At 70.3% G+C, this 52,630-nt stretch carries 60 protein-coding genes, 1 tRNA gene and 1 riboswitch (2 of these 62 running past the window's edge); of the genes, 29 read left to right on the forward strand and 32 right to left on the reverse strand.

Translation table 11 applies throughout. From position 1 onward, the window contains the following. The 7 genes from ACZ7HQ_RS19070 to ACZ7HQ_RS19100 form a co-directional block, all read right to left on the reverse strand. Positions 1–25, reverse strand: partial view of a hypothetical protein gene (locus tag ACZ7HQ_RS19070; RefSeq protein ID WP_470990925.1) — the 5' portion only. The gene continues 2,084 nt to the left of window position 1, outside the view; 25 of the gene's 2,109 nt are visible here — the first part of the coding sequence; it begins with the start codon at positions 23–25; its stop codon lies beyond the left edge, outside the window. A gap of 2 nt (positions 26–27) precedes the next feature. Further along, on the reverse strand, positions 28–1,626 hold the full coding sequence (locus tag ACZ7HQ_RS19075; RefSeq protein ID WP_470990927.1) for a hypothetical protein: 1,599 nt from the start codon (positions 1,624–1,626) through the stop codon (positions 28–30). Between the two features lie 77 nt (positions 1,627–1,703). Further along, positions 1,704–2,042 (reverse strand): RRQRL motif-containing zinc-binding protein, encoded by a 339-nt coding sequence (locus tag ACZ7HQ_RS19080; RefSeq protein ID WP_470992204.1) that lies wholly within the window; start codon positions 2,040–2,042, stop codon positions 1,704–1,706. Further along, a complete protein-coding gene (locus ACZ7HQ_RS19085) occupies positions 2,042–2,923 on the reverse strand; it encodes a DUF2637 domain-containing protein (protein ID WP_470990930.1) in 882 nt (293 codons plus the stop codon). Before ACZ7HQ_RS19085 ends, ACZ7HQ_RS19080 begins: the two co-directional genes overlap by 1 nt. Continuing rightward, positions 2,920–3,210, reverse strand: coding sequence for a hypothetical protein (locus ACZ7HQ_RS19090; protein ID WP_470990932.1), 291 nt, complete (start codon positions 3,208–3,210; stop codon positions 2,920–2,922). Before ACZ7HQ_RS19090 ends, ACZ7HQ_RS19085 begins: the two co-directional genes overlap by 4 nt. After that, positions 3,207–3,467: a DUF6284 family protein gene (locus ACZ7HQ_RS19095; protein WP_470990934.1), complete on the reverse strand. Its 261-nt coding sequence runs from the start codon at positions 3,465–3,467 to the stop codon at positions 3,207–3,209. The genes ACZ7HQ_RS19090 and ACZ7HQ_RS19095 overlap by 4 nt, the downstream gene beginning before the upstream one ends. 87 nt (positions 3,468–3,554) lie before the next feature. Then, positions 3,555–3,776, reverse strand: coding sequence for a hypothetical protein (locus tag ACZ7HQ_RS19100; protein ID WP_470990936.1), 222 nt, complete (start codon positions 3,774–3,776; stop codon positions 3,555–3,557). Positions 3,777–4,161: 385 nt separating this feature from the next. Here ACZ7HQ_RS19100 and ACZ7HQ_RS19105 point away from each other — a divergent pair, with 385 nt between their 5' ends. From ACZ7HQ_RS19105 to ACZ7HQ_RS19115, 3 genes are all read left to right on the forward strand, one after another. Next, entirely contained in the window at positions 4,162–4,545 is a 384-nt protein-coding gene (locus ACZ7HQ_RS19105) for a GntR family transcriptional regulator (protein ID WP_470990938.1), read from the forward strand. A gap of 255 nt (positions 4,546–4,800) precedes the next feature. Continuing rightward, positions 4,801–6,378 carry a hypothetical protein gene (locus ACZ7HQ_RS19110; RefSeq protein ID WP_470990940.1) on the forward strand — a complete coding sequence of 526 codons (1,578 nt, stop codon included), beginning with the start codon at positions 4,801–4,803 and terminating at the stop codon, positions 6,376–6,378. 3 nt (positions 6,379–6,381) lie between these two features. After that, the gene (locus ACZ7HQ_RS19115) at positions 6,382–6,735 is read left to right on the forward strand and encodes a signal peptidase I (RefSeq protein ID WP_470990942.1); all 354 of its coding nucleotides are present in this window, start codon (positions 6,382–6,384) and stop codon (positions 6,733–6,735) included. A gap of 238 nt (positions 6,736–6,973) precedes the next feature. Here ACZ7HQ_RS19115 and ACZ7HQ_RS19120 read toward each other — a convergent pair whose 3' ends face one another. After that, the gene (locus tag ACZ7HQ_RS19120; RefSeq protein WP_470990943.1) at positions 6,974–7,225 is read right to left on the reverse strand and encodes a hypothetical protein; all 252 of its coding nucleotides are present in this window, start codon (positions 7,223–7,225) and stop codon (positions 6,974–6,976) included. A 591-nt stretch (positions 7,226–7,816) separates the two neighbouring features. Here ACZ7HQ_RS19120 and ACZ7HQ_RS19125 point away from each other — a divergent pair. The 5 genes from ACZ7HQ_RS19125 to ACZ7HQ_RS19145 all read left to right on the forward strand — a co-directional run bounded on the left by ACZ7HQ_RS19125 (position 7,817) and on the right by ACZ7HQ_RS19145 (position 10,014). Beyond that, the gene (locus tag ACZ7HQ_RS19125) at positions 7,817–8,260 is read left to right on the forward strand and encodes a DUF6941 family protein (protein WP_470990945.1); all 444 of its coding nucleotides are present in this window, start codon (positions 7,817–7,819) and stop codon (positions 8,258–8,260) included. A 6-nt stretch (positions 8,261–8,266) separates the two neighbouring features. Then, positions 8,267–8,485, forward strand: coding sequence for a DUF4258 domain-containing protein (locus ACZ7HQ_RS19130; protein ID WP_470990947.1), 219 nt, complete (start codon positions 8,267–8,269; stop codon positions 8,483–8,485). A 20-nt stretch (positions 8,486–8,505) separates the two neighbouring features. Continuing rightward, a complete protein-coding gene (locus ACZ7HQ_RS19135) occupies positions 8,506–8,859 on the forward strand; it encodes a DUF2283 domain-containing protein (RefSeq protein WP_470990949.1) in 354 nt (117 codons plus the stop codon). Positions 8,860–9,198: 339 nt separating this feature from the next. Beyond that, a tRNA-OTHER gene (locus ACZ7HQ_RS19140) sits at positions 9,199–9,263 on the forward strand. A gap of 451 nt (positions 9,264–9,714) precedes the next feature. Next, positions 9,715–10,014: a hypothetical protein gene (locus ACZ7HQ_RS19145; RefSeq protein ID WP_470990951.1), complete on the forward strand. Its 300-nt coding sequence runs from the start codon at positions 9,715–9,717 to the stop codon at positions 10,012–10,014. A gap of 288 nt (positions 10,015–10,302) precedes the next feature. Here the strand turns inward: ACZ7HQ_RS19145 and ACZ7HQ_RS19150 are convergent, their stop codons facing one another. Both ACZ7HQ_RS19150 and ACZ7HQ_RS19155 read right to left on the reverse strand, forming a co-directional pair. Continuing rightward, positions 10,303–10,476 carry a hypothetical protein gene (locus tag ACZ7HQ_RS19150; protein WP_470990953.1) on the reverse strand — a complete coding sequence of 58 codons (174 nt, stop codon included), beginning with the start codon at positions 10,474–10,476 and terminating at the stop codon, positions 10,303–10,305. Between the two features lie 286 nt (positions 10,477–10,762). Continuing rightward, on the reverse strand, positions 10,763–11,095 hold the full coding sequence (locus ACZ7HQ_RS19155; protein WP_470992207.1) for a barstar family protein: 333 nt from the start codon (positions 11,093–11,095) through the stop codon (positions 10,763–10,765). A 422-nt stretch (positions 11,096–11,517) separates the two neighbouring features. On the opposite strand from ACZ7HQ_RS19155, the gene ACZ7HQ_RS19160 reads away from it, so the two are divergent. From ACZ7HQ_RS19160 to ACZ7HQ_RS19175, 4 genes are all read left to right on the forward strand, one after another. Continuing rightward, positions 11,518–11,943: a hypothetical protein gene (locus tag ACZ7HQ_RS19160; RefSeq protein WP_470990955.1), complete on the forward strand. Its 426-nt coding sequence runs from the start codon at positions 11,518–11,520 to the stop codon at positions 11,941–11,943. Between the two features lie 66 nt (positions 11,944–12,009). Then, entirely contained in the window at positions 12,010–12,756 is a 747-nt protein-coding gene (locus ACZ7HQ_RS19165) for an ABC transporter ATP-binding protein (protein WP_470990957.1), read from the forward strand. Beyond that, positions 12,753–14,003: a DUF7224 domain-containing protein gene (locus ACZ7HQ_RS19170; RefSeq protein ID WP_470990959.1), complete on the forward strand. Its 1,251-nt coding sequence runs from the start codon at positions 12,753–12,755 to the stop codon at positions 14,001–14,003. Before ACZ7HQ_RS19165 ends, ACZ7HQ_RS19170 begins: the two co-directional genes overlap by 4 nt. Continuing rightward, positions 14,000–14,557 (forward strand): hypothetical protein, encoded by a 558-nt coding sequence (locus ACZ7HQ_RS19175; protein ID WP_470990961.1) that lies wholly within the window; start codon positions 14,000–14,002, stop codon positions 14,555–14,557. The genes ACZ7HQ_RS19170 and ACZ7HQ_RS19175 overlap by 4 nt, the downstream gene beginning before the upstream one ends. A gap of 92 nt (positions 14,558–14,649) precedes the next feature. On the opposite strand, the gene ACZ7HQ_RS19180 is transcribed toward ACZ7HQ_RS19175, so the two are convergent. From ACZ7HQ_RS19180 to ACZ7HQ_RS19195, 4 genes are all read right to left on the reverse strand, one after another. Next, the gene (locus ACZ7HQ_RS19180) at positions 14,650–16,056 is read right to left on the reverse strand and encodes an NAD(P)/FAD-dependent oxidoreductase (RefSeq protein WP_470990963.1); all 1,407 of its coding nucleotides are present in this window, start codon (positions 16,054–16,056) and stop codon (positions 14,650–14,652) included. A gap of 10 nt (positions 16,057–16,066) precedes the next feature. Then, on the reverse strand, positions 16,067–16,720 hold the full coding sequence (locus tag ACZ7HQ_RS19185; RefSeq protein WP_470990965.1) for a rhomboid-like protein: 654 nt from the start codon (positions 16,718–16,720) through the stop codon (positions 16,067–16,069). A 60-nt stretch (positions 16,721–16,780) separates the two neighbouring features. Beyond that, positions 16,781–17,752, reverse strand: coding sequence for a zinc-binding dehydrogenase (locus ACZ7HQ_RS19190; RefSeq protein WP_470990967.1), 972 nt, complete (start codon positions 17,750–17,752; stop codon positions 16,781–16,783). Between the two features lie 130 nt (positions 17,753–17,882). Next, the gene (locus ACZ7HQ_RS19195; RefSeq protein WP_470990969.1) at positions 17,883–19,043 is read right to left on the reverse strand and encodes an NAD(P)-binding protein; all 1,161 of its coding nucleotides are present in this window, start codon (positions 19,041–19,043) and stop codon (positions 17,883–17,885) included. 129 nt (positions 19,044–19,172) lie between these two features. Between ACZ7HQ_RS19195 and ACZ7HQ_RS19200 the strand changes: the two genes are divergently transcribed. After that, complete coding sequence (locus ACZ7HQ_RS19200) at positions 19,173–19,862, forward strand: pentapeptide repeat-containing protein (RefSeq protein WP_470990971.1); 690 nt, start codon at positions 19,173–19,175, stop codon at positions 19,860–19,862. A gap of 91 nt (positions 19,863–19,953) precedes the next feature. Here the strand turns inward: ACZ7HQ_RS19200 and ACZ7HQ_RS19205 are convergent, their stop codons facing one another. Beyond that, on the reverse strand, positions 19,954–20,454 hold the full coding sequence (locus ACZ7HQ_RS19205; RefSeq protein WP_470990973.1) for a hypothetical protein: 501 nt from the start codon (positions 20,452–20,454) through the stop codon (positions 19,954–19,956). A 53-nt stretch (positions 20,455–20,507) separates the two neighbouring features. On the opposite strand from ACZ7HQ_RS19205, the gene ACZ7HQ_RS19210 reads away from it, so the two are divergent. After that, positions 20,508–21,902 (forward strand): M1 family metallopeptidase, encoded by a 1,395-nt coding sequence (locus ACZ7HQ_RS19210; protein ID WP_470990975.1) that lies wholly within the window; start codon positions 20,508–20,510, stop codon positions 21,900–21,902. Between the two features lie 48 nt (positions 21,903–21,950). On the opposite strand, the gene ACZ7HQ_RS19215 is transcribed toward ACZ7HQ_RS19210, so the two are convergent. Further along, positions 21,951–22,526 (reverse strand): TerD family protein, encoded by a 576-nt coding sequence (locus ACZ7HQ_RS19215; RefSeq protein WP_470990977.1) that lies wholly within the window; start codon positions 22,524–22,526, stop codon positions 21,951–21,953. A gap of 155 nt (positions 22,527–22,681) precedes the next feature. Here ACZ7HQ_RS19215 and arfB point away from each other — a divergent pair, with 155 nt between their 5' ends. Next, entirely contained in the window at positions 22,682–23,119 is a 438-nt protein-coding gene (arfB, locus tag ACZ7HQ_RS19220) for an alternative ribosome rescue aminoacyl-tRNA hydrolase ArfB (protein ID WP_470992210.1), read from the forward strand. A gap of 102 nt (positions 23,120–23,221) precedes the next feature. After that, entirely contained in the window at positions 23,222–24,079 is an 858-nt protein-coding gene (locus ACZ7HQ_RS19225; protein ID WP_470990979.1) for a sigma-70 family RNA polymerase sigma factor, read from the forward strand. A gap of 21 nt (positions 24,080–24,100) precedes the next feature. Here the strand turns inward: ACZ7HQ_RS19225 and ACZ7HQ_RS19230 are convergent, their stop codons facing one another. Beyond that, the gene (locus ACZ7HQ_RS19230; RefSeq protein ID WP_470990981.1) at positions 24,101–24,562 is read right to left on the reverse strand and encodes a GNAT family N-acetyltransferase; all 462 of its coding nucleotides are present in this window, start codon (positions 24,560–24,562) and stop codon (positions 24,101–24,103) included. Between the two features lie 49 nt (positions 24,563–24,611). Further along, positions 24,612–25,103, reverse strand: coding sequence for a flavin reductase family protein (locus ACZ7HQ_RS19235; protein WP_470992213.1), 492 nt, complete (start codon positions 25,101–25,103; stop codon positions 24,612–24,614). Between the two features lie 418 nt (positions 25,104–25,521). On the opposite strand from ACZ7HQ_RS19235, the gene cdgB reads away from it, so the two are divergent. Both cdgB and ACZ7HQ_RS19245 read left to right on the forward strand, forming a co-directional pair. Then, a complete protein-coding gene (cdgB, locus tag ACZ7HQ_RS19240) occupies positions 25,522–27,177 on the forward strand; it encodes a diguanylate cyclase CdgB (RefSeq protein WP_470990983.1) in 1,656 nt (551 codons plus the stop codon). Positions 27,178–27,293: 116 nt separating this feature from the next. Next, entirely contained in the window at positions 27,294–28,223 is a 930-nt protein-coding gene (locus ACZ7HQ_RS19245) for a carbohydrate-binding protein (RefSeq protein WP_470990985.1), read from the forward strand. Between the two features lie 26 nt (positions 28,224–28,249). On the opposite strand, the gene ACZ7HQ_RS19250 is transcribed toward ACZ7HQ_RS19245, so the two are convergent. From ACZ7HQ_RS19250 to ACZ7HQ_RS19260, 3 genes are all read right to left on the reverse strand, one after another. Then, positions 28,250–29,179 (reverse strand): 1-phosphofructokinase family hexose kinase, encoded by a 930-nt coding sequence (locus ACZ7HQ_RS19250; protein WP_470990987.1) that lies wholly within the window; start codon positions 29,177–29,179, stop codon positions 28,250–28,252. Between the two features lie 135 nt (positions 29,180–29,314). Then, positions 29,315–30,457: an N-acetylglucosamine-6-phosphate deacetylase gene (gene nagA, locus ACZ7HQ_RS19255; protein ID WP_470990989.1), complete on the reverse strand. Its 1,143-nt coding sequence runs from the start codon at positions 30,455–30,457 to the stop codon at positions 29,315–29,317. Further along, positions 30,457–31,413 carry an ROK family protein gene (locus ACZ7HQ_RS19260; RefSeq protein WP_470992216.1) on the reverse strand — a complete coding sequence of 319 codons (957 nt, stop codon included), beginning with the start codon at positions 31,411–31,413 and terminating at the stop codon, positions 30,457–30,459. Before ACZ7HQ_RS19260 ends, nagA begins: the two co-directional genes overlap by 1 nt. 112 nt (positions 31,414–31,525) lie before the next feature. Between ACZ7HQ_RS19260 and ACZ7HQ_RS19265 the strand changes: the two genes are divergently transcribed. The 3 genes from ACZ7HQ_RS19265 to otsB all read left to right on the forward strand — a co-directional run bounded on the left by ACZ7HQ_RS19265 (position 31,526) and on the right by otsB (position 33,983). Next, positions 31,526–32,809 carry an ABC transporter substrate-binding protein gene (locus tag ACZ7HQ_RS19265; RefSeq protein ID WP_470992219.1) on the forward strand — a complete coding sequence of 428 codons (1,284 nt, stop codon included), beginning with the start codon at positions 31,526–31,528 and terminating at the stop codon, positions 32,807–32,809. A gap of 35 nt (positions 32,810–32,844) precedes the next feature. Next, positions 32,845–33,069 (forward strand): DUF3263 domain-containing protein, encoded by a 225-nt coding sequence (locus ACZ7HQ_RS19270; RefSeq protein ID WP_470990991.1) that lies wholly within the window; start codon positions 32,845–32,847, stop codon positions 33,067–33,069. Positions 33,070–33,149: 80 nt separating this feature from the next. After that, positions 33,150–33,983 (forward strand): trehalose-phosphatase, encoded by an 834-nt coding sequence (gene otsB, locus ACZ7HQ_RS19275; protein WP_470990993.1) that lies wholly within the window; start codon positions 33,150–33,152, stop codon positions 33,981–33,983. Here otsB and ACZ7HQ_RS19280 read toward each other — a convergent pair. Both ACZ7HQ_RS19280 and ACZ7HQ_RS19285 read right to left on the reverse strand, forming a co-directional pair. Next, complete coding sequence (locus ACZ7HQ_RS19280; RefSeq protein WP_470990995.1) at positions 33,971–35,404, reverse strand: alpha,alpha-trehalose-phosphate synthase (UDP-forming); 1,434 nt, start codon at positions 35,402–35,404, stop codon at positions 33,971–33,973. The genes otsB and ACZ7HQ_RS19280 overlap by 13 nt on opposite strands. A gap of 93 nt (positions 35,405–35,497) precedes the next feature. Continuing rightward, a complete protein-coding gene (locus ACZ7HQ_RS19285) occupies positions 35,498–36,442 on the reverse strand; it encodes a glucosyl-3-phosphoglycerate synthase (RefSeq protein WP_470990997.1) in 945 nt (314 codons plus the stop codon). A 161-nt stretch (positions 36,443–36,603) separates the two neighbouring features. After that, positions 36,604–36,751: riboswitch (SAM riboswitch) on the forward strand. Between the two features lie 17 nt (positions 36,752–36,768). Between ACZ7HQ_RS19285 and thrC the strand changes: the two genes are divergently transcribed. The 4 genes from thrC (at position 36,769) to groL (ending at position 40,923) form a co-directional block, all read left to right on the forward strand. Beyond that, positions 36,769–38,052: a threonine synthase gene (gene thrC / locus ACZ7HQ_RS19290; protein ID WP_470990999.1), complete on the forward strand. Its 1,284-nt coding sequence runs from the start codon at positions 36,769–36,771 to the stop codon at positions 38,050–38,052. 41 nt (positions 38,053–38,093) lie between these two features. After that, positions 38,094–38,369, forward strand: coding sequence for a ubiquitin-like small modifier protein 1 (locus ACZ7HQ_RS19295; protein WP_470991001.1), 276 nt, complete (start codon positions 38,094–38,096; stop codon positions 38,367–38,369). 432 nt (positions 38,370–38,801) lie between these two features. Further along, positions 38,802–39,005, forward strand: a complete 204-nt coding sequence (locus tag ACZ7HQ_RS19300; protein WP_004929928.1) for a cold-shock protein — start codon at positions 38,802–38,804, stop codon at positions 39,003–39,005. A gap of 295 nt (positions 39,006–39,300) precedes the next feature. Further along, complete coding sequence (gene groL, locus ACZ7HQ_RS19305) at positions 39,301–40,923, forward strand: chaperonin GroEL (RefSeq protein WP_184965634.1); 1,623 nt, start codon at positions 39,301–39,303, stop codon at positions 40,921–40,923. A 38-nt stretch (positions 40,924–40,961) separates the two neighbouring features. Here groL and ACZ7HQ_RS19310 read toward each other — a convergent pair whose 3' ends face one another. The 5 genes from ACZ7HQ_RS19310 to ACZ7HQ_RS19330 all read right to left on the reverse strand — a co-directional run bounded on the left by ACZ7HQ_RS19310 (position 40,962) and on the right by ACZ7HQ_RS19330 (position 45,234). Next, a complete protein-coding gene (locus ACZ7HQ_RS19310; protein WP_470991003.1) occupies positions 40,962–42,314 on the reverse strand; it encodes an MFS transporter in 1,353 nt (450 codons plus the stop codon). A gap of 86 nt (positions 42,315–42,400) precedes the next feature. Continuing rightward, positions 42,401–43,081 (reverse strand): Uma2 family endonuclease, encoded by a 681-nt coding sequence (locus tag ACZ7HQ_RS19315; protein ID WP_470991005.1) that lies wholly within the window; start codon positions 43,079–43,081, stop codon positions 42,401–42,403. A gap of 59 nt (positions 43,082–43,140) precedes the next feature. Beyond that, positions 43,141–43,971, reverse strand: coding sequence for a hypothetical protein (locus ACZ7HQ_RS19320; protein ID WP_470991007.1), 831 nt, complete (start codon positions 43,969–43,971; stop codon positions 43,141–43,143). Between the two features lie 245 nt (positions 43,972–44,216). Beyond that, positions 44,217–44,411, reverse strand: coding sequence for a DUF397 domain-containing protein (locus tag ACZ7HQ_RS19325; RefSeq protein ID WP_470991009.1), 195 nt, complete (start codon positions 44,409–44,411; stop codon positions 44,217–44,219). Continuing rightward, entirely contained in the window at positions 44,395–45,234 is an 840-nt protein-coding gene (locus ACZ7HQ_RS19330; RefSeq protein ID WP_470991011.1) for a helix-turn-helix domain-containing protein, read from the reverse strand. The genes ACZ7HQ_RS19325 and ACZ7HQ_RS19330 overlap by 17 nt, the downstream gene beginning before the upstream one ends. Before the next feature lie 115 nt (positions 45,235–45,349). On the opposite strand from ACZ7HQ_RS19330, the gene ACZ7HQ_RS19335 reads away from it, so the two are divergent. The 3 genes from ACZ7HQ_RS19335 (at position 45,350) to ACZ7HQ_RS19345 (ending at position 48,467) form a co-directional block, all read left to right on the forward strand. Beyond that, positions 45,350–45,595, forward strand: a complete 246-nt coding sequence (locus ACZ7HQ_RS19335) for a hypothetical protein (protein WP_470991013.1) — start codon at positions 45,350–45,352, stop codon at positions 45,593–45,595. 115 nt (positions 45,596–45,710) lie between these two features. After that, positions 45,711–46,835 (forward strand): NADH:flavin oxidoreductase, encoded by a 1,125-nt coding sequence (locus ACZ7HQ_RS19340; RefSeq protein ID WP_470991015.1) that lies wholly within the window; start codon positions 45,711–45,713, stop codon positions 46,833–46,835. 69 nt (positions 46,836–46,904) lie between these two features. Beyond that, positions 46,905–48,467, forward strand: a complete 1,563-nt coding sequence (locus ACZ7HQ_RS19345) for a carboxylesterase/lipase family protein (protein ID WP_470991017.1) — start codon at positions 46,905–46,907, stop codon at positions 48,465–48,467. A 6-nt stretch (positions 48,468–48,473) separates the two neighbouring features. Here ACZ7HQ_RS19345 and ACZ7HQ_RS19350 read toward each other — a convergent pair whose 3' ends face one another. The 4 genes from ACZ7HQ_RS19350 to ACZ7HQ_RS19365 are packed head-to-tail and all read right to left on the reverse strand — an operon-like array spanning position 48,474 to position 52,362. Beyond that, positions 48,474–49,043 (reverse strand): hypothetical protein, encoded by a 570-nt coding sequence (locus ACZ7HQ_RS19350; RefSeq protein WP_470991019.1) that lies wholly within the window; start codon positions 49,041–49,043, stop codon positions 48,474–48,476. Positions 49,044–49,083: 40 nt separating this feature from the next. Then, entirely contained in the window at positions 49,084–50,472 is a 1,389-nt protein-coding gene (locus ACZ7HQ_RS19355) for a PTS transporter subunit EIIC (RefSeq protein ID WP_470991021.1), read from the reverse strand. A gap of 16 nt (positions 50,473–50,488) precedes the next feature. Next, positions 50,489–51,412, reverse strand: a complete 924-nt coding sequence (gene murQ, locus ACZ7HQ_RS19360; protein WP_470991023.1) for an N-acetylmuramic acid 6-phosphate etherase — start codon at positions 51,410–51,412, stop codon at positions 50,489–50,491. Positions 51,413–51,456: 44 nt separating this feature from the next. After that, entirely contained in the window at positions 51,457–52,362 is a 906-nt protein-coding gene (locus tag ACZ7HQ_RS19365) for a MurR/RpiR family transcriptional regulator (protein WP_470991025.1), read from the reverse strand. A 56-nt stretch (positions 52,363–52,418) separates the two neighbouring features. On the opposite strand from ACZ7HQ_RS19365, the gene ACZ7HQ_RS19370 reads away from it, so the two are divergent. After that, positions 52,419–52,630, forward strand: partial view of a hypothetical protein gene (locus ACZ7HQ_RS19370; RefSeq protein ID WP_470991027.1) — the 5' portion only. Its footprint extends 169 nt past the window's final position; 212 of the gene's 381 nt are visible here — the first part of the coding sequence; the start codon lies at positions 52,419–52,421; the stop codon falls past the right edge of the window.

The raw sequence follows: 52,630 nt of genomic DNA on the forward strand, positions 1-52,630 counted from the left end.
TGTGCTTGGTGGCGGTGGTGGCCATGGTTAGACGTTCCAACCCTTCTCGGCCTCGTGGCCGTTGCGGGGGTCCTCGTGCCGGGCGATGTCCTGCGCGTGGACGCGGCGGAAGATGCCGGGGAGCTCCTCAGCGCCCTCGGAGGCCTTGCGCAGCAGCTCGTAGATGTCGTTGAAGCCGCTGGCGACTTCCTTCTCCAGCGGGAACTCGCGGTCGGAGCGCTCGGCGAGGATCTGCATCACATGGGCGACCATGTTCAGCGCTTCGGGCAGGCCCTCGACCATGGCGAGGATCTCCATGCAGCCGTCCGGCTCGTAGGTGTGAGCCGCGGCCTGCATCTCGGTGGCGTGGTCCTCGAACTTGAACCCGGAACTGGACACGAGCGTTCCTCCCTCTACGTGGGGGATGGCGGGGGTCGGGGTGAGTGCGGCCGGCCGCTCGATACGGTCGGTGATGCCGTCGGTTCCGTCCTGGGCGGCCTCGGCATCCGCCGCGGCCTCCTGCTCGGCCAGCTCCTCGCGGATCTCCTCATCCCGGGCGGCGCGCTGCTCGGCAGCCGTGCGGACCAGCCGCCGGTACAGGCGGCGCCCGGGATGGATCAGCCAGGGAAGGTTGAGCCTGCGGCCGAGCGGTGTGGTCACGCAGCCCAACAGCCCGACCGGCAATGCGAGCAGGGCGGCGAGCAGACGACGGCCCTGGAACCGGGCCGCGGTACGGCGCAGTGCCCGCCGGGCGGCCCTGCGGACCGGTGCCCTGCGAACCGCGGCGCGCTGCGTGTTGACGGCGGCACCCGTGCGGGCGTCCCGCCGTGCCCGGTTCCGGGTGATCGCCGCATCCCGCCCGGCACGGACCCGGCCTGCGGCGGCTGTCAGAGCACGGCTGCCCAGACCCGCCCGGCCGTCGGGGCGGCGGGTGGCGCGGGCGTTGCGGCGGGCGTCGCGGCGGGCATCGGCGACCGCACGGCGGGCCGCCGTAGTACCGGCCCGCCTGTCCGCACGCGAACCGGCCGCAGTCTGCTGCCCGGCTCGCAGCGCCCTGACCTGCCCGAGACGGCCAAGCCCCCGCCCGGCAGTACCTGCCGCTCGGTTCAACAAGCCGCTGCCGGTGGCAGAGCGGGTCTTGCCGGCCGCGGTGGTGGAGCCGTGCCGCGAGATGGTACCGGCCCCGCGTCGTTGCTGACCGGGGACCCGGCTGGAGCGGCCACTCGCACCGCCAGCACCGCCCGTGCGGGATGCCCCGGAGCGGCCGGCGGTACGGCCCGCTCCGGCAGCCTGCCTGCGGGGCGTGGTGCGGGACGCAGCCGCCCGGCCGGCGGCGCGTGCTGCGGCCCGCCGCGCCTCACGCCGAGGGCCGGGGGTGCGGGAACGGGCCGTGGCGAACGTGCCCAGGACGACCACGCCCGTCGCGGCGACGATGGCGGCGATCGGACCGCCGGCCAGGGAGGCGGCGGCGACCGCTCCGACGGTGCTGTTCGCCCCGGTCAGGGCGAGGGGGACGACCGGCCAGCCGCCGGGCGTGTGCTCCACCTCCGCCGCGGCCGACGGCTGCTCGGGCGGTGCGGGGGCGGGTGGGGGCGGTTCGGGGGCGGGAGCCTCGACGGCTACCGGCTCAGTGCTGAGTTCCGTCATGCTGAGTGCACTCCTCGGTGGAGTAGGGCCCGGCCGGGGCTGTGAGAGGTCCGTCCGGCCGGGCCTGCCAACAGGGCTTATGCAGCGCGCTGTTCCTCGGGATAGGCACACGTCGCGCACATGCCGAGTAAGGGCGGGATGACGTATCCGGCATCCCGGCCGCACTCGGGGCACCTGCGCCGCGCGGCGTTCGCCTTCGCCAGGGCGGCGCTCTTCGCGGGCGTCATGGGCCGTACCGGCTTGGCGAGCTCGATGGAGTAGAGGTAGGCGATGAGCGGTCCGCGGCGTCGCCGCGGACGCTCGATCTGGGCGACCACGTCCTGACCGCCCGGGCGCAATCCGATCGCCCGGAGTTGCCGGACCGTGGCCAGCCCCTCCGGAGCCAGCCGCCAGGGATAGACGGGGACGGAGGCCATCACACGGCCGCGGTGTCGACCGCACGCAGGACAGGGCGGGAGGGCTCGTCGTCGCGGGCGGCGAGGATCTGCTTGCGTCCCCACGACTCGCTCATGCCGAACGCCTCACCCAGCGCCCGCGCGCTGAGCGGGCGGCCCGCCTGTGCGGACTCGGCATACGCACGGCGTGCGTCCTGCCGCATCCGCTCCAACTCCGCCTCCTCGAACTGCGCCTGCCGCAGCGCCTCATCGGCTGATTCAGGCTCGGGTGTGCGGGCGGTGTGCGGGGTGTGCGGATCGGAAGGCCGCTCAGCCTCCGCACGGGCCATGACCAGCGCGGACAGCTCCGGAGCGGGCGCATCACCCGTGCTGCCGGTCGTCGTGGCGGCGGGGTCCGGTCCGGGGTGTGCGGGGACGTGCGGGGCGGGTGCGGATTCCTGCCCGTCCGGCCCGCACACCTCCTTCCCGAGGGCGTCGGGGCGGTGGTGCAGCACCTTGGCCACCAGGTCCGAACCGAAGTAGATCGAGCCGACCGGCAGGGACGAGGCGAGCAGGACCAGCACCCAGTTCCCTGCATCCCACTGCGCCAGCCGCCCCCGGCCGGCGGTCGCATTGTGCAGGGCGGGCACGAGCCCGTGCACGTAGTTCAGGACCAGCGACGCCAGCGTGTAGGTGGCTAGCACCCGCAGCGCGAACCGCCGGTCGTCCCCCGTCAGAACGAGCGTGGCCACCAACGCCAACGCCATCAACCCGTCCACCACGAAGGGATACAGCAGCGCCGCGGTGGCGTCCGCACCGATCGCCTGCGCGACATCGCGCAGGGCGTTCCAGGAAACGCGGAAAGCCATGGCAACGACCGAGACCAGCGCGCAGACGAGCAGGACCCTCCCCTTGCCGTTCACCGCGCACCCCCGTCACCGGTCCACGGGGTGTAGGTCACCGGCTCACGGTCCACCCCGTCACGCAGGAACGCTGCGGAGTGGCCCACCCCGTGCCCGTCGTTGAGAGCGCCGGCGAGGGTAACCCGGACGTACATCGCCCGCAGTTCCAGCAGCCTGGCGCAGGCGCGCTCGTCTGCGTCCGTCAGACCGGGCTGCGGGATGTCCAGTGCGTCATGGACCGCGCGCAGCAACGCCACCACCGGCTCGGGAAGGGAGTGGACACGCTCAAGGTCGGTCCGCTTGGTCATGCGGCGCCCCCCACGACTGCGGCCTGATTGGTCAGGGCGCGACGGGCGGCGAGCACCTTGCGCCGCGCCCGACGGATGCGCCGGGCGTCCACCTCCGTGACCGGCCGGTCCAAGATGGTGATCTGTGCGTCCAGCAACTCGACTTCCGCCGTGATCAGCGGCATCTCGCGCTCGATCGCGTCCAGCTCCGCGGCCGTCGGCTCGCGGTCGTACTCAGCGGCGGTAACAACCACCTGAAGTGCACCGATGTGCCTCATGGGTCGTGCTCCTTCTGCTCTCGTACGGCCCAACAGCACCCCCGGAGTAGCCGCTCCGGGGGTGCGCCGTTTCTGGGGGGGGTGGGGTCAGTCCTGCTCGGAGGTGAAGCCGCAAGCGGCGTCCAGCTCCGCCTTCACGTCCGTGCACTCGCCGGACTCGATCCGGACGTAGACCCGCTGGCCCTTCTCGAAGTTCTCCGGGGTGGTCAGGTCGATCAGCTGCTGCGCGTTCTCGTCGGCCATGCGGACTCCTGACGTGTCGTAGGTGATGGACCCGGGCCAGCCGATGCCGGCCTCGCGGCTCCCCACGCCACCTCCCGTACGACCGAGGGCGGCCGGACGGGAGGTGGAGGCAACCGTCCGCAGCTCAGAACTGCGGAAAGGTCGATGAATGCGCGGGCCTCAGCCGCGCTGACCACCTTCTTGTCCTGAGGACAGGCGGTAGATCCTCGTCCACTGTTCAGTTCTCAAGGAACGACTAGCCGGGGCCCGCGGCGCGCGGCTAAGGCCGCCTTCCGACCGCCGCAAGCGGCAGCCATACGGGCAATCCCGACCCATTCGTGCAGGTCAAAGAACTCTTAGCAATCGACCTAGGTCGCTTGTTGTCGATGTAGAAGCTACCTAGGTCGCTCTGACGCGTCAAGCGAACTGGGCGACCTGATTGCAAGCGACCTAGGTCAAGTACGCTTTCGGGGTGGACTCACAGCCGAAGAGGAAGCTCAACGCCCGCGAAATCGCAGCCAGGGTCAGAGACGAAATTGCCTCAGGGACCTTCGGCCCTGGGGACCGCCTCCCTGGTGCTCGGGCCTACGCCAAGAAGCTCGGTGTAGCCCTGATGACCGTGCAGAACGCCTACGCGCAACTCCAGGAAGAAGGGTTGGTCGAAGGCCGCACGGGGAGCGGCACCTACGTCCGCGACCCCGCTCCCGGCGAGCAGGCGCCCCGTGAGGCCGCACAGCGCCTGACCGAGCTGCAAGCTGAGGTCGCGCGCGTCTCGACCGAACTGGCTGGCCTTGTCGAGCGCGTCAAGCAGCTTGAAGCGGTCGTGGGACCCGCCAAGGAGAAGCCCGGCGCCTAGTTTCTCTCGCGATGCTTTCCTCATCACGCACTTGAGCCTCGCGGAGCAGCTCGTCCCGTTGTGAACAGAGCTCGAAGAAGTGCAGGAACGCCTTAGCCTTCTCGAGGGGGGCGCCAGCCAGGCAGGCGGCCGACGAAACTTGGCTGTCCGTTTCTTCATGTATTTAGTCAACCGGGCGTCACGGTGGAGCAACATGAAGCGGCAGTGCAGTCGCAGTGCAATCGCAGTGCAGGCCAGTGACGACAAGGGGTGAGGATGGACGTTGTTGGCGCCTGGACCGGCCAGAACGCAAGCGCGCTGAAGAGGGCGTTCCGCGAGACCAACGAAGGGTTCGCCGGACGCCTCGGGACGTCGGCCAGGACTGTCGCTGCCTGGAGCGCGGATCCAGCATTGGTCCCAACAGCAGAGATCCAACGCGCCTTGGACACGCTGCTCTTCCAGGCGACGAGCGACGTGAAGGCGCGGTTCGCCCTCCTTGTCGGAGGGGCCAAGCAAGCCGAGAGCGAGCACACTGTCCCGCGTCAACCGACGCCTGCGCAGCAGCGCTTAGCCAGAGACCCTCACATCGCGGCAGCCATATCGTGGCTCGACTCAAGCTTCACTTGGACGCCCGCGAGCGCACGCGAGCGGGTTGCGGAAGAACTTGCCGCGCTGGACTCACACGTGGTGGAAGCGCGAGCCCGGCAACTTGCGGCAGTTACCCGGGAGCAGACTGCCGAGGCTATCCAGAGCTACTACCGTCCAGGCTTCGGCCGATGGCGTCCGTATGAGGTGAGCGTTTCCGGGCAGGTTCTCAAGACGACTATCCTGACTCAGGATGCATGGCTAGATTTGGCACAGCCCGTAGGCTGTGGACAAGACAATTTCGAGTACCTCCCCAACAGACGGCGTGAAGTGAATCTAAGCCGTAGCGTGGCTGAAGAAGCTGCGCGGAGTTTGGCCAATGCCATCCATGCAGGGAGCCAGATTGTCAACTCGGAGATTTACAGCCTAACTTCATTGACTGTTCGTCCCGGGACGATCTCTGGCAGCGTGGAAATCATCGATTTTGTTCAGTTCGCCCTGACGCTAAACCTCTTGGAGAGTGAGCTCATGCGGTCGGTCGCCGCAGGAGCGTCCGGCCAACATTCAGCGATGCCGATTCGCGATGAGCTCCTGCCTGACGTAGCAGCAGCACTGGACTTCGATCACCGCGTTTGTGCAGGCGGCGCCCTAGCGTTGACCGCAATCGCGCGGCCGCGAGGACGCGGCAACGACCCGGACTACCTGCTCTTAGTTCAGGAGCGATCCGGCAGTGTGCTCAATGCGAACCGACGGTTGGCCGTCATCCCGAAGGCGTTCCATGGGCCGATGGCCGACTACGGCGAGGATGCTCGCTTCTCGGCAACGCTCGAACGGGAAATGGAGGAGGAACTCTTCGGGCGGTCCGATGTCGACTCTACGGTCGGCGCCCAACTCCATGCCGATCCGATGCATCCCAGTTTGCTGTCCGCCCCGATGCGCTGGCTGGTGGACCGGCAAGACGGCGATTCGTGGCGGATGGAGTCCACGGCCATAGGGGTCAACCTCGTGAGCGGCAACTATGAACTCGCTAGCTTGATCGTCATTGATGACGAGGAGTGGTGGGTTAAGTATGGCGGACAAGTTAGGGCGAACTGGGAGTCGAGCGGGTTGCACCGCTATTCCAGCCGGGATACGGCGCGGTTGGAATCGCTTGCGCTCGACCCACGTTGGAGCAATGAAGGGCTCTTCGCGTTCACGCAAGGGTGCCGACGGCTTGCCGCAATCGGCGGGCAGCGTGTTCGGATGCCTTCCATCGGATTGGAGTTGTAGGTCATGGCTGATACCTGGTATGCGGGCAATGCGAACGACGATGCCGACCAGCACCGCGGTTGGCTGTTGGGTCACTTCATCAACCCGGATAAGGCCGCGGTGCGCCAGACGGGAGCGCTGGAAGTGAAGTGGGGTATCCATCCGGCCGGCGAGCAGCGGCCGCAGTGGGTATCCGGTGATCGGCGGACTGCCATGCTCCTCCTCGTGAGCGGCAAGTTCCGTCTCGACCTAAACGTGGGCAGCATAACCCTGGAGAAGCAAGGCGACTACGTGGTGTGGGGCCCGGGAATCGACCACTCATGGCAGGCAGAAGAGGACTCTGTAGTCGTCACCGTGCGCTGGCCGTCTATCCCTTAGAACCAAGAACCCCTGGCACGTAGCACGACCTTGTGCATCGCAGGTGGAGAGCTTCGGCGTGTGCATGTGTACCCGTGATCGGCTGGTTTTCGCGGGCAAGGGAAGATAGAAGGCCCACGCCTGTGGACGCGGGCCTTCGGGGCGGCGATGTTACATACCCCGACTTGCCCGCGCGCTGGCAGCTTGACTAGGCCAGGACCCTCACCGGGCGCACTAGCAAGGTGGGTTCTGTGCGTGATCAGCCGCTGGTCTGTGTGTCCCAGACAGGTTGGTAGGTGCTGTTGTAGATGACGACGTTGCCGTCGTTCTGGATGGCGAGGTATTGGCCACGGTTCGCGGTGTTGGATGCCCAGATCGGATGGTCCGTATGGTCGATGACCACGAGGTTGCCGTCGCTCTGGAACATGGCGCAGAAGCCACGGCCCGCAGTGCCTGCCTGCCACACGGCGCGGCCATCTTTCCAGACGACGAGGTTGCCGTCCGTCTGCATGATCAGGACCGTCCGCAAGTTGGTCGACGTCCGCCCCCCTGAAGCCACGCAAAAGTCAGTACCCGGAAGGACGACAGTGTGCCCGGGGTCCGTGGCCTGAGCCGATGGGGCCGCGACGGCCGAGCCCCCCGATATCTCCGCTTGCGCGCCCCCCGCGCCCGCTCCTGCTAACGCCAGCACCGCTGCCGCAATACACATCGTTCTACGCATCTTCAGCACTCCTACAGCTCTCACAGCGAAGGCCCCAAATGGGGCATTAGTGTGCCTATGTAATCAGATAACCACTTGGAGTGCAGTCATGGACGGCTGTCGGCGACCCGAAGACGACGGCGGCGGTCAGCGCCTGCTGAAGACGTGGACTGCGCGCGGAGAGGTTCGGAGGGGCACGCTATTGCGGTGGCGGCCGGCTGCCGCCCGGCACGGCAGGCTGTCTGCAAGTACGGGTTGAGGGCGGGGCCGAGCCCGCGTTGCGCGGATGGCGGGCGAGAATGACCGACCCGTCACTGCACCACCCACATTCCCGACCCCCGACGAGCAAGTGATCGTTTCCTCAAAAGCGGCTCCAGCCATCTGCAATCCTGACAAGATCTGATGATCGGTACCAAGGTGAAGGGTTCGGTAGTGCCTGAACTGGACTTCATGGTCGTTTGTGACTATGTGCGCGTTGATCAGGGTGTATTTCACATCGTGGGGGGCGGTATCCATCAAGTGAAAGTGCCTTCGTTTCCTGCGGTGCATAACCTAGGCGTGGCTATCAAGCTGATCCTCCCGGAGGAGGACTGGGGCACTACTCATCGAGTCGGGCTTTCACTCAGCCGCGCTTCTGGCGAGAGGACGTTCGAAGTCACTCTTGAGTTCAGCGGCGCACCCGCTCCGGGGTACAGGCCAGGTACGCCCGTGTCGGCAGCGCTTCCACTCCAAGCGCCGTGCGTGTTCCCTGATCCAGGGATTTACACACTGGCACTGACTGTCAACGGCTCCAAAGTCAAGACTGTCCCCGTTGAGGCAATCCTCGCCACGGTGCCAGGACAGTGAGCGCCCATGCCGATCAGCTTCACCGGGCATGCGGAGCAACGTATGGCCATGCGAGGGATCACGCGGGCTGACATCGAGCAGGCCCTCAATAGGGTCCAACGGACGGAACCTGGCCAACCTGGGTCCCTATGGGTCTACGGCTACGCGTCCAGCGGTAGAGTTTTGAAAGTGTGCGTGTCGGTTGATGATCATCAGCGAGTGATCACCGCTGTTTGGCCAGGCTAGTGAGGGCGAAGGGGATTCACATGGTTGAGCTCAGCTTCGATCTAAGTGCTGACGCCCTGTATCTGCGCATTGGTGCCGACCCGGTGCACCGAACGGTTGAGCTGGACAACGGCACGATGGTTGACCTTGCCGCTGATGACAGCGTAGTCGGAGTAGAGATCTTGACTCCTGCACGCTCATGGCCGATCGATGAGCTACTGCAAAGGTTCGATCTTTCAGATGAAGCTGTTGCGCTGCTCAGGTCCCTGGCGGCGGCAGTGCTTGCCCATGGGACAGCGTCCTCAGATGCAGCAGGTAACGCTGTGGTCGTCCCTATTCACGGAACGATCGCGCGCAGCTCCACCGGGTCCGAGTCGATCCCCGTTGCCCTGTAGGGCGTCACAGCTGGTGAGTCGCTAGCAAGCCAAGCTAAGAGGCTCGTCGGCTGGGCCGTGTGGGGGCCGTCCGAGGGTGATCCGCGACGACAGGTGACGATCGCCAGCGACAGACGTCCGGACTGCCAGCCCCCAGGTCAGTCAAGTGGATCTGCGACACTGGTACAGCCATGCCTAAGCCCGGAGATCTGGCATTCGTCAAGCTCGTCGGCTGGCGCTGACATCGACGCCGGCGGCGGTGGCACTGACGGCAGTCTTTGACGGCAACAGGCGTGCACTTCGCCGCACACCGGCAGCCTTGGACATCCCCCATTGGTGAGGGCTGAGCCATGAAGACGAGCCCACTGCGCCAGGTGGGCGAACTTGTAAAGCGAAGGTCGTCGGTTCGAATCCGACAGGGGGCTCTCTCGCTGAACGGCACGAACGCCCCGGACCATGATCGGTCCGGGGCGTTCGCCGATCATCCCCACCCGATGTCCAAGGTCCACGTCCGACCATCGAAGCGCCGGGATCTCGCCGCGCCGCAGACCCGTGGAGACCGCCAGGGCGAAGGCGGCGTACAGCGGATCGCGGCGCGCGGTCCACCGAGACAGCTCGCGACGGGGCACCTTCGGAACCTCCACGGGAGAGGCGGCGTTCCGCGTCACCAGCTCGTCGGTACCGATGGAAGCGCCGAGCCGGCAGTTCCCCGGCGTCCGGCGCCTGGTCCGCCATGACGACCTCGCCGATGACGAAGAAGTTGCCGTCCTCCGTCCCGAGGACGCCGGGACAGTTGTTCGCGCCGACCGACCCGCGCTCGGCGGGCGTCGACCCGATGCGGCGCATGAGGCTGCCTGCGGTGACAGGCTGGGTGTTATGAACACCAATACGGACTGGGTGTACCGGGTGTTCGAGCCGCACGGCTCCGAGGGCTGGCGCCCCTACGGCAGCGACCCCGACCGGTGGCAGGGCGCGATCACCGCCCCCGACTCGGACGAGGGAGCCAAGCACGCCATCGGCCGCGTCGTCGCCGACCTGATGACCGAGTGGGAGAGGACCGGCCTCCACCACGCGATGCATGTGCGGGTCTTCCTCTGGCACGGCGAGGAGGGCGACATGGCGAATGCGGATTTCGTCGTGGAGGTTCGGCCCCGGTCGGACTTCGACACAGCGTGACGGTTTGGGCAGTTCGGCGGTTCGAATCGTGCCGGTGGAGCTACCCGCCGGTGGGCACCCGAGGCAGGCCCTTGACCAAGGTCAGAAGAACATCACGAGAGCGCGATGGGGATGACGCTTTCCCTACTTGATCAAGCCCCGGCTGCGCTCCGCTCCGCCGGGCGCGCTTCCCGGCTCCGCTGCGGGCGCCGCTCCTGCCTTCGGCCCGCTCCGCCCGCGCTGCGCCGACGCGCGCCCATATGTGGCCTTCGGCCGGTCCTGGACGGGTTTAAGCCTGCCGCAGCGCTCTCAGCGCTTGAAGGAGCCCTTGGTCCGTTCCTTCGTGCCCCGCATCTTGCCTCGTGCTTCGAGAGCGGCGCCTTTCGCCGCGAGGGTTTCCTTGTGCATCGCGTGGGCCGCCGTCCGCACGGTCTTTCCGACGATCTGTTCGGCCTTTGCCTTGGCCCGTTCTCCGGCGCTCATCTCGGTACCTCCGTGGGTCTCACTGGCCGTGTGCCCCGTGAGGCAAAGGGTGAAGCCACCCTCGTGGGCCGCGGTGGTAAGAGGCGGCTGAGGTGCCCAGGGCCCGACGCGGAGGGATTCCAGACCCGCTCTCACCCGGATGACCGCCTCGATGCCTCCGTGGCGGCGGCACGTATCGCCATGGGCGGTCTGCTTCGCGTGAGGGGATCGGAACGATGACAGGGGCAGCTCAGCCGGGGACGTGCAGCCCCGTCGGCTGGGCCGTCTCTGGGCCGTCCGACGCCGCTCAGTGGCGACCACTGACGCCTGATGACAGTCGTAGCGAGCGGCAGCCGCAGTTCACCCAAGTGGATCTGCGAAATGGTGCAGCCATGCCTAAGCCCGGAGATTGCTCATCGCTAGGCGTACTCAGCGACGTACTCCGGGCGGTACGTGGCTCGGTAGTTGTCGAGCGCCCTCTGAAGCATGGCGCCCCGCGCGGAACGCCGGCCGTGAGCTGGTCCCAGCCGAGGAAGCGCACATGGTCTGGGATGCTGACCAAGCCGGTGATTGCGTCCCAGAAGGCATCCCAGTTCATGCCGTAGAAGCCCGGGGAGCCCAACTCCCGCGTCAGAAGCATGTGCAGGGCGCGCTCGTCGGTCACCTTGCTCACGTCAATGGTGATCACGGCGACATGCGTGCATGTGGTTACGCCGTGTCAGGGTTTCCCCAGTGGGGAGTTCGCCGCGAGCGGGCGCCGGCCGAAGATCTCGGCGAGGCGCCGACCGGCAGCGACAAGTCCCCTCTGTGAGCGACCTGGTGAAGGCCGGTTCGGTCCCCGCCTGCTACGCGCGGATCATCAACGCGTGAGGCAACGAGTGCGACGCGATCACGCCGAGCCTCTTCGCCGCGCAGATCCAGCAGCAGTCCGCGTTCAACCCTCCCCTGCCGGCGCGCAGTTCGTGCTGAGATCATGATCACATGGTCAAGTATTTACTCGCTGTGACGTTTAGGATTTGATCTTGCTGTCAACCTCAACTGGCCTTACAGGAAGAGAATTTGATGGCAACCTCAAGCATGGCGCGCGCCGGCAAGCGCGCTTCGATCGTCGGAATGGCCGCAGCGGCAGTTGTCGGCGCTCTCGCGATGCCCGCTCAGGCATCGTCCTGGTCCAGCTCCCTCACCAATGTGGGAAATGACTTCGAGTCACGTCGCTGGACCGACAACGGCGGCTCCACGACGATCAAGTTCACCAGCTGTTCAAGAGACTCGTCCGCGTCGCAAGCCGTCACGGTGACGCTGCGCAAGGACACCTTCGGGCCTGACCCGAAGTACAGCACGCAGCAGTTCACCAACTGCTTCCACTCCGGTGCCACGTCGAGCGGCTCGTGGGACGACCACGGCAGCGGCGACTACTACTTCGTCGTCGACTACGGGCAGAACGTCTACGCCCCCGTGTCGGTCAAGTCGCTTACCGTCTACTACTGATCGGTAGTTCTCCGGGCCCCCGCCGCACAGCGTGCCGCGGGGGCCCGGCCCACAGAAAGGCCCTGCATGCCCATCGCCTTCCGCGAGTGCACCTTCCGCTACCGCGGAGGTGACGCCGTCATCCAGAACCTCGATCTGGCTTTCCCCTCCGGAGCCACGGTTCTCCTCGGACCCAACGGAGCAGGCAAGAGCACACTGTTGTCGCTTGGGGCGAGCGCACTGCGCCCGCAGTCCGGAGGCGTGACTTTCGACGGCCTGAGCCCGTGGAACCGCAAGCAGTCCGCGGCCTATCGCGCGGCGGTGGCATGGCTCCCGCAGAAGCCGTCGTTCCTCTCAGGGATGACCTGCCGTCAGCACGTCACCTATGCGGGATGGCTCAAGGGGATGACACAGCGCGACGCATCGAGCGCGTCCGGCGAGGCACTGGAACGTGTAGGCCTTGCCAAGCAAGCAGACCGGAAGGTCAGTGAGCTGTCCGGCGGGCAGCAGCAGCGTGTCGCAATTGCTCAGGCCCTCGTCCACCGCGCCAAGGTCCTCCTCCTTGACGAACCCACCGTAGGGCTCGACCCGGCACAGCGAAGATCGTTCCTCAAGCTCATCGCATCACTGCGGAACGAAACACATGTGATCGTCTCCACCCATGACATCGCCGACATCAGTGAATCCTTCAGCGATGTCGTAGTACTTGATGGGGGAAAGGTCCTGTTCAACGGACCCGTTCCTGCGTTCCTCGCCCATTCGGGAACCCTGACCCACTCGGAACGCGCCGCGGAAGACGCCTACACCGCTCTCCTCGAAGGAGAATCCAGGTGATCTTCTGGCATCAGCTGCGGCGTTCGGCGGCCCCATGGGTCATCCTGCCGGCCGCTCTGTTCGTGTCCCTGTACATGCAGAGCGCGGTATACACCGTCCCGTCACACTACGGAATCGAGTCGGGCGAGAGCACGATCCATGCGCTGGCCACCATCGCCCCGGCCGTCGCCGCATGCGCCGCATGGGACTCGGGGCGCATGCGTTCCGTACGCCACATGCTGACCACATCCTCGCGGTCACGATGGTCGCTTCTCTTGTTCATCGGCACTCCCGTCGCCGCACTGGAAGCCGCACTTCTCGTGCTCGCCGTTGTCCTGGCACGGATCAACACCGGAGTATTTCCCTCCGGTGCCGGATGGACCGCACTGGCACACATGATCATCGTCCCTGCCGAGTGGGCCGTGATCGGCTGGTACGTCGGCGGGCGCCTGCACAGAAGTATCGCCGCACCAGCAGCAGCAGCCCTGTGCTGGGCCTGGCTGACGATGCCCCATGCGATGTCCAACGCGTGGCTGAGGCATCTCGGCGGGTTCATCGACGGAACGTCCACCATCACCGATGTCCACCGGCCCGAGATCTATTTCGTGCCATGGGTCTTCACCGGGTGTCTGATAGCCGTCACATGGCTCCTCACCCGTACCAGCTCCCGCCGCTTCTTCCTCCCCGCCGGCGCAGGTGCCGCCGCCGTAGCACTCCTCGCCGGAAACGCCGCGGTCAGCGGATGGGGCTACGGCAACCCGGAAACCGTACGCGCCGTTCATTCCGTGTGTTCTGGAACCGCCCCGCAGATCTGCGTTCCACCGGAATACCGTTCTTACATTCCGCAGATCCGCCGCAGCACCCAAGGCCCGCTCAGTGCCCTGGTCGCCGCCGGCGTCACACAGCCGAAGCGTATGGAGATCCTCTCGCCGTCAGTGAAGACCGCACCGGGCGTATGGCGGCTGCACTGGGGACTTCCCGCTGTTCACCAGCAAGCCGAATACCACACGGCCGCCGATGTCATGGCAGTCTCGGCCGTCGAGGGGACCGCGGCCCAGCATGGAAAGCTGCCGTGCGGAGGCCCGTCCGCTCCAGAACTTGTATGGGCCACTGCCGTTGCGGGCAACAAGGACGAGGTGCGCAAGGAAACCGATCCGCAGTTGTGGGGCCTGGTGGGTCCTGTCCTCGATCAGCCGGTGAAGCAACAGTCCACCTGGTTCACGCAGCAGGTCCTTGACCATGCCTGCGCAGCGGAGGGGACGCGTTGAGGCTCTATGCGGCAGCAGTGCGGAAGTGGTGGACCGCAGCTGCAGCGATCATCCTGATGGCAGTGATATGCCAGCTTTCGGGAACGAGCAGTATCGAGCTGCCCGCTCTCAACGGCAGTGGCGTCGCGCCCTTGGCCTACTTCACCCCGCTGCTGGTGTCCACCGCGGTCCTGTACTGCCTCAACCGACGTGTCGATCACATCGAGCGGACCGCTGTGGTGGCTGTCGCCGTGATCGATGCGGCATGCGTGGCGTCCGTGTTCGTTCTGTGTCTGGCAGCCGGTTTCGTGACGGGCTTCGACACCGCCCGCAACGTGCTGCTGCTGACGTGCATCGGTCTGCTGATCGCCCAGGTGGGCAACAGCGCATCGGGTATCGCCGCGGGCATGATGCTGCTGATCGCCGGCGTCGTCGCGGGACGTGGCCCGGCGGGAAGCCACGCCTGGTGGGCCGTGGTCCTGTATTCGTCGAGCAGTGTCCCCGCGTGGTCCCTGACTGCGGTGGTGCTGGCAGTCGCAGGCATCCGTTCCGTCAAAGCCTCCGGGAAGCCGTAGCCTTTCGTCCGGGGCGACCGGAGCACCACCCCGCCACTGACCCGGCCCGGCATGCCTCACGTCCGGGACGGGCCAGGCGGAGACGCCCTGCCTCAGTGCCGGCCCGCCACCCGGTCCGCCACCTTCGCCAGGCGTGAGGACTCGGTCCCCGGGTGGAGGCGTTCGCGCTCGTCGGCGGTGCGGTAGGTGGCGTACATGCCGTGGACGCCGAGCCAGCGGAAGGGTTCCGGTTCCCACTTGCGGACCTTGTGGTTCACCCAGGGCAGGTCGGTCAGCTCGGTGCGGCCGCCCTGGCCGGAGTCCTGCTGGACCAGGTCGCGCAGGGTGCGGGCGGCCAGGTTGGCGGTGGCGACGCCGGAGCCGACGTAGCCGCCGGCCCAGCCGAGACCGGTGGAGCGGTCGAGCGTCACCGTGGCGCACCAGTCGCGGGGCACGCCGAGGACGCCCGACCAGGCGTGTTCCACGCGGACGCCCGCCAGGGAGGGGAAGAAGCGGGTCAGGATCTCGTGCAGGGCCTCGACCGTCGCCTGCTGGGTGCGGCCGTCGTTGTCGGTCCTCGACCCGAAGCGGTACGGCACTCCCCGGCCGCCGAGCGCGATCCGGCCGTCGGCGGTGCGCTGGGCGTACATGTAGGCGTGGGCCATGTCGCCGAGGGTTTCGCGGCCCGCCCAGCCGATCGACTCCCACTGTTCGTCGGTGAGGGGCTCGGTGGCGATCATGGAGGAGTTCATGGGGAGCCAGGTGCGCTTCTGGCCCTTCAGGGACGCCGTGAAGCCCTCCGTGCAGCGCAGGATGTACGGGGCGCGGACCGTGCCGTAGGGGGTGATGGCGTGCTTGGGGCGGATCTCGGTCACGGGGGTGGACTCGTGGATGGTGACGCCGAGGGCCTCCACGGTGGCGGCCAGGCCCTTGACCAGCTTCACGGGGTGCAGCCGGGCGCCGTGCGGGGTCCAGGTGGAGCCGACCGCGTCCGCGACGCGGATCCGCTCGGCCGTCTCCCGGGCGCCGTACAGTTCGCGGTCCTTCTCGCCGTACGTCAGCTCGTGCTCGTGGAAGGCCTTCAGACGGGCCAGCTGGGCGGGGGTGGTGGCGACCTCGAGGACGCCGCCCCGGTGCACGTCCGCCTCGATGCCCTCGGCCTCGGCGACCGCGATGACCTCGGTCACGGTGTCGTTCATCGCCTTCTGGAGCCGTACGGCGGCGTCGCGGCCGTGCAGCCTGGCGTACCGGTCGCGGCCGGCGATGCCGTTGTAGAGCCAGCCGCCGTTGCGGCCGGAGGCGCCGTAGCCGCAGAACTTCTGCTCCAGGACGGTGATGCGGAGGAAGGGGGCGGTCTTCTTCAGGTAGTACGCGGTCCACAGGCCCGTGTAGCCGCCGCCGACGATGACGACGTCGGCGGACGCGTCCCCGGACAGTGGTTCCCGTGCCACCGGGAGGCCGTCGTCCGCGTACCAGAAGGAGACCCCGCCGTTGACGACACTGCTTGCCGAGCTGCTCATGGCGGGGACGTTAACCCCTGAGTGCGGCCAGTGTCTCCTTCGGATTCCATGCTTTTCCGCGGCCTCGCGTCAGCGGGTGGCAGGCCAGCCCGATCAGTACGGACACGAAGTGACCGAGTTCGGTGAAGGAACGCTCCATCGCCAGGGACAGCCCGAAGAGGGCCAGGACCGCCAGCAGGTACGCGTACCGCCAGGGTGGCGCGATGCGGTAGGTGAGGACGCCGATGACACCGGCCAGTGCGTAACTCACCCCGACATCAAGGGTGTTGACCGCCGAGTGCGGGGCGAGGCCGTCGCGGATCGCCATCAGCAGGGCGCCCTCGCTGGCCAGCGTGGCCAGTACGTGCGCCAGTGCGCACACCGCGAGCCAGCGGGCGGTGCCCAGCCAGCGTTCGGCCGGTGCGTGGAACGCGGTGTACAGCACGGCGTAGGGGACCCAGTGGCCGCTGTCGATCCACATCGCGCTGGCCACCAGGACCCGCACCGGGTTGCGGGACAGCTCATGGATGTTGGTGGACCGCTGCCGCAGGAAGTGCTGCTCGAACTCCGGCGACATGCGGTGCAGGGCGACGGTCGAGACGAACAGGATCGCCAGCCACACGTATGTGCCGGGGGCGCTGCGGACGTACGCCCGCACGCCGCCGGGGCCCCGGATGATGCGCATGAGCCGATTCACGCACGCCAGTGTCGTCCGGCCCGTGATTGACATCCCCCGTGCCGCCGGTCATGGCTCCAGCACCACCTTCCCGATCGTGCCGCGGTTCTCCAGCGCACGGTGCGCGGCGGCCGCCTCCGCGAGGGGGAAGCGGGTGACGGCGGGGCGCAGCCGGCCGTGGGCGGCCTCGGCGAGTGCGCGCAGTTCGAGCGCGCGCAGACCGCCCGCCCCGCGGAGCATCTCCGGGCCGAGCACCGACTCGGAGACGCCCTCGACGAGGTGGCCCCCGCCTTCCGCGACGCCCTCCGCCGACCAGCCGAAGACCAGGTGCCGGCCGCCGGGTCCGAGCAGGGCGACGGCCTGCCGGGCCACATCGCCGCCGACGCCGTCGTAGACGATGGTGGCCGGTCGTCCCGCGAGGTGGGCGCGGACCTCGGCGGGCCAGGCGGTGTCGGTGTAGTCGACGGCGAGATCGGCGCCGTTCGCCCGGACCCGGGCGGTCTTGCGGGAGCCGCCCGCGAGCCCGATCACGGTGGCTCCGGCGTTCTTGGCGTGCTGGACGAGCAGGGTGCCGATGCCGCCGGCGGCGGCCGGTACGACGACCACGTCGTCCGGACCCGGCTCGGCGAACCGCGCGATCCCCAGCGCCGTACGCCCCGTGCCGATCATGGCGACGGCCGCGGCGAAGTCCAGGTTCTCCGGGATCTCGTGGAGGCGGTCGACGTCGGTGACGGCGAGTTCGGCGTAGCCGCCGGGGGCGAAGCCGAGGTGGGCCACGACCCGCCGGCCGAGCCACAGCCCGTCGACGCCGTCGCCGAGCGCGTCCACCACCCCGGCGACCTCCCGGCCGGGCACGGTCGGCAGGGCGGGCCGCTCGGGCAGCGGGCCCTGGTGTCCGGCGCGCAGGGCCGCGTCGAGCAGGTGCACCCCGGCCGCGGCGACGGCGATCCGCACCTGGCCCGGACCGGGGACGGGGTCCTCGGTCTCCTCGTGGACCAGGTTCTCGGCCGGCCCGAAGGCGTGGAGGCGGACGGCGTGCATGGTGACCCCCAGGGAGGACGACGGTCTGTCTCAGTTGCCTGTCACGGTTGTCTGTCTCAGCCGCCTGTCACGGCTGTCTGTCCCAGCTGTCTGTCCCAGCTGTCCGTTCCGGCAGGCCCACCCTCCGGCCTCAAGCCTGCTTGAGGTCAAGCGCCGGCCGGCCGAGGATCAGGGACACCGCCGTGACCGCGCTGTTGAAGGACACCTCCGACAGCACCCCGGGCGCCGCCACCTGGTCGCCGGCGAGGTAGACGCCGTCGCCGCGGTCCACGGCGGGCCGGTCCCGCCAGCTGCTGCCCGGCGGGTCCACGGCCCCGGTACGGCCGTCCGCCACCGCCTCGCGTCGCCAGGTCACCCGCTCCCGCCAGCCCGGGAAGCCCAGGTCGAGCAGTTCCTCGGCGCGGGCGAGACCGTCGGTTCGGTTCGCGCCCGGTCCGATCGGGATCTGGCCCTGGATCAGCTGCTCACCGGCCGGCGCGAGGGACCGGTCCGGCCCCGTGCACCGCTCGAGCCAGCCGGTCGCGTCGAGGTCCGAGACGATGAAGGGGTCACCGCGCCGGCTGCGCAGGGCGAGGTCGAGCAGGACGGTGCGGCCGCTCGGCCAGGTCAGCGAGTCGTCGCCGAGCAGCCGGCGGGCGGCGGGCAGGGAGGTGGCGACGACCACCGGGGCGCCGGTGGGCAGTTCGTCGACACGGGCCAGGGTCTCGATCCGCACGCCCAGTTCCCGGGCCCGCGCGGCCATCCGGTCGATGACGGGCGCCCAGCCGCCGACCGGGTAGTGCGCCTCCGGCGGCAGCTTGGTGGCCCGGCGCAGGCGTTCCTGGACGAACGCGGCGGACAGGGCGCCGGGATCGTGGTGGAAGAGGGCGACGGCCGCGTAGTGGGCCGCGGCGCGGGCGCCCTCCTCGCCGGCGAGCCCGGTCGCCCAGCTCAGGAAGTCGGCGTCGACGGGGGCCGTCCGCAGGCCGGGGCGCAGCAGCTTCAGCATCCCGAAGGGCGGGGTGCGGCGCAGGACGCCGTGGTGGCGCAGCCGCAGCCGGGCCGCCTCCAGCGGCGGGATCGGGGCGAGCGGGCCGATCAGGTCGCGCTGCCGCAGCCACGCCCAGTGCGGGCCGCCGTTGTAGAGGGCGTGCGGGCCCTCGTTGGTGCGGTACGGACCCTCGGCGGTGCGGGCCCGGCCGCCCAGGGTGCGGTGGGCCTCGTACAGGGTGACCTCGGCGCCTGCCTCGGCGGCGGTGATCGCGGCGGTGAGCCCGGCGAAGCCGCCGCCGACGACGGTGATGGGCTGCATGGGACGGTCCCTCCCTCAGATCGGTTCACCTGGTCCGTGCTTACGACGGCCGGGGTCCGCCGGGATGTGACATCGAGGGGGTTCGCGCAGGTCGGGGGGATTGTCAGTGGCGGGGTGCAGCATGGGGGCATGGCGAGGAGAGCGACGGGCGGCCGTGCGGCGGGCCGGGCGGGGACGAAGGGCGCGCGACGGCCGGAGCTGCGGCTGCCGCCCCTGGAGCCGTGGACGGACGGCGAGTTGCGGCCGGACGGGGACTACGACGGGCTGGACTTCCGGGACGCAGACCTCACCGGGCAGGACGGCGTGGGCGCCCGCTTCATGGACTGCGCGCTGACGGGCTGCTCGGTGGACGGTACGGCGCTGGGCCGGGCCAGAGTGCTGGACTCGGTCCTGACCGGACTGCGCGGGGTGGGCACGCATCTCGCCGAGTCCACGTTCCGGGACGTCGAGCTGATCGACGCCCGGCTGGGCGGCACCCAGCTGCACGGCGCCGTGCTGGAGCGGGTCGTGGTGCGCGGCGGCAAGATCGACTTTCTGAACCTCCGCGAGGCCCGCCTCAAGGACGTCGTCTTCGAGTCCTGTGTGCTGGTCGAGCCGGACTTCGCGGGCGCGAGCCTGGAGCGGGTGGAGTTCGTCGACTGCGCGCTGAGAGAGGCCGACTTCGGCAGCGCGACGCTGAAGGACGTGGACCTGCGCGGGGCGGCTCCGCTGGAGATCGTGCGCGGACTGGACCGGCTGTCGGGGGCAGTGATCAGCACGGGGCAACTGCTGGATCTGGCCCCGGTGCTGGCGGCGGAGCTGGGGATCCGGGTGGAGTAGGCCCTTCGGCGGCGCCACGACGGCCCTTCGGCGGCGCCACGACGGCCCTTCGGCGGCGCCACGACGGCTGCGCGCCGGCGACACGGCGGCCCTACGACACCCGGGGAAAGCGGGCCTGGAGCGTCCAGATCGCCGGGTTCTCCGCGAGGTCCTCATGGAGGTCGGTGAGGTCCGCGATCAGGTCCTGCAGGAAGTCGCGGGCCTCGCGGCGCAGTTCGGCGTGCGAGAAGGACAGCGGGGACTCCTCGGCCGGCACCCAGTCGGCGGTGATGTCCACCCAGCCGAAGCGGCGCTCGAAGAGCATCCGGTCGGTGGACTCGGTGAAGTCCAGCTCCGCCCGCTGCGGCCGGGCGGCGCGGGAGCCCATCGGATCCCGGTCCAGCCGCTCCGCGATGTCGCACAGCGCCCACGCGAAGTCCAGCACCGGCACCCATCCCCAGGCTGTGGACAGCTCCCGGTCCGACTTCGTGTCCGCGAGATAGACGTCACCGCAGAACAGGTCGTGCCGCAGCGCGTGGACGTCCGCACGGCGGTAGTCGGTCTGCGGGGGGTCGGGGAACCGGTTGGAGAGGGCGTAGCCGATGTCGAGCACGGGAGAGATGGTGTCACGCCTTTGTGCGAATCCCGGCACATAAGATCACTGACATGTCCAGATCCGTACGCCCGGTGCCGGCTGTCGCCGCCCTGCTCGTCCTCGCTCTCACCGGCACCGCGTGCGACGGCGGTGTGCGAGGCACCCCGGGCGCGTCCGGCGTACGCGACCCCTACTTCCCGAAGGCCGGCAACGGCGGCTACGACGTCGGGCACTACGACCTCACCCTCGACTACACCCCCGCCACCCGCCATCTCACCGGTACGGCGGTCATCACCGCCCGCGCCACCCAGGACCTGTCCGCCTTCGACCTCGACCTCGCCGGGCTGCACGTCGACGCGGTGACCGTCGAGGGCAGCAAGGCCCGCTTCAACCGGGCCGGCCAGGAACTCACCGTCCGCCCGCACGACGACCTCAGCAAGGGTGAGACCTTCCGCACCGTCGTCCGCTACTCGGGCACCCCCCACACCCTCACCGATCCCGACGGCTCCGAGGAGGGCTGGCTGCCCACCGCCGACGGCGCCCTCGGCCTCGGCGAACCCGTCGGCTCCATGGCGTGGTTCCCGGGTGACAACCACCCCTCCGACAAGGCCACCTACGACCTCACGGTCACCGTCCCCGAGGGCCTCCAGGCGGTCTCCAACGGCGACGTGACGGACGAGTCCACCAAGGGCAACCGCACGACCTTCCACTGGCACACCGCCCAGCCCATGGCGAGCTACCTCGCCACGGTCGCCATCGGCCACTTCGACGTCACCCGCACCACCGGCCCGCACGGACTGCCGGTCATCACCGCCGTCGACCCCAACCAGGCGAAGGCGAGCAAGCAGGTGCTCGCGAAGATCCCGGACATCATCAAGTGGGAGGAGCTCAACTTCGGGCCGTACCCCTTCTCCTCCACCGGAGCGATCGTCGACCGGCCGGGCGACGCCGGCTACGCCCTGGAGACCCAGAACCGGCCCGTCTTCCCCGGCGACGAACTCGACACCGGCACGCTCGTGCACGAACTCGCCCACCAGTGGTACGGCGACTCGGTCACCCCGAGGTCCTGGCAGGACATGTGGCTCAACGAGGGTTTCGCCACCTACGCGGAGTGGCTGTACCGGGAGGACCACGGCGGCAAGAGCGCCCAGCAGACCTTCACGGACCTCTACGACGGCGACAACGAGGCCATCTGGGCCTACCCGCCCGCCAAACCGTCGAGCGCCGCCCACATCTCCGACAGCCCCGTCTACGAGCGCGGTGCGATGGTCCTGCAGAAGATCCGGCAGAAGGCCGGCGACGACACGTTCTACGACATCATCCAGGGCTGGGCCGCCGACCACCGCTACGGCAACGCGAGCACCGCCGACTTCACCGCGTACGTCGAGAAGAAGGCCCCGCACCGGGACTTCGGCGAGATCTGGAAGGACTGGCTGTACGGGGACCGCAAGCCGTCCCGTCCCTGACGGGGACCCCCGGCCGGGGCCGGGGGTCCCCGCACGGCGCGGCGTCCGTCAGACGTTCACACCGAAGTCCTGGGCGATGCCGACCAGGCCCGAGGCGTAACCCTGGCCCACGGCGCGGAACTTCCACTCCGCGCCGTTGCGGTACAGCTCGCCGAAGACCATGGCCGTCTCGGTGGCGGCGTCCTCGGAGAGGTCGTAGCGGGCGATCTCGGCGCCGCCGGCCTGGTTGACGATGCGGATGTAGGCGTTGCGGACCTGGCCGAAGTTCTGGCCGCGGTTCTCGGCGTCGTAGATGGAGACCGGGAAGACGATCTTGTCGATGTCGGCCGGGAGCGCGGACAGGTTGACGTTGATCGCCTCGTCGTCGCCCGCGCCCTCGCCCGTGCGGTTGTCGCCGGTGTGGACGATGGAGTTGTCCGGGGTCTGCTTGTTGTTGAAGAAGACGAAGTGCGCGTCCGAGTAGACCTTGCCCTGGCCGTTCACCGCGATGGCCGAGGCGTCCAGGTCGAAGTCCGTGCCGGTGGTGGTGCGGACGTCCCAGCCGAGGCCCACGGTGACGGCGGTCAGGCCCGGAGCCTCCTTGGTGAGCGAGACGTTGCCACCCTTGGACAGGCTTACAGCCATGTTGGGAGTCCCTTCCTTGGATATCTGTGTATCTGTGCCGATGAAGCTACCGTCACCCGGGAGAACGTCGAGAGGGGTACCGTCGGTTCCGGGTCCCTTTACCTTTTTTACCCGCCGGGAAATCCAGGTGACGCGGACCGGGCGTGACCGGGAACATGGAACGCATGTCTGGTCCCTACGTCGTCCGTGGCTCCGTCTCGCTTCCCGAGGCCGAGCTGATGTGGCGTTTCTCCAGGTCGTCGGGGCCCGGCGGACAGCACGTCAACACCAGTGACTCGCAGGTGGAGCTGCGCTTCGACCTGGCGCGCACCGAGGCGCTCCCCCCGGTGTGGAAGGAGCGGGCGCTGCAGCGGCTCGCCGGCCGGCTCGTCGACGGAGTGGTGTCCGTGCGGGCCTCCGAGCACCGCTCCCAGTGGCGCAACCGCGAGGCCGCCGCCGTACGCCTCGCCGCACTCCTCGCGGAGGCCTGCGCGCCCCCGCCCAGGCCGCGCAGGGCGACCCGTGTCCCGCGCGGCATCAACGAACGCCGGCTGCGGGAGAAGAAGCAGCGCTCCGAGACGAAGCGGGGCCGCTCGCGGCGGGACTGGGCGTGAGCCGGTGTCACCCGGTGGGCAGGGGTGCCCGTCACATCCGCGGCCCGGCGTTCGTCAGTGAGGCAGAGGACCACTGGCGGTGACGGAGAGGCCGGGCACACGATGAGCGACGACGGACAGCACCGCGACGACGATCTGCTCGCCGAGCGGTTCGAGGAGTACCGGGGGCACCTGCGGGCCGTCGCCTACCGGATGCTGGGCTCGGCCGCGGAGGCCGAGGACGCGGTCCAGGAGGCGTGGTTCCGGCTGAGCCGGTCCGACACCGGTGAGGTGGGCAACCTCGGGGGCTGGCTGACGACCGTCGTCGGCCGGGTCTGCCTCGACATGCTCCGCTCCCGCCGCTCCCGGGGCGAGGAGCCGCTGGAGACCTGGGCTCCGGGAGCCTCCGCCGAACCGGACCCGGCCCAGGACGCCGTGCTCGCCGACTCGGTCGGGGCGGCCCTCCTGGTCGTCCTTGGGACGCTCTCGCCGGCCGAGCGGCTCGCGTTCGTGCTGCACGACCTGTTCGGGGTGCCGTTCGAGGAGGTCGGCGGCATCCTCGGGCGCAGTCCGGCCGCCGCGCGGCAGCTCGCCAGCCGGGCCCGGCGCCGGGTGCGGGGTGCCGAGGCGCCGGAGGCGGACCTGGTCCGGCAGCGGCAGGTGGTCGACGCCTTCCTGGCGGCCGCGCGGGGCGGCGACTTCGACGGGCTGCTGGCGGTGCTCGACCCGGACGTGCTGGCCCGCAGCGACGCCGGTACGACCGTCGGCGCGGCCCAGGTCGCGTCCGGCGCGAGGAGCTTCGCCCATCTGGCCCGGGTCGCGCGTCCCGCGCTGGTCGACGGCGCCACGGGCCTGGTCGTGTACGCCGACGGCCGCCTGGAGCGTGCGCTGACGTTCACCTTCGTGGCCGACCGGATCGCGTCCGTCGACATCGTGACGAACCCGGCCGACCTGTCGGTGCTGACCGTCGAGCCGGTCTAGGCCGCTTCGGCGGGCCCGGTGTCACTCCAGGTCGAGCACTCCCACGGTCTGGCCCCCGCTCGTCTCCCCGTTCTTGCGGAAGCCCAGCCGGAGGTAGAAGTCCTCGGGGCCGTCCGGGCCGGGGTGCCAGGTCACGTGGAGTTGCCTGCCGCCCCGGCCGCGGATCAGGTCGGCCACGGCGGTGACGGCGAAGCGGCCGTAGCCCCGCCCCTGTGCGTCCGCCGCGATGTTCAGGCGCCACAGGCCCGAGCGGCGCACGCTGCCGTCGCCGTACCAGTCGATGTCCAGGAAGGCCATCAGGAAGCCGACCGGGCGGTCGTCGTCGACGATCAGCCGGGGCCAGGCGACACCGGCGGGGTGGACGTACGCCTCGGCCAGGGACTTCACGACCGGTTCGACCGCGTGTTCCTGGTCGGGGCGGATCCGGATGCCGATCGCGGCGTCGAAGTTCGCGGGGGTGACGTCTTCCAGACGAGGTGTCATCCGCTCACGCTACGCACGCGGTTCGCGTCCCGGCCACGCGATATCGGGCTCAGCCCACATGCCGGTACCGGCCGCGGAAGTACAGCAGCGGGCCACCCTCCGTGCTCGGGACGCGTGCGGTCAGTACGCGGCCGATGACGAGGGTGTGGTCGCCGGCCGTCACCCGCTGCTCGGTGCGGCACTCCAGGGTGGCCAGCGCGCCGCCCACCAGGGGCGCGCCGGTGGCCTCGCCACGGGAGCAGGGGAGGTCCTCGAAGAGCAGGCGGTCGCTGATGCGGCCCTTCATGGCGAAGCGGCCCGCGATGTGCCGCTGGCTCTCGGTGAGTACCGACACCGCCCACAGGGGCTGCTCGCCGAGCAGGTCGTCCATGCGGGAGCCCTCGCGCAGGCTGACCAGCACCAGCGGCGGGTCGAGGGAGACGGACATGAAGGCGGTGGCGGTCATGCCGACGTCCTCCGTGCCCGGCGCGTCCGGGTCGTCGGGGTCCAGCGGCGGCTCCTGCGCGGTCACCAGGACGACCCCGGCGGCCAGTCGGGACATCGCGGCCCGGAACTCGTCGTTGCTCACCCCCTCAGCATGCCCGGAAGCTGTGGTGGCGGTGGGGGAGGGAGTCTTCAGCACGCCGGAAACGCTAGTCTGCGCCCCGCGCGCGCCACATCGGGCCTCGGCCCGAGCCTGGTCCTAGGACCAGGGGCGGACCGCTGTGTGCGTCATGTGAACAGGCCCGCAAAACTTACGTTCAGTAAACCCATGGGGAAACCGCAGAAACTCCACTCAATTGTTCACGTTCTCCTGTGACTTGAGTCACAAGGGGCAGGAATTGTTGACCCTGTGTACCGAGTGGGCAGCGCGCTGTGATTCAGTGGCGGGGAAACTGGAAGAGCACTGTAAGCGGCACCCTGAACGAGCGCCGACGACAACCCTTGATTCGCTGCGAGGTCTCGGGGGGAGGGCGAGCATGGAGACCGAGTCGGAGCCGTATGTCCGCCTTGCGTCCCTGCGACAGCTGCACCAGGTCATGGCCGACATGAACACGGCACGCAGCCTGGCGGACACACTGCAGACCGTCGCCGACGGCGCCGTGAACGCCCTCGGGTACGAGATGGCCTGCGTGAACCTCGTACGCCCCGACGGCGACCTCGTCGTCGCCGCGTTCTCCGGCAACTCCGCCGCCGAGGCCCTGATCACCGGCCGGGTCGGCTCCCGCGACGCCTGGGAGCGGCGGCTGAACATGGGCGAGCGCTGGGGCGACCTGGTCTTCATACCGCACACCGAGGGCTGGGTCCTCGACGACGACGACGTCCCCCAGTGGTACACCGACGGTCCCGCCCCCCGCTTCGAGGACGAGTGGCACCCCTCCGACCGCCTCTTCGCCCCCATGTACACGCCGGGCATCTCGGGCGGCTCCTGCGGCGAGCTGCTCGGCGTCATCTCCGTCGACCGCCCGCGCAACGGCCGCCACCCCGGCGCCTGGGGCCGCGAGGCCCTGCAGATGTACGCCTTCCAGGCCGCGATCGCCATCAGCAACGCGCGTCTACGTGCGAACATGCAGCGCGCCCTGGTCCGTCTGGAGCGCGAGCAGCAGGCCCTGCGCGCCAGCGAGGAATCCTTCCGGCAGGCCTTCGAGTACGCCCCCTCCGGCATGGCCATCGCCGAGATGGGCGGCGACCAGCACGGGCGCATCCTGCGCACCAACGACGCCCTGTGCCGCCTGCTGGGCCGTCCCGCCTCCGCGATGCGCCGCTACTCCTTCTCCGACCTCGTCCACCCCGAGGACATCGGCACCCTGCTGCGCACCTCGGCGGAGGGCGGCCGCGCGGAACTCCGCCTGGGCCGCCGCGACGGCAGCTACGTCTGGGTCTCCCTGCGCAACTCGGTCGTCGCCGACGCCGCCGACGGCCCCCGCTTCCTCCTCACCCACGTCGAGGACATAGAGGAGCGCAAGCGCCGTGAGCTGCAGCTCGCCCACCGCGCCTCCCACGACTCCCTCACCGGTCTGCCGAACTCGGCGGAGCTGCGCTCACGCCTGGCGGCCCGGCTGTGCCGGCGCCCGACCCACACCGGCGAGCTGGAGTCCCTGGACGCGGCCTACGGCCACCCCGCCTTCGACGCCCCCGCGAACCACGGCTTCGACTTCAGGCCGGGCACGGAGGGCTACGACGCCTACGACCACCACGTCCACACCGTCGCCCCCGAGGACGGCCGCGACGACGGCACCAAGGGCCTCGCGGTCCTCTTCTGCGACCTCGACGGCTTCAAGTCGATCAACGACCGCTTCGGCCACAACGCGGGCGACGCGGTGCTGATCGAGGTCGCCCGCCGGCTGACCCGGGGCGTCCGCGACGGCGACACGGTCGCGCGGCTCGGCGGCGACGAGTTCGTGATCCTCGCCGACGGCCTCGGCCGGGCCGACGCCCAGGACCTCGCCGTACGGCTGCGCAACGAGATCATCCAGCCGATCCGGGCCGAGGGACGGGCCGTCCGGGTGGGCGCGAGTTTCGGTATCGGATGGGCACACTGCGGCATGACGGCGGACGAAGTGTTGAAGTCAGCCGACGAGCGGATGTACGTAGAGAAACGATCTCGTCCCAAACAACATCGACGCGCCGGATGATCCCCAGGTCAGGGGCATGATGCGATTCGAGTCACCTGTTTGGCTCAGTCAGAGCGGGTAGGCTCGCCCTTCCAGACCTGTATCGCATCACCCGCACCTGCTGAGGAGACCAAGGGATGACGCCCGGCGAAAACGGCCCGAGCACGCCCGAGGACGACGACCCGTTCGGGTATCTGTACGCCGACGGCCAGGCCAGAGGAGCCCAGCCGCCCTCCGGCGGTTACGGCTACCCGAACTCGGTCAGCAGAGTGCGCACGGTCGGCGAGCGCCAGTACAGCCAGCCGCAGTACGGCCAGCCGACCGTGCCGCAGCAGCAGGCCGTCTACGGCCAGCCGAACGCCCACTACCAGGCCCCGGAGACCCTCCCCGGCGGCGCCCCGCCGAGCACCCCCCGCTCCGCACCGCCCGCCCCCGGCCGCCGCGGCCCCAACACCAAGGGCCTGCTGATCGGCGCGATCGCGGTGGTCGCGGCGGTCGTCGTCGGCATCGGCGTGGCGATGATCAACGGCAACGACGACAAGACCGGCAACCAGGCCAACACCCCGAGCCAGTCCCAGAGCCGGGCCTCGAGCCCGTCGGCGAGCAGTTCGGCGGCGAGCGGTGAGCTTCCGAAGACCGACGCCGCGAGCAGCTCCGTCCAGCTGGGGGGCGGCGCGACAGCGGCCTCGGACGTCAAGGGCGCGAAGTCCTCGGACGGCCGCTATGTGACAGGCCTGAATCAGCAGGGTGCTTCGATCACGTGGACATTCGACGGCATCCCCGAGGCCGGCAAGTACTCGGTGTACGTCGGCTACAGCGTGCCGGGCAAGGACGGGACCGCCACGCTCACGGTGAACGGCACGCCTTCCACGCAGCCCGTCAACCTGAAGAACTGGTCACATGCCGCAGGCGGCGACTACGCGCAGGGCTGGACAAAGACCTTCAACTACGTCCAGCTCAAGCAGGGCACGAATACCGTCACTGTCTCCTGCGGGCAGGGCAACCAGTGCGACGCGCTGGTCGACCGCCTGTGGCTGGTCAAGGGCTGGGTCAACTACCACGGCTGAGTCACGGCGCGTGGTGGTCTTCATCATCACGCGGCGCTGACTTCCCCGGTCACCGCAATCCGCCCCAGCAGTTTCCCGTACGCCGAGCGGTCGAACTCGCCCGCCGCCGGAGCCGCCACCGTCGCCGCCGACAAAGCCACCGCCCGGGCCAGCCGCTCCGGCCAGGGGAGCTTTTCCACCAAGCCCGACAGCAGGCCCGCCACCGCCGAGTCGCCCGCGCCCGTGGGATTGCCGTGGACGCGAGCCGGCGGGGCGGCGCGCCAGCGGCCCTCCGGGGTGACGGCCAGCAGGCCCTGCGGGCCGAGGGAGGCGACGACCGCCTGGGCCCCGCGGCGACGGGCGTCCTGCGTGGCGCGGAACGGTTCGTGGGAGCCCGTGAGTTCGGCCAGTTCGTCGGCGTTCGGTTTGATGAGGTCGGGGCGGGCGGCCACCCCGCGGCGCAGGGGTTCGCCGCTGGTGTCCAGCAGGACGGGGACGCCCTGCGCACGGGCCAGGCGGATCAGGTTCGCGTAGGCGCCGACCGGGACGCCCGGGGGCAGGCTTCCGCACAGGGCCACCGCCGAGGCGCCGCCCAGCAGTTCCTCGTAGCGGTCGAGGAAGGCGGCCCACTCGGTGGGCGCTGTCTGCGGGCCCGGCTCGTTCAGCTGTGTGGTGTCGCCCGGGAGATCGTCCACGACCGCGATCGTGCGCCGGGTCGCCCCGGCGACCGGGACCAGCGCGTCCGTCAGCCCGGGTACGCCGGCCAGCTGGTCGCGTACCGCCCGGCCGGTCGCGCCGCCCGCGAAGCCCGTGACCGTCACCTCGTGGCCGAGGGCGGCCAGGACGCGGGCCACGTTCACGCCCTTGCCGCCCGGCCGTTCGATGACCTCCGAGACCCGGTGCGAGGCGTGCGGCCGTAGTGACCGCACGCGGTAGGTGAGGTCGAGAGCGGTGTTCAGTGTGACCGTGAGGATCACCCCGGCCGACCTCCCTCGAAGTTCCCCGCGTCCGTCCACGCGCCCGTCATCGGTTTCCGGGGCCACGATCATGCCAAAGAGACGGCGGCCGGCCCAGTCATGAGTCGGCCGCCGTTGCGGGAAAAGACGGGCAGATCAGGCCAGTTGGGGCGGGATCACCCACTCGCCGTGCCGCATCACGCCCGTGAGGTCGAAGTCCGCGTCCAGCAGGACCAGGTCGGCGTCCTTGCCGGGCTCCAGGGAGCCGACGCGGTCAAAGAGCCCGAGGAGGCGGGCGGGGTTCACCGACAGCGCGGTCACCACGTCCTCGACCGGCAGCTTGTCGATCGTCACCGCCCGTTTGAACGCCCGGTCCAGGGTGAGCGTGGAGCCCGCGATCGAGCCGCCCTCCACCAGCCGCGCCACCCCCTCGCTGACCTCCACCTCCAGCGGGCCGAGCATGTAGCGGCCGTCGCCGGTACCGGCCGCGTCCATCGCGTCCGTGATGAAGGCGACGCGGGAGGCGCCCGCGCGATGGAAGGCCAGTTCCAGGGCGGCGGGGTGGAGGTGCACGCCGTCGTTGATCAGCTCGACCGTGACCCGCTCGTCCTCCAGCAGGGCGGCGATCGGCCCCGGCGCACGGTGGTTCAGGGCCGGCATCGCGTTGAACAGGTGGGTGGCGACGGTGGCGCCCGCGTCGATCGCGGCGGCCGTCTGCTCGTACGTCGCGTCCGTGTGCCCGATCGCCGCGATCACGCCGTGCTCGGCGAGCAGCCGTACGGAGTCGAGGCCGCCCGGCAGCTCGGCGGCGAGGGTGACCATCTTCGCCCTGCCGCGCGCCGCGTCGATCAGCTTGCGCACGTCCGCCGGGTCCGGGTCGCGCAGCAGCTTCTCGGAGTGCGCGCCCTTGCGGCACGGCGAGATGAACGGCCCCTCGAAGTGGATACCGGCGATCTCGCCCTGCTCGGCCAGCTCGCTCAGCAGCCCCGCCTGTGTCACCAGCAGGTCCATCTCGTCGGTGACGGTCGAGGCGACGAGGGTGGTGGTGCCGTGCAGACGGTGCGTACGGACGGCTTCGAGTACGTCGGCGGTCGTACCGGAGAAGGAGGCTCCGCCGCCGCCGTGATTGTGGATGTCGACGAAGCCGGGGACCAGCCAGTGGCCGGTCACGTCGATCACCTCGGCGTTCTCGGGAGCGGCGGCCGTGATCTTCGTACCCTCCACGCAGACGCGCCCGTCGTCCACCACTCCGCCGGGCAGCACCACCCGAGCACCTGCGAGAACCAAGCTGGGAGCCATCAGGCGGTTACCTCCGAGGGGTCGGTGGGGTCGAGGTCGGTGGAGTCGAGCAGGTCCTGTGCGAGCAGGCCCGCGCCCAGGCAGCCGGCCGTGTCGCCGAGGGCCGCGGGCACGATGGCCGGCAGTTTCTGGAAGGTGACCCGCCGCCGGACGGCGTCCCGCAGGGGCTGGAACAACACTTCCCCCGCCTCGGCGAGCCCGCCACCGATGATCAGGGTGCGCGGGTCCAGCAGGGTGAGCGCGGTGACCAGCCCGTCGGCGAGCGCGTCCACCGCCTCCTGCCAGACCCGGACGGCGTTCGGGTCACCGGACGCGACGGCCTTGGCGCAGTCGGCGGCGTCCGCGTCCGGGTCCCCGCAGGCCGCCGCCCAGGCCTCACTGACGGCGGACGCGGAGGCGTACCGCTCCAGACAGCCGTGCTGCCCGCAGGGGCAGGGGGTGCCGCGGGGGCGTACGACGACGTGGCCGATCTCGCCGGCGAAACCGTGCGCGCCCGCCTCCACCCGGCCGTCGATGCCGATGGCGCCGGCGATCCCGGTGCCGAGCGGCACGAACAGGAACCGGTCGGCGCCCTTGCCCGCGCCGATCCGGCCCTCGGCGAGACCACCGGTGCGCACGTCGTGGCCGAGGGCGACGGGGACACCGAGCCGCTGCGTGAGCAGCGCGCGCAGGGGTACGTCCCGCCAGCCGAGGTTGGCCGCGTAGGAGGCGACGCCCCGCTCCTCGTCGACGATGCCGGGGACCGCGACACCGGCGGCGACGGCCGGCGCGCCGTAGTGCTCGGCGCCGTAGGCGCGCAGCTCGGCGGCGAAGTCGAGGATCGCCCCGACCACCGCGTCCGGTCCGCGCTCGCGTCCGGTGGCGCGGCGGGCGCGGTGGAGCAGTTCGCCGTCGTCGCCGACGAGGGCGGCCTTCATCCCGGTACCGCCCACGTCCAGGGCGATGACATGTCTCACCACGGTCCCTAGTGTGACCCGCACACCCGCAAGAGGTCTAGTCCACTCGCGTGGTGTAGACCTTATGTGTCCAGATATTGAACGGTCAGACAGCAGGGTTGGGGCTTTGACGGTGCGTCGGCGTACGGCAGGAACGATCGCGGTGGTGTCCGCACTGGGCATGACGGCGGTTCTCGGCGGCTGCGGGAGCACGGGCTCCTCCGACGTCACGTTGAGACTGGTCGCCGCCGACTACGGCGACTCCGCCGCGGACAGCTCCAAGAAGTACTGGGACACCCTGGCCAAGGAGTACGAGTCCAAGCACCCCGGCGTGAAGATCGACGTCAGCGTGTACTCCTGGAACGACGTCGACGCCAAGGTCAAGGCCATGGTCGCCGCGGGCCACGCCCCCGACCTGGCCCAGATCGGCGCCTACGCCGACTACGCGGCCGCCGGCAAGCTCTACCCGGCCTCCGACGTGCTCTCCATCCGCACCCAGGCGGACCTGCTCTCCCAGCTCTCCGACGCCGGCCAGTGGAACCACACCCAGTACGGCATCCCCTTCGCCGCCTCCACGCGCGTGCTCTTCTACAACAAGACCCTGTTCGCCAAGGCCGGCATCACCCCGCCCACCACCTGGGACGAGCTGGCCGCCGACGCCAGGGCGCTCAGGGACAAGGGTGTGAAGTACCCCTTCGCGCTGCCCCTCGGCCCCGAGGAGGCCCAGGCGGAGACCATGCAGTGGCTGCTCAGCGGCGGCAACGGCGGCAGCGGCTACACCGACGACATCGGCACCTACACCATCGACTCCGCGCCGAACGTCGAGACCTTCACCTGGCTCAAGGACGAGCTGGTCGGCAAGGGCCTGACCGGACCCGTCGCGCCCGGCAAGCTCAACCGCGCGGACGCCTTCGCTGCCTTCGCCGACGGCCAGGTCGGCATGCTCAACGGACACCCCACGCTGATCCAGCAGGCCGAGAAGAAGGGGGTGAAGTTCGGCATGGTGCCCATGCCGGGCCGCACCGGCAAGGCCAGGGCCTCCATGGGCGTCGCCGACTGGATGATGGCGTTCAAGCAGAACGGGCACGCCGAGCAGATTGGCGACTTCCTCAACTTCGTCTACAGCGAGAAGAACGTCCTCACGTTCTCCCGCGACTACGGTCTGCTCCCGGTCACCGGCTCGGCCTCCAACACCATGAGCGCGTCGCAGTCCCCGGCCGACAAGGCCCTGCACCCCTTCCTCGACGAGCTGCCCACCTCCGAGCTGTACCCCGTCGGCAAGACCTCCTGGGCGGCGGTCAGCGCGTCCGTGAAGCAGAACATCGGCCAGGCCGTCGCCCCCGGCGGCAGCCCCTCCGCCGTCCTGTCCCGCCTCCAGGCGACGGCGACCGCGGCCGACAGCGGCGACGCGAGCTGACCCGGTTGTCCGTGCCCGGCGCTACGGTGGCGGGCATGGAACTCGGCCACCGCGAACAAGCCATCCTCGCGCTGGAGCGCCGCGGCTTTCCCGGCCCCGGCGCGAAGGAGCGCGCGATACGCGAGGAACTGGGCCTGTCCCCGGTCCGCTACTACCAGCTCCTCAACGCCCTGCTGGACGACGAGCGGGCCCTCGCCCATGACCCGGTGACGGTGAACAGGCTCCGCCGGGTGAGGGAAGCACGCCGCACGGAGCGCTGAAGCGGACCGGTTCGGGAGGCGAGGCGGAGTCCGGGGAAGCCCCAGGAGTGGTTCGGGCCGACTGTGGATAGTGTCGGTGCATGGACCCTCTGCCGACCCCGCAGACCCAGCCCGGCCGGGACGGACTCGCCGCGTTCCTCGCCAAGCCGAGCGCAGCAGTCGTCGGCCTGGACTTCGACGGCACCCTGGCCCCCATCGTCGCCGACCCCGAACAGGCCCGCGCCCACCCCGAGGCCGTACCGGCCCTCGGCGCACTCGCCCCCAAGGTCGCCTCCATCGCCGTGATCACCGGCCGCCCGGCCGGGGTCGCGGTCCGCTACGGCGGTTTCGCCGGCGTCCCCGGCCTGGAGCACCTGACCGTCCTCGGCCACTACGGCGCCGAACGCTGGGACGCGGTCACCGGCACCGTCACCGCCCCGCCCCCGCACCCCGGCGTCGCGGCGGTCCGCGCCGAGCTGCCCGGTGTGCTGGACCGCAATGGTGCCTGGCACGGCTCCTGGATCGAGGAGAAGGGCCGGGCGGTCGCGGTGCACACCCGCCGCGCCGACGATCCGCAGGCCGCGTTCGAGGCCCTGCGCGGCCCCCTCACCGACCTCGCCACCCGCCACGGCCTGATCGTCGAACCCGGCCGGATGGTCCTGGAACTGCGCCCGCCGGGCATGGACAAGGGGGTGGCACTCGGCGAGTACGTCCGCAAGACCGGCGCCGAGTCGGTCCTCTACGCCGGTGACGACCTGGGCGACCTCCCCGCCTTCGCCGTCGTCGACGAACTCCGCTCCGAGGGCGTCCCCGGCCTCCTGGTCTGCAGCGGCAGCACGGAGGTCACGGAACTGGCGGAACGGGCGGACATGGTGGTGGACGGCCCGGCCGGCGTCGTCCACCTGCTGCGGACGCTCGCGGCTCAGCTGGACTGAAGCTCCTCGAGCGCCTGCAGCTGCTGGAGGAACCACTGGGCGGGCGGCAACGCGGTGGCCGCGGCAGCCAGCCGCTGCGACCGCGCCGCCCGCTCCTCATCCGGCAGGGACAGTGCCTCGTGCAGGACCCGCGCGGTCTGCAGCACGTCGTAGGGGTTCACCGCGAGCGCGTCGGCGCGCAGCTCCTCGTAGGCCCCCGCCTCCCGGGACAGCACCAGCGCACAGCCCCGGTCGGAGACGACCGGGATCTCCTTGGCGACCAGGTTCATGCCGTCCCGGATGGGGTTGACCAGGGCCACGTCGGCGAGCCGGTAGGCGGCCAGGGAGCGTGCGAAGTCGTCCTTGACGTGCAGTACGACCGGGGTCCAACCCGGCGTGCCGTAGGCCGAGTTGATCTCCTCGGCCACCCGCTGCACCGCGGCCGTGTAGTCGCGGTACACGGCGAGGTCCTGCCGCGACGGGTAAGCGAACGCGATGTGCACCACCCGCTCCCGCCACTCGGGGTGGTCCTCCAAAAGCTGCCGGTACGCCAGCAGCCCGCGCACGATGTTCTTCGACAGCTCGGTGCGGTCGACGCGGACGACGGTCCTGCGGCCCTCGCCGATCTCCTCGCGCAGGGCCGCCATCCGCTCCTCGACGTCCGGCTCGTGCGCGCGCTTGCGCAGGAAGTCCCCGTCCGCCCCCAGCCCGTGCACCCCGATCCGGGTACGCGCGGGAATCCCCGGCTTCAGGGCCGCCCGCGCGCAGTCCCGGAACGCGTCCGCCCAGCGGTGCGTCAGGAAGGCGACCCGGTCGGCGCCCAGCATGCCCGTCAGCAGTTGCTCGCGGATGTCGTCGGGAAGCAGCGCGAAGTACTCCGGCGGCGCCCACGGGGTGTGCGAGAAGTGGCCGATCCTCAGGTCCGGGCGCAGCTCGCGGAGCATTCCCGGGACCAGGCACAGGTGATAGTCCTGCACGAGCACCGCGGCACCCTGCGCCGCATCCTCGGCCAGCGCCTCGGCGAACGCACGGTTGTAGGCCTCGTAGGACGCCCACTGGCGCCGGAACCCGACGTCGAAGACCGGCTCCAGCGGGGTCTGGTACAGCATGTGGTGGACGAACCACAGCACCGAGTTGGCGATGCCGTTGTAGGCGTCCGCGTGCACCGTCGCGTCGATGTCGAGCATCCGCACCAGTTGCCCGCCGGTCGCCTCGACCGGGAGCCGGCGCCCGCCGTGGGAACGCCGTACCGCCTCCCGGTCCGCGTCGCTCAGCGCGGCGCACACCCACACCGCGTCGGCGTCCGGCCCGATCGCCGACAGCCCCGAGACCAGTCCGCCGCCACCCCGCCTGGAGCGCAGCGAGCCGTCCTCGTCCACCGTGTACGAAACCGGGCCGCGGTTGGACGCGACCAGCACCTCAGCACCCTGTGTGGCAGCCATGGTCCTCAACCTAGCCCGGCCCGGAAACGCTCAAACGTGCGGTCCGCCCCGAAAGGGGGCCGTATACAGCCGTTCTTCGCCGTTGCCCGCCGTTCACGCCACCTTCCGGTCGGCGTACTCGGCGATCTCCACCATGGGCGGACGTTCCTCGGTGTCCACCGAGTAGGTGCGCGGCTCGAAGCCGTCCTCGCCCCGCTCGAACTGGGTCAGCGTCGGCCGGATCAGATGCCCCCGGGCCAGCCGGAGCTGGGCGGTGCGGTAGATGGCCGCCGACATCCGGCCCAGCGCCTGACCGTCCTGGTGCCGGTGCTTGCGCACACCCACGTCCACCTGCGCCAGCGCGTCGAGCCCCACCAGGTGCAGGGCGTCGACCAGCATGCCCAGCTCCACGCCGTAGCCGACGGGGAACGGCAGCTGTTCCAGCAGCGAGCGGCGGGCCGCGTACTCGCCGCCCAGCGGCTGCACGAATCCGGCCAGCTGCGGCCAGTGCATGTTCAGCAGGGGGCGGGCCATCAGCTCGGTGACCCGGCCGCCCTGGCCGGTGGCGCCGCCCAGGGGTCGGTCGTACATCGCCTTGACCAGGTCCACGTCGGGCTCGGTGAGCAGCGGGCCGACGATCCCCGAGACGAAGTCGGAGGAGAACTCCCTGAGGTCGGCGTCGATGAAACAGATGATGTCCCCGCCGGTCACCAGCAGGGAGCGCCAGAGCACCTCCCCCTTTCCGGGGACGGCGGGAATCCTGGGCAGGATCTCGTCACGGTGAACGACCCGCGCGCCCGCGGCGGCGGCGACCTCGGAGGTGCGGTCGGTGGAGCCCGAGTCGACGACGACGATCTCGTCGACGAGCGGAACCTGCTCCACGAGATCGTGGCGGACGACCGCGACGATGTCGCCGACGGTCTCCTCCTCGTTGAGCGCGGGCAGCACGACGCTGATCGTCTGGCCCGTGCGCTGTTTGGCGGACAGGATCCGGTGGAGAGGGCGATCGGTCACGGACCAGGAGCGGGTGGCCAGCCAGCGCTCGACTTCTTCCAGCACGGTCTGCGGCTCCTCACTGTTCGTGACCACACGGGGTCAACCGTGTGATCCATCTCGCGGTTCGGACGACTATCTCAACTGTCCTGGCCTTCGGTTACAGTCTTGAACAACGCCGATGACCATCGCATGTCGGAGGTCGGCGCGCGTTCACAACCGCATACCGCTCATCCAGAGGGGCAGAGGGAAACGGCCCGATGAAGCCCCGGCAACCCTCCAGTCGGTTCTTGTCACGTTGACGTGGCGAGGCTCCCGGCTAGGGAAGGTGCCAAATCCGTCTCACGGCGAGATGCGTCGTGAGGAAGATGAGGAGAAAGGGCCTCGCCTCCATGGCTGTGCAGACAGTTGCAAGCTCCACCGATTCCACCGTCGACCTCGGTCCCGCCGCGGCCCTGAGCTGTCGCGAGTGCGGTCACCGTGTCCCGCTCGGCCCGGTGTTCGCCTGCGAGGAGTGTTTCGGCCCGCTGGAGATCGCCTACGACTTCTCCGGCTACGACACCGAAGAGCTGCGCCGCCGTATCGAGGCCGGCCCCGCGAACATCTGGCGCTACGCGCCGCTGCTGCCCGTCCCGTCCGACGTGGCCGACAAGCCGAACCTGAACCCGGGCTGGACCAAGCTCGTCAAGGCCGACAACCTCGCCGCGGAACTGGGCGTCACCGGCGGCCTGTTCGTGAAGGACGACTCCGGCAACCCGACGCACTCCTTCAAGGACCGCGTGGTCGCCCAGGCCCTGGAGGCCGCCCGCGCCTTCGGCTTCACCACGCTCTCCTGCTCCTCGACCGGCAACCTCGCCGGTGCCGTCGGCGCCGCCGCGGCCCGGGCCGGCTTCCGCTCCTGCGTGTTCATCCCGCACGACCTGGAGCAGGGCAAGGTCGTCATGGCCGCCGTCTACGGCGGCGAGCTGGTCGGCATCGAGGGCAACTACGACGACGTGAACCGCTTCTGCTCCGAGCTGATCGGCGACCCGGCCGGCGAGGGCTGGGGCTTCGTCAACGTCAACCTGCGGCCGTACTACGCGGAGGGCTCCAAGACCCTCGCGTACGAGATCTGCGAGCAGCTCGGCTGGCGGCTGCCCGACCAGATCGTGGTCCCGATCGCCTCCGGCTCCCAGCTCACGAAGATCGACAAGGGTCTGCAGGAGCTGGTCAAGCTCGGCCTGGTCGAGGACAAGCCGTACAAGATCTTCGGTGCGCAGGCCGAGGGCTGCTCGCCGGTGTCGGCCGCGTTCAAGGCCGGTCACGACGTGGTCCGCCCGCAGAAGCCGAACACCATCGCCAAGTCCCTCGCCATCGGCAACCCGGCCGACGGCCCGTACGTCCTGGACATCGCCCGCCGCACCGGCGGTGCCGTGGAGGACGTCACGGACGAGGAAGTCGTCGACGCGATCAAGCTGCTGGCCCGCACCGAGGGCATCTTCGCGGAGACGGCGGGCGGGGTGACCGTCGGTGTCACCCGCAAGCTGATCAAGGACGGCGCCCTGGACCCGGCGAAGACCACGGTCGTCCTCAACACCGGCGACGGCCTCAAGACGCTGGACGCGGTGGCGGGTACGGGGCTGACCGCGACCATTCGGCCCAACCTGGAGTCGTTCCGCGAGGCCGGACTCGTCTGATCGTTGTCGTCTGGGCGCCTACCTGACCGGAGGTCACAAGCATGAGCGTCACCGTTCGCATCCCCACCATCCTGCGCACCTACACCGGCGGCCAGGCCGAGGTGACCGCCGAGGGCGCGACCCTCGCCGACGTCATCGCGAACCTGGAGAAGAACCACACCGGGATCGCCGCCCGGGTCCTGGACGACCAGGGCAAGCTGCGCCGGTTCGTCAACGTCTACGTCAACGACGACGACGTCCGCTTCGAGCAGGGCCTCGAGACCGCCACCCCGGACGGCGCCGGTGTCTCCATCATTCCGGCGGTCGCCGGCGGCTGATCGTTACCGTGGGTAACTTCAGTTACCCATTGTTCATGGAATTGCCTCCTCCGTGAGAGAAGCGGAGGGGGCAATTCTGCGTGATTGAGCGCGGTACAGTTGGGGAACTCGGCCGCGGTCTCCGGGTCGAGAGCCCTGGATTTCATGCCGCACACCCCGCAAGAAGTAGCCAAAGTGCGCGGGTTTTATGCGGCTTTTGTACCCCTTTGTGGGGCCCGACTTGCCCTGAAGTCGGGTGAATTCTCACCACATTCCGGACCGTTCCCGTCCAGAATTCTCGTCCGATTGACCTGTTGCAGACGGCAGTTGGACAGATACATTCAGCCGCGGTCGACGCGTTCCGGCGCACGCCCCCGTCCGATGGGGGGTGAGGTCTGACCCGGGTCCGCGAAGTGTGGATCTGTGCAAGGGCCAGTAATAGGGGAGTTAGGCATGGCTCAGGGCACCGTCAAGTGGTTCAACGCGGAGAAGGGGTACGGCTTCATCGCGGTCGACGGTGGTGCGGACGTCTTCGTCCACTACAGCGCCATCCAGATGGACGGCTACCGCACCCTGGAAGAGGGCCAGCGGGTGGAGTTCGAGATCTCGCAGGGCCAGAAGGGCCCGCAGGCCGACATGGTTCGCCTCAGCGCCTGAACGTTTCTTGCATGAAGGGCCCGCACCTCGCACAGGGTGCGGGCCCTTCGTCGTGTCCGGCGGCTGATACGCCCCTGTTCGCCCCCGGCTGATCCCGGGGAGCCGCTTGCACTCGACAGGGGGGAGTGCTAATCATTGGCGTTAGCACTCTGAAGGTGAGAGTGACAGTGAAGGACCGGGTCGGTGAGGCCCGCAGGCCAAGTGGGGCAAGGAACCACGCGGCCGGCGAGCCGTCCGTCGCGGGCGCGGGCGCGGTCCGAAGGAATCACCCCCAGTCCTGGAGGGACCACTTCACATGGCCAAGATCATCGCGTTCGACGAGGAGGCGCGGCGCGGCCTCGAGCGCGGCATGAACCAGCTCGCGGACGCCGTCAAGGTGACGCTCGGCCCCAAGGGCCGCAACGTCGTCCTCGAGAAGAAGTGGGGCGCCCCCACGATCACCAACGATGGTGTCTCCATCGCCAAGGAGATCGAGCTCGAGGACCCGTACGAGAAGATCGGCGCCGAGCTGGTCAAGGAAGTCGCCAAGAAGACGGACGACGTCGCCGGTGACGGTACGACCACGGCGACCGTGCTCGCCCAGGCCCTGGTCAAGGAAGGCCTGCGCAACGTAGCCGCCGGCGCCAACCCGATGGCCCTCAAGCGCGGTATCGAGAAGGCCGTCGAGGCCGTCTCCGCCGCCCTGCTGGAGCAGGCGAAGGACGTCGAGACCAAGGAGCAGATCGCCTCCACCGCGTCCATCTCCGCCGCCGACACCCAGATCGGCGAGCTCATCGCCGAGGCCATGGACAAGGTCGGCAAGGAAGGCGTCATCACCGTCGAGGAGAGCAACACCTTCGGTCTGGAGCTCGAGCTCACCGAGGGCATGCGCTTCGACAAGGGCTACATCTCCGCCTACTTCGCGACCGACATGGAGCGCATGGAGGCGTCGCTCGAGGACCCGTACATCCTCATCGCCAACTCCAAGATCGGTTCCGTCAAGGACCTGCTCCCGCTCCTGGAGAAGGTCATGCAGTCGGGCAAGCCGCTGCTGATCATCGCCGAGGACGTCGAGGGCGAGGCCCTGTCGACCCTGGTCGTCAACAAGATCCGTGGCACCTTCAAGTCCGTCGCCGTCAAGGCCCCGGGCTTCGGCGACCGCCGCAAGGCCATGCTCGGCGACATCGCCATCCTCACGGGCGGCGAGGTCATCTCCGAGGAGGTCGGCCTCAAGCTGGAGAACGCGACCCTGGACCTCCTGGGCCGCGCCCGCAAGGTCGTCATCACCAAGGACGAGACCACCATCGTCGACGGTGCCGGCTCCTCGGACCAGGTCAACGGCCGGGTGAACCAGATCCGCGCCGAGATCGAGAACAGCGACTCGGACTACGACCGCGAGAAGCTGCAGGAGCGCCTGGCGAAGCTCGCCGGCGGTGTCGCGGTCATCAAGGCCGGTGCCGCCACCGAGGTGGAGCTCAAGGAGCGCAAGCACCGCATCGAGGACGCCGTCCGCAACGCCAAGGCGGCCGTCGAGGAGGGCATCGTCGCCGGTGGTGGCGTGGCCCTGCTGCAGGCCTCCCAGGTCTTCGAGAAGCTGGAGCTCGAGGGTGACGAGGCGACCGGCGCCAACGCCGTGCGCATCGCGCTCGAGGCCCCGCTGAAGCAGATCGCCGTCAACGCCGGCCTCGAGGGCGGTGTCGTGGTGGAGAAGGTGCGCAACCTGACCCCGGGCCACGGCCTGAACGCCGCGACCGGCGAGTACGTCGACCTGGTCGCCGAGGGCATCATCGACCCGGCGAAGGTGACCCGCTCTGCGCTGCAGAACGCCGCCTCCATCGCCGCGCTGTTCCTCACCACCGAGGCCGTCATCGCCGACAAGCCGGAGAAGGCCGCCGCGCCGGCCGGCGGCGGCATGCCGGGCGGTGACATGGACTTCTGATCGGCCCCGGGGCTTCGGCCTCCGGTTGATCAACGTCCTTACCGAGGGCGGCACTCCCTGTCAGTGGCAGGGGGTGCCGCCCTCGGGCGTGTTCGGGAATCCGTGGCGGGCGCGGCGAGGGCCGCCAGACGCCGCAGGCCGGCCTGACGCTGCACCAGACCCAGCCCGGTGACGGCGGCACCGAGCGCCAGCCAGCCCGCAGGACCGGCCGTCATCACCGCACCGGTCAGCAGCAGGGGCCCCACCGACTTCTGCACCGACTGGGACATCCCGGCCACGCCCAGGTAGGAGGCCCGGGCACGCGGCGGCGCCAGGACGACCGCCAGCTCCCAGGAACTCACCGAGCGCAGCAGCTCGGCCAGGGTGGCCAGCATCGCGGCCGCGAGCATGGCGAGTGAGGCGGACCAGGCCCCGCCGCCGGTGGCGGTCGCCAGCACGAGGCAGCAGGCGGACAGCGTCACGCCGTACCAGCCCACGGCCGCGGCCGCCCGGCGCGGGCCTTCGGCCCAGGCGGAGACCCGCAGCTGCAGGACCACCACCAGCACGGTGTTCAGCACGAGGAAGGCGGGGACGACGGCGTGCGGCGCGCTGGTGTGGTGCACCAGCCACAGCGGCAGGCCGACTCCGATAACCGAGTCGTCCAGGTTCATCGGGATGTCGAGCAGGACGAAGAGCAGGTAGCCGGGATCCCGCCACGGGCTGCGGGCGGGGGCCGGGTCGGCGGCGGGGGTGCCGCCGCTGCCGCCGCCGTGCGCCACGACCAGGCCGTGGCCCGCCGGCTCCCGGGTCCGCCGGACCAGCGCGGCGGCCACGAGGTAGGAGAGCGCGTTGGCCAGGATCAGCGCGCGATAGGCGTTCGGGGTGCCCACGGCGAGGCCGAGCGCGGCGACGCCCGCGCCGACGGCGTACCCGCCGTTGGCCACGCTGCGGGACAGCGCCTGGTAGGTGGCTCGCCGCTCACCGGCGACCCGGGTGGCGAAGAGCATCTCCAGCGTCTTGGCCGCGCGCTCCGCGAGGCTGGTGAGGGCGACCAGGGACAGCAGGGTGGCGAAGTCGTCGGCGACCAGCAGCAGGAGCATCGTCACCAGCCGCAGCAGGTGACAGCCGATCAGCAGCCCCCGCACCGGAAGCCGTTCGGCGGCCCGTCCGGCGAGCGGTGACCCGGCGATCCCCGCGACCGCGCCGACCCCCAGCAGCAGCCCCAGCCGGCGTGCGTCCAGCCCGCTCACGAAGGTGAAGTAGAGGACGGACGCCGCGGCCCACACGCCCGTCCCGGTCCGGTCCACGCACTGCGCCAGCAGCATGATCCGCGCGCCCCGCCCACCGGGTGGCCGCCGCAGCTGCGCTATGAGCCCGCCTGTGCCGTCCTTGCCGTTCCTGGCCCGTCGCATGGCCAGCCCCCGTTTCCCGTCGTCCAGTTAATCTCGACATCAAGATACTTGATGTCGATAGACCGGACGAGGGGTAGCGGGAGGCGTCAGTCGGCGTAGTCCTTCAGCTTCTCGGTGTCGAGGGTGATGCCCACCGGGGACGGCAGCTCGACGGTCGCCCCCCACGGGCGGGTGGAGCACTGCAGGTAACGCCCGTCCTTCGGTTCGCTGTACACGCTGACCGTGCTGCTGTCGCGGTCGATGAGGAGATAGACGGGGATCTCGGCCGCCGCGTAACCCACGGGCTTGTCGATGCGGTCGCGCTGGTCGGTGTCGCGGTCATGGGAGGTGATTTCCACGGCCATGAGGGCACCGTCGGTCTCGGACCAGTTGCCGTGTCCCTTGAAGTGGTCCACCGGCGCGAGGAATCCGTCCGTGATGGCACGGCCCTTGCGGTAGGCCTCGGCCTTGACGCCTCGTTCGGGCATGAGGTTCAGCTCCGGGCGCTGCTGCATGCACTGACGTAGCAGCCACATGAAGATCTCGCCGTGGTTGCCGTCGGGCATGGCCTTTACGACTACCTTTCCGTTGACGTACTCGAGCCGCACGGTTTCGGGTGCGGCCTCGGCCAGTTCCTCGAACTCCTCGACATCGAGCGGGCCGTGCCGGATGCACAGCCTTCCGCCGAGGAACTCCAGCCGGTTGCGCAGTTCCCTCGGCGCCCTGCGGACGAGTTCCTCGAAGTCCTCGACGGACATCTGCGGGCGTTCTTCGGTGTCAGGGGTCATGGCGTCGCCTCCTCCCCTCCATCGTGCCCCGGGGTGGTCTCGTCGGACCGTAGGAGCGGTCATGTGGGTGTCCTCTCTCGTCGTCGTAGGGACATCGCAGCCCGGATCTCGCCCGCGCGGGCGTGGACCGCGGGGGCGGGCAGGGGCGTAGGCGGGTGCGCGGGGGCGCGTTCGCCCCGGCAGCCGCCGCACACGCCCCCCGGCAGTGCTTCCGGCCGCCCCGGCACCCCGCACTCCGCGCACTCCAGCACCCGGCGAGGCGGGCGGGGCCTCTCCCGGACCGGTTCCGGCGGGAGCTTGTCGATGAGGCGCCGGCGGACCAGCGCTGCCGGGTGGTGGACCGGCGTGGGCAGACCCTCGGTCAGTGCGCGGAGTGCGGCCTCGTCGGTGGCCCCTCGTGCGAACCACTCGGTCAGCAGCGGGGCGAGCGCGGCGCAGTCGGCGGCGGAGAGGGACAGGACGGGGGCGGTGCGGCCGAGGGCGGCGAGGAGGATGTGCGCGCGGGAGCGGGTGGGGTCGGGCCGTTCGGGCGGGGGCGAGTCCTCCGGTACGTCTCCCCGCGTGAACGCCGACCACCAGGCGTCGTCGCGTGCGGTGCGGGACCACCACGATCGGGTGATCCAGCGCGAGCCGCCCGAGTCGGTCTCCAGCCGCTCCCGGCCCCGCCTCAAGTGGCCGGCCCGCTGGAGGCGGTTGAGGGCTGTCCGGAGGGCGCACTGGCCGTAGGGGAGCTGTTTGGCCAGTGTCTTCACCGAGATGTCGGCGCCGTCGGGGAGGCGGTCGAGGTACTCGGCGATGGCTGCTTCGCGGGGCGCGAGGTGAGCGAAGGCGTGGTTGGTGCGGGGGCGTTGGCCCGGTGCGGTGCGTTTGCCGTAGCCCGGATTGGCCATCGGGTGAGGGGACGCGTGCGCGGGCAGGAGGGCAGGACTAAACTTGGCTTCAGCCACGGGATCGCTCTTTCCGATCTCGGCGGTCAAGCCCCCGCAGGTGTTGGTAGCACCTGACGGGGGCTGTTCGTTATTCGGGACGCTAGAGGATCGTCACCATGCGTGGCAAGTCGACCGCATCGCGTCAACTCGCGGGGTGGGAGGGCGGGTTGAGGCCCTACCCATTCCCTGAAAAGAGGGCTCGAAGCTCAAGGCTTGAGGTTCGCGACGAACGCCGACCAGGCCTCCGGCCGGAACACGAGCTTCGGGCCTTGGGGGGTCTTGGAGTCGCGGACGGGGACGAGGGCGGGGAAGTCGTGGGTGACTTCCAGGCAGTCGTTGCCGCCTTGGCTGTAGCTCGACTTGCGCCAGGTGGCCATGCTCAGGTCAGGGATGTTCCTCATGTGCGTAAGCCTGCGCCAACGCCTCGATCAGGGCCAGGGACTTCTCTTGCGACAGTGCGGAGGCCACCAGGAGGTCGAACACGAACCTTAGTTGGGTGACGGTGGACGGGTCGTCCTCCAGACGCCCGTTGCGCACTCCCTCGAAGTAGACCAGCGGAGGGGCGTCCGTGAACTCCATCAGCTTCAGCGCACCCTGCATCGCCGTGTGCGCACCCGCACTGAACGGCAGCACCTGCACGATGACCCGGCTGCGGCGGGACAGGTCGGCGACGCGGTGCAGAGCTTCCGCCATCACCGCCCGGCCACCGGTCTCCCGGTGCAAGGCCGCCTCGTCAAGCACCATCCACAACAACGGGTTTGTTGGATGATCCAGCAGGCGGATCCGCTCCATCCTCCCCTCCACCCACTCTTCGATGGTCTCCTCCGGCGCCGTCGGGTCGTATGCGCGGTTCACGGCCCGGGCGTACGCGGGTGTCTGCAGCAACCCTGGGATGAGGAGTGGCGTGTACTGCCTGATCGCCGTTGCGTGAGCTTCCGCCTCCGCCGCCACCTCGAAAGGCTCCTCGAACTTCGACTTGGCCGCCGCCCCGCAGTTCCGTTGGAAGAAGCCGTCCGTCTCCAGTACTTCGTCCAGCAGCCGCGCGTACTCCGCCTGCATCCGCCGCGTCCCCGCCTCCAGCTGTCCGATGAACGACCCGCTCACGAACAACCGCTGCCCCAACTGCTCCTGGCTCAGCCCCTTCCGCTCGCGGGCGTGCCGTAACTCGGCGCCCAGCAGGGCGCGTGGTGATGACGACGGGTCGAGGTCCTTCGGTCCCGGCATGGCAACTCCTCGTCCTGCAAACACTGTTGTTGGGACGCCGTATCTGGCCAGGCTAGGGCGCGGACGGCCACGCTGTGTGGGGAACGGCAACACCCTGCGTGAAGGAATTGGAACAATGGAGATGAAGGAGACACCCTCCGGTGAGCAGCCCGCCCGTGCGGGTGAGTACGCGGTCGACACCCGCAGCGGGCGGCTCGGTCAGGTGATGGGGCGTGTGGGCGGGCGCGTGCAGCTGCGGCCCGTCGGTGGTGGGCGGGAGTGGGACTGTCCGCCGGAGTCGGTCGAGCCGGCGCCGCCGGGGGAGGTGCTGCGGGAGCGGGTGCGGCGGCTGAACCGGGACAGTGTGAGCGGTGTCACCTAAGGGCTTCGGCCGGGCCGGAATGTGGGGCAGCGCATAGGTGATTACTTAAGGGGCTGCAACAATGCGTGCTCACATACCGACCGGTTAACCCTGCCACTCACGAGGAGCCCCTCACGTGACCGTCACGACGCCCGCCTCCCGCGCGGCCCAGATCCTGTCCCGCCCGATCGCGCTGAACGGTCTCACCGTTCCGAACCGGATCGTGATGGCGCCGATGACCCGCATGTTCTCCCCGGGCGGCATCCCCGGCGAGGACGTGCGCTCCTACTACGCGCGCCGCGCTGCCGCCGGTGTCGGGCTCATCGTGACCGAGGGGACCTACGTCGGTCACGAGTCGGCCGGTCAGAGCGACCGCGTGCCGCGGTTCCACGGTGAGGAGCAGCTGGCGGGCTGGGCGAAGGTCGCCGAGGACGTGCACGCGGCGGGTGGCACCATCGTGCCGCAGCTGTGGCACATCGGCATGGTCCGCAAGCAGGGCGAGCCGCCGTTCGCCGACGCCCCCGCCGTCGGCCCGTCCGGCCTCGTCACCGCCGGCGCCGAGCCCACCGGCCGGGCCATGACCCAGCAGGACCTGGACGACGTCATCGAGGCGTTCGCCCGGGCCGCCGCCGACGCCGAGCGCATCGGCTTCGACGGCGTGGAGATCCACGGTGCCCACGGCTACCTCCTCGACCAGTTCCTGTGGGAGGGCACCAACCGGCGTACGGACGCCTACGGCGGTGACCCGGTGGCCCGTGCGCGGTTCTCCGCGGAGGTCGTGGCCGCGGTCCGCGCGGCGGTCTCCGCCGACTTCCCGATCCTCTTCCGCTACTCGCAGTGGAAGCAGCAGGACTACACCGCCCGGCTCGCCGAGACCCCCGAGGAGCTGGAGGCCATCCTGACCCCGCTCGCCGCGGCCGGCGTCGACGTCTTCCACGCCTCCACCCGCCGCTACTGGCTGCCGGAGTTCGACGGCTCGGACCTGAACCTGGCCGGCTGGACGAAGAAGCTCACCGGCAGGCAGGTCATCTCCGTCGGCTCGGTCGGCCTCGACGGCGACTTCATCAACGCCTTCCAGGGCCAGGGCTCCGAGGTCAAGGGAATCGACAACCTCCTCGACCGGATGGAGGCCGACGAGTTCGACATGGTCGCCGTGGGCCGCGCGCTGCTGCAGGACCCGGAGTGGGCGGCCAAGGTGCTCTCCGACCGCTCCGACGAGCTGAAGCCGTACGACGCGGCCGCGCTGAAGACGCTCAGCTGAACCACCGTCTGCTGACGGGCACTTGTGATCGCCGCCGTACGTTCTCCTGATGACCAGTGAGGAGCGAGCATGACGACGAGCGAGTCCCAGGCCCGGAAGACCGGCGTCCCGGACACCGACGGCCCCGTGGTGCGCACCGCCTCCGGCGCGGTGCGCGGCCTCACGGAGCAGGGCCTGTCGGTGTTCCGGGGCATCCCCTTCGCCGCACCCCCGGTCGGCGCGGCCCGCTTCCAGGCCCCGCGCCCGCCCCGCCCGTGGGACGGCACCCGCGAGGCGTTCGCGTTCGGCCCCCCGCCGCCGCAGGACGCCGGCTCCCCGGACAGCGCGGCCCGGCCGTCCACACCCCAGGACGACACCTGGCTCACGGTCAACGTCTGGACCCCCGACCCGGACCCGTCCGCCGCCCGCCCGGTGATGGTGTGGATTTACGGCGGCGCGTTCAAACTCGGGCACAGCGGCCGGGCGGGCTATGACGCGCAGCACATCGCCCGCGAGGGCGACGTCGTGGTCGTCAGCTTCAACTACCGCCTGGGCATGGAGGGTTTCGCCCTCTGGGACGGCGCGCCCGCCAACCGCGGCCTGCTGGACCAGGTCGCGGCCCTCACCTGGGTCCAGGAGAACATCGCCGCGTTCGGCGGCGACCCCGCCCAGGTCACGGTCTTCGGCGAGTCGGCGGGCGCGGGTTCGATCGCCTCGCTGCTGGCGATGCCCGCGGCACAGGGCCTGTTCCGCCGGGCGGTGGCCCAGAGCGTGCCCGGCACGTTCTTCTCCGCCGGCCTCGCCCGCGACCTGGCGGCGGCACTGGCGGCGGAGGCGGGACGCGCGCCCACGGCCGCCGACCTCGCGACGGTGGACCCGCAGCGGCTCACCGAGGCGGGCGCGGCGCTGGGCTCCACCATGGCCCGGCACACCGCCCGCTGGGGCCAGGTGGCCCCGACCACCGTGCCCTTCGCCCCGGTCGTGGACGGCGAGGTCCTTCCCCGTACCCCCTGGCAGGCCCTCGCCGCCGGCGCGGCCCGCGACATCGACCTCGTCGTGGGACACAACCGCGACGAGTACCGCCTGTTCCTGGTCATGGCCGACCTGCACGACAAGATCACCGACGACCTGGCGACGGCGACCCTGCGGCTGTACGCACCGGGCGGCGAGGCAGGCGAGAAGGCCTACCGGTCGGCCTTCCCCGACGCCACCCCGGAGCAGCTCTTCGAACGCGTCCAGACCGACTGGCTGTTCGCGCTGCCGAGCCTGCGCCTCGCGGAGGCCCAGCACACGGGCGGCGGCCGTGCCCACGTCTACGAACTCACCTGGCCGGCCCCGGGCGGCGGCGGGCTGCTGGGCGCCTGCCACGCCCTGGACCTCCCGCTGCTCTTCGGCACCTACGGCGCGGACCTGGGCGCCCTGCTCTTCCCCGGCGGCAGACCCACACCGCAGGCGGAGCGCCTGTCGTCCTTCATGCGCCGCGCCTGGACGGCATTCGCGCGCACGGGCGACCCGGGCTGGCCGGCCTACGACCCGGACGCCCGCCTGGTGCAGATCCTGGACGCGGAACCGGCGACGGGCCCGTATCCCGAGGAGCGGAGCAGAGTCATCTGGGAGGGGTACGACTTCCTGCCCTCGCCCCTGCTGAGCTGACGGTGCCTACAGGTTGCCCATGGGCTCGATGTCGACGTGCACGGGTGTGCCCCACACCCGCAGCACCTCATAGTCGGTGAACTCGTGCACGAGCCGGTACGCCATCGCGGGCCGTGATCCGCGCCGCTGGGCGGCGAGATACGCCTCGGCCTCGCGCCGGTCCCTGCGCGGTGTCCCGCACAGCTGCCACTCCTGCCCGTTCCACGCCTCCGGCAGCCAGCGCTGCTGCGGCTGGGGCCGGTCGGCGCGCACGCCGTAACGGGAGGGCGCGGTGGTCACCGGCTCGGCCGGGGCCGGCCTCCCCTGGAACTCCGACCGCCGGGCCGCCCGCCGCCGGGTCTCACAGAGCAGACACAGATCGGGCGCGCTCTCGTCGACGGGGCCCTGCGGGTGTTCCGGGCACCGGGTCCTGGGCGCGTTGCTCCCGGTGCTCTCCTCCACCAGGTCGAGCGCCCTGCGCAGATCGGCCTTGATTTCATGCAGCCGGGCGTCCGGGGCGTCGGCGGTCAGCGCCTCCCCGTGCTCTCCGAGCAGCCTGAGGGCCCGTCCGAGGGCGGCGAGCTGGGCGTGGTTCATGGTCCGACGGTAACGCCCGCCGGGCCCCGGGCCCACCGGTTCACCCGCGTCGCCGTACCGCCTCACGGCGCGGGAAGCCGAAGAGGTACGTCGCCGCGAAGCCGGCCGCGTATCCCGTCAGCAGCCCGCCCGCGTAGATCGCCACCGCCGCGGCCGGGCCCCTGTTCCCCGTCAGCAGCGGGAACAGGGCCCAGCCCGACGGTCCGATCGCCGTGGCCCCCACCCGGGTGCCGAGCATCGCGAAGAAGCCGACGAACGCCCCGCCCGCCGCACCGCCCGCGCAGGCCGTCAGGAACGGCCGGCCGAGGGGGAGCGAGACGCCGTAGATCAGGGGCTCGCCCACCCCGAGCAGGCCTGCCGGGAGGGCTGACCTGATGGTCGTGCGCAGCGACACGTCGTGGCGCAGCCGGACGTACACCGCGAGCGCCGCGCCGACCTGGCCCGCGCCCGCCATGGCCAGCAGGGGCAGCAGGACGGTGTAGCCCTGCTGCTCGATGAGGGTGGTGTGGATGGGGATGAGGGCCTGGTGCAGGCCCAGCATGACCAGGGGGAGGAAGAGGCCGCCGAGGACGAGTCCGGCGACGGCCCCGGCGGTCGCGAGGAGCCAGTTCGCCGCCGTGCCGATCGCCGTCGCGACCGCGCCTGCCACGTACATCAGGCCGTACAGCGTCACCAGGCCGGAGACGAGAACGGTCACCGTGGGGGTGAGGAGGACGTCCAGCGCGCCCGGTACCCGGCCCCGGACCCACTTCTCCACCCGTGTCGCCAGCAGCGCCGCCGCGAGCGCCCCGAGCACCCCGCCCTGCCCCGGGGCGAGGTGCGTGCCGAAGGCCGTCACCTTCGCCACGCCCGGGTACACGACGACGGCCGCGACCGCCGCGCCGAGCACCGGTGTGCCGCCGAACTCCTTCGCCGTGTGGTGGCCGACGAACACCGCGATCAACGCCAGGAAGGCGGAGGCGACGGCGGTCAGGGCCGGGGTCAGGGCGGGCAGCCACCCGGTGTTCAGCAGCAGGCCGTTGAGCCCGGCGAGGACGCCGCAGCCGATCAGGGCGGGGATGAGCGGGACGAAGACGTTCGCGACGCGCCGCAGGGCGGTCTTGGCCGGAGTGGCGTTGCGTTGCCGCAGCTCCTCCTTCAACCGGGCTCCGGGGGCGTCCTCCTCCCGCTGCCCGGCGCCGACCCGCGCCTCCACCTCCGCCGTCACCTCGTCGACCACCCCGGGCCCGAGCACGATCTGCCAGGTGGGGCCGTCGGACACCACCCCGAGGACGCCGGGCAGGGTCCGCAGCCCCTCCTCGTCGACCGCCGTCGGGTCGGTCAGGGTGAGGCGGAGGCGGGTCACGCAGTGGGCGACGGAGGTGACGTTGGCCGGGCCGCCGACCCGGGTGAGGAGGGCGGTCGCGGTGGAGGCGGGGTCGTTGCGCACGCCCCGAGCGTGCGGGTCAGCGGGCCGCGTGCGCCAGCGCGGCACGCAGATGGCCGGCGGACTCCTCCAGAAGGCGGGCGGCCGTCGGGCCGTCGACACCGGCGAGCAGCGCCAGGATCGCGTTCTTCACCTCGCCGCCGGACTCGGTGAGGGCCCGCTCGATCTCGTCGTCCGCCGCGCCCGTGGCCAGGGAGACGATCCGGCGGGAACGGGCCCGGAGTTTGTCGTTCGAGGCGCGGACGTCGACCATCAGGTTCCCGTAGGTCTTGCCGAGCCGGATCATCGTGATCGTCGACAGCATGTTGAGGACCAGCTTCTGGGCCGTGCCGGCCTTCAGCCGGGTCGAGCCGGTGACCAGCTCGGGGCCGACCACGACCTCGATGCCGTGCTCGGCCGCCGCCGCGAGCGCGCTGTGCTCGTTGCAGGCGAGGCCGACGGTCAGTGCGCCCAGGGCGCGGGCGTGCTCGACGGCACCGATCGCGTAGGGGGTGCGGCCGGAGGCGGAGATGCCGACGACCGTGTCGTCCGGGGTGGGCTTGAGCGCGTCCAGGTCGCTGCGGGCCAGTTCCTTCGAGTCCTCGGCGCCCTCGACCGAGGTGACCATCGCCTCCGCGCCGCCCGCGATCAGGCCGACGACCTGGGCGGGATCGGTGTTGAAGGTGGGCGGGCACTCGGAGGCGTCCAGCACACCGAGCCGGCCGGCGGTGCCCGCGCCGGCGTAGATCAGCCGGCCGCCGCGGCCCATGCGTGCGGCGACGGCGTCGATCGCCGCCGCGATCTGCGGAAGGCGGGCGGCGACGGCGGCGGGCACGCCCGCGTCCTCACCGTTCATCAGGCGGACGATGTCGAGGGTGGGCAGACGATCGATGTCGGCGAGCTCGGGCCGGAAGGCTTCCGTGGTCAGGGAAGCCAGCTGACGACGCAGGTCATGGGAGGTCATGGGGGTGGCTCTCTCAGGTCTGGGTGTCGTGGTGGTGCGGTGGATCACCTGGGACTGGTGCGATGCCGGTGAGCCAGCGCCTCGTACGACGCGGCCAGCGCGGGTGCCGCCGTCTCGTACGTCCGCTGGGCCACTCCCACGAACAGGCAGTCCACCACGAGCAGTTGACTGGTCCGCGAGGACATCGCGGCCGGCCGTAGCTCGCTCTCCCGTGAGGTGGACGTGGTCAGTACGTGGTCGGCGTACTGGGTGACCGGCGAGTCGGGCCGGCCGGTGATGGCCACGGTCGTGGCCCCGTGCTCGAACGCGACCCGCAGCGGCTCGATGACGTCCCCCGTCGAGCCGGAGTGGGTGATGGCGATCGCCACGTCGCCGGAGCGGAGCTGCACCGCGTTGGTCACCGCGAGGTGCGGGTCGCTGTGGGCGTGGGCTATGAGCCCTATGCGGAGCAGCTTCTGGGTGAGGTCCTGGGCGACGAGCCCGGACGCCCCTATGCCGTAGACGTCGGTGCGCCGTGCGCCGGCCAGCGCGCTGACGGCGGCGCCGAGCTGCGCGGTGTCGAGGCCGGCGGCCGTGTCGGCGAGGGTCTGCTGCTCCTCGTAGGCGAGCTTGGCGACGACGTCGGCGATGGGGTCGTCCACCGCGATGTCGGTCGTGATCGCGGGTGCGCGGCCCGACTGCTGCTGGGCGGCGAGCCCGGCGAGGGCGAGCCGCAGGTCCCGGTAGCCGGGGTAGCCGAGCAGGCGGGCGGTGCGCACGACGGTGGCCTCGCTGGTCCCGGTGAGTTCGGCGAGGCCGGTGACCGTGAGGGCGGCGCAGCCGGCCGGGTCGCTCGCGACGGCCTCGGCCACGCGCTGCATGGACCGGGTCATGGAGGGCGCGAGGGTGCGCACCTTGGCGGCGAGGGAACCGCCCGGACTGCCGAAAGTTTCCTTCACGTCCTGGGTCACGAGTGAAAGATATTTTCGGTTCGGCGCCGTGGTCAAGAGTGCGCACAATGAGAGGTATGGAACCCAGTCCTCTTGAGCAGGCCCTGCATGCCGCGCGCGCCCTCGTGCTGGCCGATCTCGTCGCGGGCGAGGTCGCCGAGGCGGACGTGGTCTCGCTGGTCGAGGACTCCGTCGCGGAGCGGCGCTGGTGGGTCGAGCAGTGGCCGGACGGCGCGGCCTACGTCGCCGGGCTGGTCGCCCAGGACGTCCAGGACGCGCTGCTGGACCG

The organism is Streptomyces sp. NPDC037290 (assembly GCF_055603245.1).

Excerpts from the sequence above, each read along its gene's own strand:
- ACZ7HQ_RS19075 (WP_470990927.1), bottom strand. The coding sequence starts at position 1,626 with ATGACGGAACTCAGCACTGAGCCGGTAGCCGTCGAGGCTCCCGCCCCC.
- ACZ7HQ_RS19080 (WP_470992204.1), bottom strand. The coding sequence starts at position 2,042 with ATGGCCTCCGTCCCCGTCTATCCCTGGCGGCTGGCTCCGGAGGGGCTG.
- ACZ7HQ_RS19090 (WP_470990932.1), bottom strand. The coding sequence starts at position 3,210 with ATGACCAAGCGGACCGACCTTGAGCGTGTCCACTCCCTTCCCGAGCCG.
- ACZ7HQ_RS19095 (WP_470990934.1), bottom strand. The coding sequence starts at position 3,467 with ATGAGGCACATCGGTGCACTTCAGGTGGTTGTTACCGCCGCTGAGTAC.
- ACZ7HQ_RS19110 (WP_470990940.1), top strand. The coding sequence starts at position 4,801 with ATGGACGTTGTTGGCGCCTGGACCGGCCAGAACGCAAGCGCGCTGAAG.
- ACZ7HQ_RS19115 (WP_470990942.1), top strand. The coding sequence starts at position 6,382 with ATGGCTGATACCTGGTATGCGGGCAATGCGAACGACGATGCCGACCAG.
- ACZ7HQ_RS19120 (WP_470990943.1), bottom strand. The coding sequence starts at position 7,225 with ATGCAGACGGACGGCAACCTCGTCGTCTGGAAAGATGGCCGCGCCGTG.
- ACZ7HQ_RS19125 (WP_470990945.1), top strand. The coding sequence starts at position 7,817 with ATGATCGGTACCAAGGTGAAGGGTTCGGTAGTGCCTGAACTGGACTTC.
- ACZ7HQ_RS19130 (WP_470990947.1), top strand. The coding sequence starts at position 8,267 with ATGCCGATCAGCTTCACCGGGCATGCGGAGCAACGTATGGCCATGCGA.
- ACZ7HQ_RS19135 (WP_470990949.1), top strand. The coding sequence starts at position 8,506 with ATGGTTGAGCTCAGCTTCGATCTAAGTGCTGACGCCCTGTATCTGCGC.
- ACZ7HQ_RS19145 (WP_470990951.1), top strand. The coding sequence starts at position 9,715 with ATGAACACCAATACGGACTGGGTGTACCGGGTGTTCGAGCCGCACGGC.
- ACZ7HQ_RS19150 (WP_470990953.1), bottom strand. The coding sequence starts at position 10,476 with ATGAGCGCCGGAGAACGGGCCAAGGCAAAGGCCGAACAGATCGTCGGA.
- ACZ7HQ_RS19155 (WP_470992207.1), bottom strand. The coding sequence starts at position 11,095 with ATGCTTCTGACGCGGGAGTTGGGCTCCCCGGGCTTCTACGGCATGAAC.
- ACZ7HQ_RS19160 (WP_470990955.1), top strand. The coding sequence starts at position 11,518 with ATGGCAACCTCAAGCATGGCGCGCGCCGGCAAGCGCGCTTCGATCGTC.
- ACZ7HQ_RS19165 (WP_470990957.1), top strand. The coding sequence starts at position 12,010 with ATGCCCATCGCCTTCCGCGAGTGCACCTTCCGCTACCGCGGAGGTGAC.
- ACZ7HQ_RS19180 (WP_470990963.1), bottom strand. The coding sequence starts at position 16,056 with ATGAGCAGCTCGGCAAGCAGTGTCGTCAACGGCGGGGTCTCCTTCTGG.
- ACZ7HQ_RS19185 (WP_470990965.1), bottom strand. The coding sequence starts at position 16,720 with ATGCGCATCATCCGGGGCCCCGGCGGCGTGCGGGCGTACGTCCGCAGC.
- ACZ7HQ_RS19190 (WP_470990967.1), bottom strand. The coding sequence starts at position 17,752 with ATGCACGCCGTCCGCCTCCACGCCTTCGGGCCGGCCGAGAACCTGGTC.
- ACZ7HQ_RS19195 (WP_470990969.1), bottom strand. The coding sequence starts at position 19,043 with ATGCAGCCCATCACCGTCGTCGGCGGCGGCTTCGCCGGGCTCACCGCC.
- ACZ7HQ_RS19200 (WP_470990971.1), top strand. The coding sequence starts at position 19,173 with ATGGCGAGGAGAGCGACGGGCGGCCGTGCGGCGGGCCGGGCGGGGACG.
- ACZ7HQ_RS19210 (WP_470990975.1), top strand. The coding sequence starts at position 20,508 with ATGTCCAGATCCGTACGCCCGGTGCCGGCTGTCGCCGCCCTGCTCGTC.
- ACZ7HQ_RS19215 (WP_470990977.1), bottom strand. The coding sequence starts at position 22,526 with ATGGCTGTAAGCCTGTCCAAGGGTGGCAACGTCTCGCTCACCAAGGAG.
- arfB (WP_470992210.1), top strand. The coding sequence starts at position 22,682 with ATGGAACGCATGTCTGGTCCCTACGTCGTCCGTGGCTCCGTCTCGCTT.
- ACZ7HQ_RS19225 (WP_470990979.1), top strand. The coding sequence starts at position 23,222 with ATGAGCGACGACGGACAGCACCGCGACGACGATCTGCTCGCCGAGCGG.
- ACZ7HQ_RS19230 (WP_470990981.1), bottom strand. The coding sequence starts at position 24,562 with ATGACACCTCGTCTGGAAGACGTCACCCCCGCGAACTTCGACGCCGCG.
- ACZ7HQ_RS19235 (WP_470992213.1), bottom strand. The coding sequence starts at position 25,103 with ATGTCCCGACTGGCCGCCGGGGTCGTCCTGGTGACCGCGCAGGAGCCG.
- cdgB (WP_470990983.1), top strand. The coding sequence starts at position 25,522 with ATGGAGACCGAGTCGGAGCCGTATGTCCGCCTTGCGTCCCTGCGACAG.
- ACZ7HQ_RS19245 (WP_470990985.1), top strand. The coding sequence starts at position 27,294 with ATGACGCCCGGCGAAAACGGCCCGAGCACGCCCGAGGACGACGACCCG.
- nagA (WP_470990989.1), bottom strand. The coding sequence starts at position 30,457 with ATGGCTCCCAGCTTGGTTCTCGCAGGTGCTCGGGTGGTGCTGCCCGGC.
- ACZ7HQ_RS19270 (WP_470990991.1), top strand. The coding sequence starts at position 32,845 with ATGGAACTCGGCCACCGCGAACAAGCCATCCTCGCGCTGGAGCGCCGC.
- otsB (WP_470990993.1), top strand. The coding sequence starts at position 33,150 with ATGGACCCTCTGCCGACCCCGCAGACCCAGCCCGGCCGGGACGGACTC.
- ACZ7HQ_RS19280 (WP_470990995.1), bottom strand. The coding sequence starts at position 35,404 with ATGGCTGCCACACAGGGTGCTGAGGTGCTGGTCGCGTCCAACCGCGGC.
- thrC (WP_470990999.1), top strand. The coding sequence starts at position 36,769 with ATGGCTGTGCAGACAGTTGCAAGCTCCACCGATTCCACCGTCGACCTC.
- ACZ7HQ_RS19295 (WP_470991001.1), top strand. The coding sequence starts at position 38,094 with ATGAGCGTCACCGTTCGCATCCCCACCATCCTGCGCACCTACACCGGC.
- ACZ7HQ_RS19300 (WP_004929928.1), top strand. The coding sequence starts at position 38,802 with ATGGCTCAGGGCACCGTCAAGTGGTTCAACGCGGAGAAGGGGTACGGC.
- groL (WP_184965634.1), top strand. The coding sequence starts at position 39,301 with ATGGCCAAGATCATCGCGTTCGACGAGGAGGCGCGGCGCGGCCTCGAG.
- ACZ7HQ_RS19310 (WP_470991003.1), bottom strand. The coding sequence starts at position 42,314 with ATGCGACGGGCCAGGAACGGCAAGGACGGCACAGGCGGGCTCATAGCG.
- ACZ7HQ_RS19315 (WP_470991005.1), bottom strand. The coding sequence starts at position 43,081 with ATGACCCCTGACACCGAAGAACGCCCGCAGATGTCCGTCGAGGACTTC.
- ACZ7HQ_RS19320 (WP_470991007.1), bottom strand. The coding sequence starts at position 43,971 with ATGGCCAATCCGGGCTACGGCAAACGCACCGCACCGGGCCAACGCCCC.
- ACZ7HQ_RS19325 (WP_470991009.1), bottom strand. The coding sequence starts at position 44,411 with ATGAGGAACATCCCTGACCTGAGCATGGCCACCTGGCGCAAGTCGAGC.
- ACZ7HQ_RS19330 (WP_470991011.1), bottom strand. The coding sequence starts at position 45,234 with ATGCCGGGACCGAAGGACCTCGACCCGTCGTCATCACCACGCGCCCTG.
- ACZ7HQ_RS19335 (WP_470991013.1), top strand. The coding sequence starts at position 45,350 with ATGGAGATGAAGGAGACACCCTCCGGTGAGCAGCCCGCCCGTGCGGGT.
- ACZ7HQ_RS19345 (WP_470991017.1), top strand. The coding sequence starts at position 46,905 with ATGACGACGAGCGAGTCCCAGGCCCGGAAGACCGGCGTCCCGGACACC.
- ACZ7HQ_RS19350 (WP_470991019.1), bottom strand. The coding sequence starts at position 49,043 with ATGAACCACGCCCAGCTCGCCGCCCTCGGACGGGCCCTCAGGCTGCTC.
- murQ (WP_470991023.1), bottom strand. The coding sequence starts at position 51,412 with ATGACCTCCCATGACCTGCGTCGTCAGCTGGCTTCCCTGACCACGGAA.